Origin of the sequence: Geminicoccus harenae, assembly GCF_019800005.1 — a bacterium.
In the GTDB taxonomy this organism is placed as follows: domain Bacteria; phylum Pseudomonadota; class Alphaproteobacteria; order Geminicoccales; family Geminicoccaceae; genus Geminicoccus; species Geminicoccus harenae.
On the sequence record NZ_JABGCL010000027.1, the window covers coordinates 1 to 55,149 of the forward strand.

The 55,149-nt window shown below is 68.4% G+C and carries 59 protein-coding genes, 2 tRNA genes and 1 pseudogene (1 of these 62 only partly in view); 36 read left to right on the forward strand and 26 right to left on the reverse strand.

Features of this window, described 5'->3' with window-relative positions; translation table 11 throughout:
* Positions 1-226: hypothetical protein (locus tag HLA95_RS20790; RefSeq protein ID WP_222184381.1), on the forward strand; the 226-nt coding region annotated here is incomplete at its 5' end.
* A gap of 21 nt (positions 227-247) precedes the next feature.
* Here HLA95_RS20790 and HLA95_RS20795 read toward each other — a convergent pair.
* Both HLA95_RS20795 and HLA95_RS20800 read right to left on the reverse strand, forming a co-directional pair.
* Positions 248-619: a hypothetical protein gene (locus tag HLA95_RS20795; protein ID WP_191059425.1), complete on the reverse strand. Its 372-nt coding sequence runs from the start codon at positions 617-619 to the stop codon at positions 248-250.
* Positions 620-628: 9 nt separating this feature from the next.
* Positions 629-859, reverse strand: a complete 231-nt coding sequence (locus HLA95_RS20800; protein ID WP_191059426.1) for a hypothetical protein — start codon at positions 857-859, stop codon at positions 629-631.
* 340 nt (positions 860-1,199) lie between these two features.
* Here HLA95_RS20800 and HLA95_RS20805 point away from each other — a divergent pair, with 340 nt between their 5' ends.
* The 4 genes from HLA95_RS20805 (at position 1,200) to HLA95_RS20820 (ending at position 5,753) form a co-directional block, all read left to right on the forward strand.
* Positions 1,200-1,961: a fimbrial biogenesis chaperone gene (locus tag HLA95_RS20805; protein WP_191059427.1), complete on the forward strand. Its 762-nt coding sequence runs from the start codon at positions 1,200-1,202 to the stop codon at positions 1,959-1,961.
* Positions 1,962-2,030: 69 nt separating this feature from the next.
* Entirely contained in the window at positions 2,031-2,609 is a 579-nt protein-coding gene (locus HLA95_RS20810; RefSeq protein WP_191059428.1) for a hypothetical protein, read from the forward strand.
* Between the two features lie 95 nt (positions 2,610-2,704).
* Entirely contained in the window at positions 2,705-3,187 is a 483-nt protein-coding gene (locus HLA95_RS20815; RefSeq protein ID WP_191059429.1) for a hypothetical protein, read from the forward strand.
* A gap of 127 nt (positions 3,188-3,314) precedes the next feature.
* A complete protein-coding gene (locus tag HLA95_RS20820) occupies positions 3,315-5,753 on the forward strand; it encodes a TcfC E-set like domain-containing protein (protein ID WP_222184383.1) in 2,439 nt (812 codons plus the stop codon).
* A 171-nt stretch (positions 5,754-5,924) separates the two neighbouring features.
* Here HLA95_RS20820 and HLA95_RS20825 read toward each other — a convergent pair whose 3' ends face one another.
* From HLA95_RS20825 to HLA95_RS20835, 3 genes are all read right to left on the reverse strand, one after another.
* Positions 5,925-6,704 (reverse strand): calcium-binding protein, encoded by a 780-nt coding sequence (locus HLA95_RS20825; RefSeq protein WP_191059431.1) that lies wholly within the window; start codon positions 6,702-6,704, stop codon positions 5,925-5,927.
* Positions 6,705-7,313: 609 nt separating this feature from the next.
* Positions 7,314-7,389 (reverse strand) — tRNA-Ala (locus HLA95_RS20830).
* An 81-nt stretch (positions 7,390-7,470) separates the two neighbouring features.
* Entirely contained in the window at positions 7,471-7,887 is a 417-nt protein-coding gene (locus tag HLA95_RS20835; protein ID WP_191059432.1) for a TIGR02300 family protein, read from the reverse strand.
* A 166-nt stretch (positions 7,888-8,053) separates the two neighbouring features.
* On the opposite strand from HLA95_RS20835, the gene aroA reads away from it, so the two are divergent.
* The 3 genes from aroA (at position 8,054) to rpsA (ending at position 11,823) form a co-directional block, all read left to right on the forward strand.
* Positions 8,054-9,385 carry a 3-phosphoshikimate 1-carboxyvinyltransferase gene (gene aroA, locus HLA95_RS20840; protein ID WP_222184385.1) on the forward strand — a complete coding sequence of 444 codons (1,332 nt, stop codon included), beginning with the start codon at positions 8,054-8,056 and terminating at the stop codon, positions 9,383-9,385.
* Entirely contained in the window at positions 9,382-10,023 is a 642-nt protein-coding gene (cmk, locus tag HLA95_RS20845) for a (d)CMP kinase (protein ID WP_222184387.1), read from the forward strand. Before aroA ends, cmk begins: the two co-directional genes overlap by 4 nt.
* Positions 10,024-10,098: 75 nt before the next feature.
* The gene (gene rpsA / locus HLA95_RS20850; RefSeq protein WP_191061803.1) at positions 10,099-11,823 is read left to right on the forward strand and encodes a 30S ribosomal protein S1; all 1,725 of its coding nucleotides are present in this window, start codon (positions 10,099-10,101) and stop codon (positions 11,821-11,823) included.
* 68 nt (positions 11,824-11,891) lie between these two features.
* Here rpsA and HLA95_RS20855 read toward each other — a convergent pair.
* Both HLA95_RS20855 and HLA95_RS20860 read right to left on the reverse strand, forming a co-directional pair.
* A pseudogene (locus tag HLA95_RS20855) lies at positions 11,892-13,121 on the reverse strand (Zn-dependent hydrolase).
* Positions 13,118-14,284 carry a diaminopropionate ammonia-lyase gene (locus tag HLA95_RS20860; protein ID WP_222184389.1) on the reverse strand — a complete coding sequence of 389 codons (1,167 nt, stop codon included), beginning with the start codon at positions 14,282-14,284 and terminating at the stop codon, positions 13,118-13,120. Before HLA95_RS20860 ends, HLA95_RS20855 begins: the two are co-directional and overlap by 4 nt.
* A gap of 100 nt (positions 14,285-14,384) precedes the next feature.
* Between HLA95_RS20860 and HLA95_RS20865 the strand changes: the two genes are divergently transcribed.
* Positions 14,385-14,855: an Lrp/AsnC family transcriptional regulator gene (locus tag HLA95_RS20865; RefSeq protein ID WP_191062122.1), complete on the forward strand. Its 471-nt coding sequence runs from the start codon at positions 14,385-14,387 to the stop codon at positions 14,853-14,855.
* Between the two features lie 33 nt (positions 14,856-14,888).
* Here the strand turns inward: HLA95_RS20865 and HLA95_RS20870 are convergent, their stop codons facing one another.
* Entirely contained in the window at positions 14,889-15,689 is an 801-nt protein-coding gene (locus HLA95_RS20870; protein ID WP_222184391.1) for a DUF2272 domain-containing protein, read from the reverse strand.
* 247 nt (positions 15,690-15,936) lie between these two features.
* Between HLA95_RS20870 and HLA95_RS20875 the strand changes: the two genes are divergently transcribed.
* The 9 genes from HLA95_RS20875 to HLA95_RS20915 all read left to right on the forward strand — a co-directional run bounded on the left by HLA95_RS20875 (position 15,937) and on the right by HLA95_RS20915 (position 26,251).
* Positions 15,937-17,181, forward strand: coding sequence for a PLP-dependent transferase (locus tag HLA95_RS20875; protein WP_191060586.1), 1,245 nt, complete (start codon positions 15,937-15,939; stop codon positions 17,179-17,181).
* A 61-nt stretch (positions 17,182-17,242) separates the two neighbouring features.
* Positions 17,243-18,505, forward strand: coding sequence for an ABC transporter substrate-binding protein (locus HLA95_RS20880; protein ID WP_370467509.1), 1,263 nt, complete (start codon positions 17,243-17,245; stop codon positions 18,503-18,505).
* Complete coding sequence (locus tag HLA95_RS20885) at positions 18,487-19,416, forward strand: carbohydrate ABC transporter permease (protein ID WP_191060585.1); 930 nt, start codon at positions 18,487-18,489, stop codon at positions 19,414-19,416. The genes HLA95_RS20880 and HLA95_RS20885 overlap by 19 nt, the downstream gene beginning before the upstream one ends.
* 19 nt (positions 19,417-19,435) lie before the next feature.
* Complete coding sequence (locus HLA95_RS20890) at positions 19,436-20,284, forward strand: carbohydrate ABC transporter permease (RefSeq protein ID WP_191060588.1); 849 nt, start codon at positions 19,436-19,438, stop codon at positions 20,282-20,284.
* A gap of 202 nt (positions 20,285-20,486) precedes the next feature.
* Positions 20,487-20,714, forward strand: a complete 228-nt coding sequence (locus HLA95_RS20895; protein ID WP_191060584.1) for a hypothetical protein — start codon at positions 20,487-20,489, stop codon at positions 20,712-20,714.
* A 30-nt stretch (positions 20,715-20,744) separates the two neighbouring features.
* A complete protein-coding gene (locus tag HLA95_RS20900; RefSeq protein ID WP_222184394.1) occupies positions 20,745-22,610 on the forward strand; it encodes an ABC-F family ATP-binding cassette domain-containing protein in 1,866 nt (621 codons plus the stop codon).
* A 1,641-nt stretch (positions 22,611-24,251) separates the two neighbouring features.
* On the forward strand, positions 24,252-24,731 hold the full coding sequence (locus HLA95_RS20905) for a hypothetical protein (protein WP_191059816.1): 480 nt from the start codon (positions 24,252-24,254) through the stop codon (positions 24,729-24,731).
* A 284-nt stretch (positions 24,732-25,015) separates the two neighbouring features.
* Positions 25,016-25,435 (forward strand): hypothetical protein, encoded by a 420-nt coding sequence (locus HLA95_RS20910; protein WP_191059817.1) that lies wholly within the window; start codon positions 25,016-25,018, stop codon positions 25,433-25,435.
* A 420-nt stretch (positions 25,436-25,855) separates the two neighbouring features.
* Positions 25,856-26,251 carry a hypothetical protein gene (locus tag HLA95_RS20915; RefSeq protein WP_191059818.1) on the forward strand — a complete coding sequence of 132 codons (396 nt, stop codon included), beginning with the start codon at positions 25,856-25,858 and terminating at the stop codon, positions 26,249-26,251.
* A gap of 70 nt (positions 26,252-26,321) precedes the next feature.
* Here the strand turns inward: HLA95_RS20915 and HLA95_RS20920 are convergent, their stop codons facing one another.
* From HLA95_RS20920 to HLA95_RS20935, 4 genes are all read right to left on the reverse strand, one after another.
* Positions 26,322-26,687: a type II toxin-antitoxin system VapC family toxin gene (locus tag HLA95_RS20920; protein ID WP_191059819.1), complete on the reverse strand. Its 366-nt coding sequence runs from the start codon at positions 26,685-26,687 to the stop codon at positions 26,322-26,324.
* A complete protein-coding gene (locus HLA95_RS20925) occupies positions 26,681-26,896 on the reverse strand; it encodes a ribbon-helix-helix domain-containing protein (RefSeq protein ID WP_191059820.1) in 216 nt (71 codons plus the stop codon). The genes HLA95_RS20920 and HLA95_RS20925 overlap by 7 nt, the downstream gene beginning before the upstream one ends.
* Before the next feature lie 103 nt (positions 26,897-26,999).
* Entirely contained in the window at positions 27,000-27,590 is a 591-nt protein-coding gene (locus tag HLA95_RS20930; RefSeq protein ID WP_191059821.1) for an exopolysaccharide biosynthesis protein, read from the reverse strand.
* A 79-nt stretch (positions 27,591-27,669) separates the two neighbouring features.
* Positions 27,670-28,221, reverse strand: a complete 552-nt coding sequence (locus tag HLA95_RS20935) for a cytochrome C (RefSeq protein ID WP_191059822.1) — start codon at positions 28,219-28,221, stop codon at positions 27,670-27,672.
* Between the two features lie 526 nt (positions 28,222-28,747).
* Here HLA95_RS20935 and HLA95_RS20940 point away from each other — a divergent pair.
* The 4 genes from HLA95_RS20940 (at position 28,748) to HLA95_RS20955 (ending at position 32,229) form a co-directional block, all read left to right on the forward strand.
* The gene (locus HLA95_RS20940) at positions 28,748-29,677 is read left to right on the forward strand and encodes a sulfurtransferase (protein ID WP_222184395.1); all 930 of its coding nucleotides are present in this window, start codon (positions 28,748-28,750) and stop codon (positions 29,675-29,677) included.
* A complete protein-coding gene (locus HLA95_RS20945; protein ID WP_191058677.1) occupies positions 29,677-30,888 on the forward strand; it encodes a YeeE/YedE family protein in 1,212 nt (403 codons plus the stop codon). The genes HLA95_RS20940 and HLA95_RS20945 overlap by 1 nt, the downstream gene beginning before the upstream one ends.
* A gap of 74 nt (positions 30,889-30,962) precedes the next feature.
* Positions 30,963-31,178 carry a hypothetical protein gene (locus tag HLA95_RS20950; protein WP_191058678.1) on the forward strand — a complete coding sequence of 72 codons (216 nt, stop codon included), beginning with the start codon at positions 30,963-30,965 and terminating at the stop codon, positions 31,176-31,178.
* 43 nt (positions 31,179-31,221) lie between these two features.
* Positions 31,222-32,229 carry a zinc-dependent alcohol dehydrogenase family protein gene (locus tag HLA95_RS20955; protein WP_191058679.1) on the forward strand — a complete coding sequence of 336 codons (1,008 nt, stop codon included), beginning with the start codon at positions 31,222-31,224 and terminating at the stop codon, positions 32,227-32,229.
* Positions 32,230-32,235: 6 nt separating this feature from the next.
* Here HLA95_RS20955 and HLA95_RS20960 read toward each other — a convergent pair whose 3' ends face one another.
* Together HLA95_RS20960 and HLA95_RS20965 are read right to left on the reverse strand one after the other, a co-directional pair.
* Positions 32,236-32,718, reverse strand: a complete 483-nt coding sequence (locus HLA95_RS20960) for a cytochrome b (RefSeq protein ID WP_191058680.1) — start codon at positions 32,716-32,718, stop codon at positions 32,236-32,238.
* Between the two features lie 102 nt (positions 32,719-32,820).
* Positions 32,821-33,459 (reverse strand): flavin reductase family protein, encoded by a 639-nt coding sequence (locus HLA95_RS20965; protein WP_191058681.1) that lies wholly within the window; start codon positions 33,457-33,459, stop codon positions 32,821-32,823.
* A gap of 139 nt (positions 33,460-33,598) precedes the next feature.
* Here HLA95_RS20965 and HLA95_RS20970 point away from each other — a divergent pair, with 139 nt between their 5' ends.
* The 4 genes from HLA95_RS20970 (at position 33,599) to HLA95_RS20985 (ending at position 38,185) form a co-directional block, all read left to right on the forward strand.
* Positions 33,599-34,819, forward strand: coding sequence for a Bcr/CflA family multidrug efflux MFS transporter (locus tag HLA95_RS20970; RefSeq protein ID WP_222184396.1), 1,221 nt, complete (start codon positions 33,599-33,601; stop codon positions 34,817-34,819).
* Positions 34,820-34,909: 90 nt separating this feature from the next.
* A complete protein-coding gene (locus tag HLA95_RS20975) occupies positions 34,910-35,602 on the forward strand; it encodes a glutathione binding-like protein (protein WP_191058682.1) in 693 nt (230 codons plus the stop codon).
* 11 nt (positions 35,603-35,613) lie between these two features.
* Complete coding sequence (locus HLA95_RS20980) at positions 35,614-36,291, forward strand: alpha-ketoglutarate-dependent dioxygenase AlkB family protein (RefSeq protein ID WP_223861419.1); 678 nt, start codon at positions 35,614-35,616, stop codon at positions 36,289-36,291.
* Positions 36,292-36,352: 61 nt separating this feature from the next.
* The gene (locus tag HLA95_RS20985; RefSeq protein WP_191058683.1) at positions 36,353-38,185 is read left to right on the forward strand and encodes a mechanosensitive ion channel family protein; all 1,833 of its coding nucleotides are present in this window, start codon (positions 36,353-36,355) and stop codon (positions 38,183-38,185) included.
* Between the two features lie 10 nt (positions 38,186-38,195).
* Here the strand turns inward: HLA95_RS20985 and HLA95_RS20990 are convergent, their stop codons facing one another.
* The 7 genes from HLA95_RS20990 to HLA95_RS21020 all read right to left on the reverse strand — a co-directional run bounded on the left by HLA95_RS20990 (position 38,196) and on the right by HLA95_RS21020 (position 44,462).
* A complete protein-coding gene (locus HLA95_RS20990; RefSeq protein ID WP_191058684.1) occupies positions 38,196-38,801 on the reverse strand; it encodes a glutathione S-transferase family protein in 606 nt (201 codons plus the stop codon).
* Between the two features lie 38 nt (positions 38,802-38,839).
* Positions 38,840-39,847, reverse strand: coding sequence for a Gfo/Idh/MocA family protein (locus tag HLA95_RS20995; RefSeq protein ID WP_191058685.1), 1,008 nt, complete (start codon positions 39,845-39,847; stop codon positions 38,840-38,842).
* A gap of 72 nt (positions 39,848-39,919) precedes the next feature.
* Positions 39,920-41,275: an esterase-like activity of phytase family protein gene (locus tag HLA95_RS21000; protein WP_222184397.1), complete on the reverse strand. Its 1,356-nt coding sequence runs from the start codon at positions 41,273-41,275 to the stop codon at positions 39,920-39,922.
* Positions 41,276-41,354: 79 nt separating this feature from the next.
* Positions 41,355-41,777, reverse strand: coding sequence for a cupin domain-containing protein (locus HLA95_RS21005; RefSeq protein WP_191062216.1), 423 nt, complete (start codon positions 41,775-41,777; stop codon positions 41,355-41,357).
* Between the two features lie 33 nt (positions 41,778-41,810).
* Positions 41,811-42,782, reverse strand: coding sequence for a type I pantothenate kinase (gene coaA / locus HLA95_RS21010; RefSeq protein ID WP_191062217.1), 972 nt, complete (start codon positions 42,780-42,782; stop codon positions 41,811-41,813).
* A gap of 112 nt (positions 42,783-42,894) precedes the next feature.
* Positions 42,895-43,962, reverse strand: coding sequence for a PA0069 family radical SAM protein (locus HLA95_RS21015; RefSeq protein ID WP_222184398.1), 1,068 nt, complete (start codon positions 43,960-43,962; stop codon positions 42,895-42,897).
* Between the two features lie 59 nt (positions 43,963-44,021).
* Entirely contained in the window at positions 44,022-44,462 is a 441-nt protein-coding gene (locus HLA95_RS21020) for an MmcB family DNA repair protein (protein WP_191060689.1), read from the reverse strand.
* 323 nt (positions 44,463-44,785) lie between these two features.
* Here HLA95_RS21020 and HLA95_RS21025 point away from each other — a divergent pair, with 323 nt between their 5' ends.
* The 3 genes from HLA95_RS21025 (at position 44,786) to HLA95_RS21035 (ending at position 46,186) form a co-directional block, all read left to right on the forward strand.
* Positions 44,786-44,932: a hypothetical protein gene (locus HLA95_RS21025; protein ID WP_222184400.1), complete on the forward strand. Its 147-nt coding sequence runs from the start codon at positions 44,786-44,788 to the stop codon at positions 44,930-44,932.
* Between the two features lie 292 nt (positions 44,933-45,224).
* Positions 45,225-45,527 carry a hypothetical protein gene (locus tag HLA95_RS21030; protein ID WP_191060687.1) on the forward strand — a complete coding sequence of 101 codons (303 nt, stop codon included), beginning with the start codon at positions 45,225-45,227 and terminating at the stop codon, positions 45,525-45,527.
* On the forward strand, positions 45,497-46,186 hold the full coding sequence (locus HLA95_RS21035; RefSeq protein ID WP_191060686.1) for an LIM domain-containing protein: 690 nt from the start codon (positions 45,497-45,499) through the stop codon (positions 46,184-46,186). The genes HLA95_RS21030 and HLA95_RS21035 overlap by 31 nt, the downstream gene beginning before the upstream one ends.
* Before the next feature lie 73 nt (positions 46,187-46,259).
* On the opposite strand, the gene HLA95_RS21040 is transcribed toward HLA95_RS21035, so the two are convergent.
* Positions 46,260-46,334 (reverse strand) — tRNA-Val (locus tag HLA95_RS21040).
* Positions 46,335-46,492: 158 nt separating this feature from the next.
* On the opposite strand from HLA95_RS21040, the gene HLA95_RS21045 reads away from it, so the two are divergent.
* The 3 genes from HLA95_RS21045 to HLA95_RS21055 all read left to right on the forward strand — a co-directional run bounded on the left by HLA95_RS21045 (position 46,493) and on the right by HLA95_RS21055 (position 48,729).
* On the forward strand, positions 46,493-47,338 hold the full coding sequence (locus HLA95_RS21045; protein ID WP_191060685.1) for an N-formylglutamate amidohydrolase: 846 nt from the start codon (positions 46,493-46,495) through the stop codon (positions 47,336-47,338).
* An 82-nt stretch (positions 47,339-47,420) separates the two neighbouring features.
* The gene (locus HLA95_RS21050; RefSeq protein WP_222184402.1) at positions 47,421-48,266 is read left to right on the forward strand and encodes a transglycosylase SLT domain-containing protein; all 846 of its coding nucleotides are present in this window, start codon (positions 47,421-47,423) and stop codon (positions 48,264-48,266) included.
* Positions 48,267-48,303: 37 nt separating this feature from the next.
* Positions 48,304-48,729: a DUF1465 family protein gene (locus tag HLA95_RS21055; RefSeq protein WP_222184404.1), complete on the forward strand. Its 426-nt coding sequence runs from the start codon at positions 48,304-48,306 to the stop codon at positions 48,727-48,729.
* 29 nt (positions 48,730-48,758) lie between these two features.
* On the opposite strand, the gene HLA95_RS21060 is transcribed toward HLA95_RS21055, so the two are convergent.
* Complete coding sequence (locus tag HLA95_RS21060; RefSeq protein WP_222184406.1) at positions 48,759-49,481, reverse strand: GNAT family N-acetyltransferase; 723 nt, start codon at positions 49,479-49,481, stop codon at positions 48,759-48,761.
* Entirely contained in the window at positions 49,478-50,335 is an 858-nt protein-coding gene (gene pdxY, locus HLA95_RS21065) for a pyridoxal kinase PdxY (RefSeq protein WP_191060458.1), read from the reverse strand. Before pdxY ends, HLA95_RS21060 begins: the two co-directional genes overlap by 4 nt.
* Before the next feature lie 174 nt (positions 50,336-50,509).
* Here pdxY and pdxH point away from each other — a divergent pair, with 174 nt between their 5' ends.
* Together pdxH and HLA95_RS21075 are read left to right on the forward strand one after the other, a co-directional pair.
* Entirely contained in the window at positions 50,510-51,148 is a 639-nt protein-coding gene (gene pdxH / locus HLA95_RS21070; protein ID WP_191060459.1) for a pyridoxamine 5'-phosphate oxidase, read from the forward strand.
* A gap of 151 nt (positions 51,149-51,299) precedes the next feature.
* Positions 51,300-52,034 carry an SDR family NAD(P)-dependent oxidoreductase gene (locus HLA95_RS21075; protein WP_191060460.1) on the forward strand — a complete coding sequence of 245 codons (735 nt, stop codon included), beginning with the start codon at positions 51,300-51,302 and terminating at the stop codon, positions 52,032-52,034.
* On the opposite strand, the gene HLA95_RS21080 is transcribed toward HLA95_RS21075, so the two are convergent.
* Complete coding sequence (locus HLA95_RS21080; protein ID WP_191060461.1) at positions 52,028-52,258, reverse strand: hypothetical protein; 231 nt, start codon at positions 52,256-52,258, stop codon at positions 52,028-52,030. The two genes, HLA95_RS21075 and HLA95_RS21080, sit on opposite strands and share 7 nt — an antisense overlap.
* A gap of 287 nt (positions 52,259-52,545) precedes the next feature.
* Between HLA95_RS21080 and HLA95_RS21085 the strand changes: the two genes are divergently transcribed.
* On the forward strand, positions 52,546-53,403 hold the full coding sequence (locus HLA95_RS21085) for a GGDEF domain-containing protein (RefSeq protein WP_191060462.1): 858 nt from the start codon (positions 52,546-52,548) through the stop codon (positions 53,401-53,403).
* Here HLA95_RS21085 and HLA95_RS21090 read toward each other — a convergent pair.
* Positions 53,388-54,398, reverse strand: coding sequence for an MBL fold metallo-hydrolase (locus HLA95_RS21090; protein ID WP_223861587.1), 1,011 nt, complete (start codon positions 54,396-54,398; stop codon positions 53,388-53,390). The two genes, HLA95_RS21085 and HLA95_RS21090, sit on opposite strands and share 16 nt — an antisense overlap.
* A 108-nt stretch (positions 54,399-54,506) precedes the next feature.
* Here HLA95_RS21090 and HLA95_RS21095 point away from each other — a divergent pair, with 108 nt between their 5' ends.
* On the forward strand, positions 54,507-55,149 hold the 5' portion of the coding sequence (locus tag HLA95_RS21095) for a HugZ family pyridoxamine 5'-phosphate oxidase (protein ID WP_222184408.1). 107 nt of this gene lie beyond the right edge of the window; the window shows 643 of its 750 coding nt (coding positions 1-643); the start codon lies at positions 54,507-54,509; the stop codon falls past the right edge of the window.

Here is a 55,149-nt window from a genome sequence, read left to right on the forward strand (position 1 = left end):
CTGCCAGACCTGGGCCAAAGAGCCCGATCGGTTCAGGCTCGACCCGTCACACCACATCCCGGGACCGTACAAGGCCGGCAGCGACCATGAGGACCGGGATATCGAACTTATCGAGGCGCGGCTGGGCCTGGTCATCGAGGGTGAGTGTCAGGTCGTGGCGCCGCACCTATTGGCGGCGCCGGCGAAGAAGGCCGGCCGTGGCAGGAGCACGGCTGCGGCGTCCTAAAGCCCAGCCACCATCGCCACCTCAAGCAGCCGCTCCGGGGAGACCTGAGGCGGCTGCACCCTTATCGACTGCGCGTTTGCCTGGCTGCAAGGAGCGCATCCGCTCGATGTCAGTCACCATCCGGGCGAGCTGGTGCCTGCGAAAGCGAGGATCGAGCCGCGGCTCATCCAGCAGGCGTCGCAGAATATCGAGTGGATCCATGATGCCATGGTCGACCACAGCCCGATCGGCATTCCGGCCGATCTCGTCTCGCCTGAGCCAGTGGTGAAGCTGCCGGATCGACCTGTTACGGTCCTGACGTGCGCCTTGGTCGATCAGCTCGTCGAGATAGGCCGCTGCGACGATGGGAGCCGCCCCCAGCTGGCGGAGCGCATTGTTGTCCCGGCGCAGCAAGGCCGGGTGCTAGACATTGGCCCATCGGCTCTTCAGGCAGCCGATCGGGTCGAGGAGGGTCAGCCTCAGGCTGCCGCCGGCGTAGACCAGCTCGATGGTCTGGGCGCCACGATCAAGATCCGGCTTGGAGATCCCGAGCACGCCGTCGAGGAAGTCGACCCGCACGATGCCGGGGCCGTTCATGACAGGGATCTCGACGATGACCGTGCTGGGCGTGCACCGGTAGATTGTCGGCTCCAAGAGCCTGCCTCCCGTTGCCTCGGTAATCGCACAGGCAACGTCCCGGGTCCCGACGAAGTCCACGTCCTTGCTGGTGTATGGGCCGAACGCCAGCAGCTCGGGGACCGTCAGCCAAACAGTGAATGCGCACCCTCCTACCCCTCCAAGGCTTAACTCTGGCGTGCTCGGTTGTGTGATCCTTAATTTCAGCATCTACACGATCACATCGATGAACTCTAAGGATAAATATTCATCTTAGAGTAATAACTGGCAATTGCACTAAGTGATGCATTTTTACTATAGATTTCCGGACAGATAAGAGTCACAAGCTGGCCGAGTTAACGGCGCGTTCGGACAATCGATGAGCGATCTGGCTAAGAAAAATGTCCTGTCTTGGAAAACATCGCTGTTCCGGCTGTGCATACTAGGTTCGCTCGTCTTCTCTTTTCTTGGCGCCGTGCCAATTGCACATGCCGGCCTGACGGTCAGTCAGATGACTTTGGATCTGGCCGATCCACGGCAGAATCGAAGCGACATCACGCTCGGAAATGATGGCGATGAGACACTTTACGTAGAAGTGACCGTCGAGGAGCTCGTGATAGTCGAGGGGGGCACGCAGCAGGTCCGCCAAGGCTCCCCAGACGATCTGGGCCTATTGGTCACGCCCAACCGCCTGGTGCTGGAGCCTGGGCAGCGCCGGATCGTGCGCGCCGCCGTTCTCGACCGGCCTACTGCCACGGAACGCGCCTACCAGCTCACCATGAAGCCCTTGGTAGGCAATATCATTGCCGATCGATCCGTGGCTCCGGGCAAGAAATCCGCGATGATCAAGGTACTGGTCGGCTATCGGATACTCGCGTTCATACGTCCCGCCGCGATTGTGGAAGATCTGCAAGCCACACGACACGGGCAGGAGTTGAGAGTTCAGAACCGGGGAAACGTCAGCATCCTTCTGACAGATGGTCGCCAGTGCCCTACGCCAGCCACGCCATCAACCAGTTGCGACAAGCTGCCGACGAAGAGGGTCTATCCCGGTGTCAGTTGGTCGATATCTCTTCCACACGGCACGCCTGCAGAGTTCCAGATAGTCGGCCCTTCGGGGCATTCGCGAAGGGAGTTCTAGCGGCACAGCAACTTTGTGAATTCCGCCACGATAATTCTCACGCCTACGTCTCAACTGAGGATGAACTCAATGTCCAAGTTCCGTCACGTCGTTTTCGCTGCTGCCGCTGCGGCGTTGCTGGTTGCGCCTGAGGCAATCGCAGAGACCAACCCAACCGCTGTCAACGATGCATCCATCGGAAGCGAGGGAACGGCAGATCTCGAGGTCCAGGTCCCAGAAGTGGTTCGCATTTCGAAGTTGACCGACATTTCGATCACTGATCTGGCGATCGCCAACTTCAGCGGCACCGACAAGACGGGAACAGCCCAGAGCATCTGCGTCTATTCGAACATCGGTGCAGACGGCGCCTACGCCGTGACGGCCAGCGGCCTCGAGCTGACGAACACAGCTGGTGCTCAGGGTTCGGACAACACACTGCCCTATGCCGTATCCTTCACTGGTGGCGGCACCGCCACACCGCTGACCGAGGGCGACAAGATCGGCGGGTTCGCCGCGGGCGCCAGCAACGACACGATCGACTGCAATGGCGGCACCAACGCATCCTTCAGCGTGACTATCTCTTCTACGGATATTCAGAAGGTCATCGCGGGTACCTATAACGGCACTTTGACCTTGCTGGTCCAGAAGGAAGATGGCGGCGGAGTCTGATGTTGCTCCGGCGAGCGATCGTATAGCTACTTTCGATCAGGGTAGGAGGCGGCAGTGCTGGCTCCTACCCTTTTCTCGGAGGGCCCACTTTGGACATGAGGAGGAGGATCTCACATCCATTCCTTGCGTCGTTCCTGCTCGTGGCGAGCTCCGTGCCGGCGTCCGGGCAGACACTACCCGTCGAACTCCGGATTACGGGCGTCGAGGACCTCATGGCGGCGCCATCTGCGACCAGCCTTGGACTGGTAGCTCTCCGCGACGAGGTCTGCTTGCAAGTTCCCGCTACCGCATCCTCCTACCACGTCCGGATCGACAGCCGTGATGGCGGTGATTTTGTCCTGCACGGGTCGAACGGCAGGGAACGACTTCCTTTCACCTTCGTCTGGGACAGTTATGTCGGGTCTTCCGCACAGATCACCTCCCCAGGACCGCTCGGACTCTTTGGAAGATCGAGCATGAGCTGCGGCGCAGATGCCTATGTCGCGGCGTATGAAGTCAGGTTCGATCGGGCCGATCTTCTTGCCGTGCCCGCGGATCACTACAGCGGCGGCGTCATGATCGAAGTCTCACTCCCCTGAGCAGGCGCCTGTACTTCAAGATTTTTCCCCTATCGTCGAAATGACTTGAGAATTCGGAGTTGTGCGCTGCGCGGTGATGGGTAAGGGGACGTGGGCCAGCATCACCTCGATGATGGTGACAGTGTGGTTGGGCATCGGGACCGCAGGCGCGCAGTCGCTCCAGACGACGGCCCCTTTAGGCTTCGAGACACTCGATGAACCGCAGACATCTTCGGTCGATGTCTATTTCGGTGGCAGATCGCGCGGCTCCGTCCTCGCCACCTTCGCGCCGGGGTGGATCGACGTCTCCGAGCCGGAAACGCTCGTCGATCTCCTCGACGTGATCCTGCCCGAGAAGCGCGAAGCCATCCTGGCGGCACTGGTGGGCCGCCTCGATACCCACAGCAGCGCTTCATGCCTGCCGGAACGCTTTCCCGGCTGCGGGACCATCGATGTTCCGGTCGCGGGCGTCATCTTCAATCCCGACTTCTTCCGCCTCGACGTGGTCGTGGCCCCCTCCTATCTCGGCGTCCGGGAGATGAGCGACCGCTACCTGCCCGATCCGGTGACCGGCCCCTCGCTGATCGCCAATCTGAGCGCTGGCGGGTCGGGAAGCTCCGATGACGAGGACCAGACCGTGACCGCCGGGATCCAGAGTCGCTTCAGCGTCGGCCGGTCCGCGTTGCGGCTGGATGCCTATGCCCAGAGCTCCGGCGACCGCTCCATGGTCGACGTGCTGGCCGGCGAGCACTATGGCCGGGACCATCTCTTCCAGATGGGCTTCATCGAGGACTATGCGACCCGTTTCAGCCGGTTGCCCGGCCTCCTGGGCGCGAGGTTCGAGACCTATCTAGACAGCCGCCTCGATCTCGACCGGCAGTCCGGCTCGCCAATCTTCCTGTTCCTGCCCGAGCGCAGCCAAGTTGAACTCCTCCGCGAGGGCCGGCTCATGGCCGTGCGCTCCTACGAGGCCGGCAACCAGCAGATCGACACCAGTGCCCTGCCCCGTGGCGTGTACGACGTCACCTTGCGGGTCCGCGCCGCCAGTGGCGCCGTCAGCGAGGAGACCGTTAACTTCGTGAAGGACATCTCCTTCCCTGCCCCCGGCGAATGGCAGTATTTCAGCGAGATGGGCGTCGTGGCCGACGACCGGGAGGGAGGGGCCCTTCCGGTGATCGAGACGACCCCCGTCGTGAAGGCGGGCATCGCGCGCCGGCTGCTTCCCAGCCTGGCTGTGTCCACCGCGCTGGGCGCCACCGACCGCTCCGTGCTCGGCGAGATCGACCTGCGCCACCTGGCGCCGCGGATCAATTCCGGCCTTCAGCTCGCCGCTACCTCGGATGGGGGCGTGGGTATCGGCGCCGATGCCTCGCTCCGCCTCGGTCGCTTCGGTGCGTCGATTTCCGGCGACATCGTTATCGGCAGCGGCAGCGACGATGATGGCGACGACGAAGATGATGACGGCGACGACGACGACCAGGAACGGGACGATGTCGAGAATTGGGATTTCGGCCGGCTCGAGGATTCCCGCCAGAGCCTGACCATCTCCGCCAGCTATGGTTGGGACAATCAGGCACGCCTGCAGGTTCGCGGCTACTACCGCAACCGCGACGACGAGAGCTGGGGCGTCGGCCCGCAATTCTCGATGCCGCTCCATCAGGATCGCGCACTGAAGACCGATCTGGATCTGAGCGCCACCTATGCCGACAGCGAAAGCCTCGTCTTCGCGCGGATCCGTCTGAGCTACAGCCCGCTGGGCCAGCCCTACCGGGCGAGCGGGACCGTCGGCACCCGCTATCGTCAGGCCGATGACGGCGACCAGGGCTTCGGCCTGTTCGGCAACGCACGAGGCACCTACGAGGTCGACGACACCCTGGGCGGCTCGACCCTCCTCGGCGTGGACGTCGGGCGCGACGTGGACGGCACCAACCGGCTCAGCCTCGGCGCCGAGGCAGCGACCGTCTACGGTTCGGGCAACGCCGCCATCGACCTGGAGGATCGTGACGGCGACCGCAGCATCCTCTACCGCGGCTTCGGCCGCACCACCTTCGCGGCTAACCGGGACGGCGCGGCGGTCGGCGGCAGCAACAGCGGCAGTGCCGCCATTCTCGCGGATTTCGACGGGCCGTCCACGGCTGGCCGGCTGGCCGTGACCGCCGGGGCTGGTGAGTCCGTCGACGTCCCGGCAGGACGCTCGGCCGTCCTGCCGGTCGGCTCTTTCCGGACCTACAGCCCGAGTGCCCGCGCGGCCGACGATCAGATCGTCGATCTCCGCCAGCTCGACCAGGAGGTGCCGCTTTATCCCGGCAACGTGGCGACCGTGCGTTGGACGGTACGCAGGCTCACCTCGTTCTACGGGCGGATCCTGCAGCCGGATGGCAGCCCCATGATCAATGCCCGTATCCTCGGCATCGACGCGCTCTCACTGACCGATACGCTCGGCTACTTCGTCGTGGAGGTCGAGGAACCAGGGGAATTCCAGGTTGATCCGCGCGACGGCCGGCCACCGTGCACCATCTCCTTGTCTCCGGGCGACGTGGACGCGGGAACCGACATCGTGAGTGCCGGTAATCTCGTCTGCGGCTAGATCTAATCGGCAACGAGTAGACCAGCGACTCACTATGACAAGCCTGGTTCTAGGCCCCCAGCACCCCGGCTCGGCCAGTGGGGTGATAATGTCCCTCTCGTGAAGACGAGGGTGGGAGCGCCAACCTGGTGGTCTGGCCATCGGTGTTCGAGCGCTACCGCCGCGTGGGCCTCAGCAGACGAGCCAGAACTCGCTCTCTGGGTTGTCGGGCGTACCGCCGCCGGTCTGGAGGGAATAGTCGAAGAGATCACTACCGGATCCGCCGGTTAGGATCGACCTCCCCTCTCGGGTCTCCCCGCTCCTGAGCCAGTCATCACCTGCACCACCGATCAGGCGATCTGTGCCTTCGCCACCGTACAGCTGATCGTTGCCGAGCCCGCCATCCAGGCAATCGTCGCCATAACCACCGGAGAGGACGTCGTCGCCCAGCTCGCCGCGCATGTTGTCATCGCGGGTTCCGCCATCGGCCAGGTCATTCCCGGCCCCGGCGAACAGCAGCATGCTGCCAGCCTCATCGCCGAACCGAGCTTCGAATCCTTCGAACGGCATGACGATGCGGTCGTCCCCGGTTCCGGCATAGACGGTATCCTTGCCGCCGCCGCCCTCGATCAGGTCGTTTCCGTCGCCGCCATAGATCAGGTCGTCGCCCAGGCCGCCGTAGAGATCGTCCGGCCCCTGCTGGCCCGAGAGGGTGTCGTTCCCGGCATCGCCCCAGATCCGGTCGCGGTTGTCGCCGCCGAACAGGATGTCGTCACCATCGCCGCCGCTCATCAGGTCGAAGCCGGCGTCGCCGTAGATGCGATCGTTGCCGGCCTCGCCGCGCAGCGTGTCGTTGCCCAGGCCGCCCAGGATGAAGTCGTCGCCGCCGCGACCCTCGATCAGGTCGTTGCCGGCCAGCAAGCCGCCACCCTCGAACTCGGCCTGATCGGGGCGGCCTCGGGAACGGTGCATCTGGCAGGGTAGCAAGCAACGGCCAGCGCCTCGTCAGGTTCGGCGGTGGGTCACCACTGCCGCCACCCGTCGAGCCGGCGCAGGTCGCGTTCGAGAGAGCCGCAACTGCTCAAGAAAACTCAGGATCGGACAGCTGTGCTTCAGCCTGCCTGAGGGACGAGGAGCTGCCACTGCAGCACCCCGGCGGCCATGAAGATGCATGCCTGCCGCGAGACCAGGGCATGCCTACGGGTCACCCGGCCGGGCAGCACCCCAAGAAATCCGAAGGTCGGGCGGCAACGTCGCAGGAGCGCCAGGGGCCATGACGCCATGACGCCAATGACGCTCCGCGCTATCTTCTTTGTGTGAGCCCGCTGGGCATGTTCACGAGGCCGCTCGCCAGCTGCGGGACCTTCTAGGTCTAGAGGTCGATGCGAGGGGACGCGTGGACGCTTCGGGCGGATGGTCAGGGGCTTCGGCTTCGCCAGCATGATGCCATGCCAGTGGCCGCCGATTGCTCCTGATTGACCGGTTTTTCCGCCTGGGGCTGCCGTGGGGCTGCCTCAGAAGCAGCCTGTCCCGTTTCGGGACTATCGGCCTCGGCTAACTTATTGAAATCGTTCGCGGGAATGGTGGAGCCGAACGGGATCGAACCGTCGACCTCTTGAATGCCATTCAAGCGCTCTCCCAGCTGAGCTACGGCCCCGCCCGTCGAACGACGAAGCGCGAGATAGGCGAGCGGCGCGCGGCTGGCAAGAGCCAAATGCACACCGCTGCACCTTTCGCGTCAGCGGCTCTCCTCGTCCTCGTCGCGGCCGCCCTCGATCACGTCGGACATGTCGTCCTCGTCGCCGAGCTCCTCGACGTCCTCGATCAGCGCGTCGTCTTCCTCGTCCTCGTCCGTGTCGGCCGGGACGTCCTCGACGTCGTCGTCCTCGGCTTCGACCAGCGCCTCGTCGTCGCCGACCTCGTCGAGCACCTCGGCATCCTCGTCCTCGGTCGCAGCGGCGCCCTTGGCCGGCACCAGATCCTCGTCGTCGACCGCCGCAGCGCGGGTCGGCCGCGCCTTGCGCACCCGGCTCGCCACCTCGACGTCATAGGGCGTGCCGCAGTTCGGGCAGACGATCGGGGAATTGTTGAGATCGTAGAAGCGCGCGCCGCAGCTCAGGCAGATTCGCTTCGCGCCCCATTCGGGCTTGGCCATCGGGGGGCCTCCGGAGACAGGATGTAGGGAAGGTAGGGGAGAACCCGGGCGCGATTGCCACGAGCCACCACCTCTGTCAAAAATCATTTCGCGCGTGCCCGGTGCCGCGCCACGATGATTCACGTCCGGTCCCGTGCGACCGGCAGCTCGAACGGATCCTTTCCCGATGCAGCTTCAGGCGGCCCGTTCCGGCGCGCTGACAGGCACCGTGCGCGTGCCCGGCGACAAGTCGATCTCGCACCGCTCCCTGATGTTCGCGGCGCTGGCGGTGGGCCAGAGCCGGATCGAGGGCCTGCTGGAGGGCGAGGACGTGCTCGCCACCGCCCATGCCCTGCAACGGCTGGGGGTCGAGGTCACCCGCACCGGTGAGGGTGCCTGGACCGTTCATGGCGTGGGCGTGGGCGGCCTGGCCGAGCCCGCCTGCGTGCTGGACATGGGCAATGCCGGCACCGGGGCCAGGCTGATGATGGGCCTGCTGGCCGGCCACCCGTTCACCAGCATCATGACCGGCGACGGCTCGCTCCGCTCGCGGCCGATGGCGCGGGTGATGAACCCGCTGACGCAGATGGGCGCCAGCTTCGTCGGCCGCTCGGGCAACCGGCTGCCGGCGGCCATCACCGGCAGGCGCGACCTGCTGCCGCTCTCCTATGCGAGCCCGGTGGCCAGCGCCCAGGTGAAGTCGGCGATCCTGCTGGCAGGCCTTCACGCCCAGGGCATCACCAGCGTGACCGAGCCCCTGGCCTCGCGCGACCATACCGAGCGGATGCTGGCGCACATGGGTGCTGTGGTCGAAAGCGAGCCCGAGGGTGCTGGCGGCCTCACCGTGCGGATCACCGGGCGGCCCGAGCTGCGGCCGGCCTCGTTCCAGGTGCCGGCCGACCCCTCCTCGGCCGCCTTCCCGGTGGCCGCCGCCGCCGCCATCCCGGGCAGCCGGGTGCTGGTGGAGGCGGTGTGCGTGAACCCGCTGCGCATCGGCCTGTTCACCACGCTGGAGGAGATGGGTGCGAAGATCACCCGGCAGAACCAGCGCGAGGTCGGCGGCGAGGTGGTGGCCGACCTGCTGGTCGAGGGTGGCCCGCTCCAGGGCGTGGACGTGCCGGCCGGCCGAGCACCATCCATGATCGACGAATACCCGGTGCTCTCGGTGGTGGCGGCCCTCGCCCGCGGCACCACCCGGATGCGCGGCCTGGCCGAGCTGCGGGTCAAGGAAAGCGACCGGCTGGCCACCATGGCGGAAGGCCTCGCCGCCTGCGGGGCGAAGGTCGAGATCGAGGGCGACGACCTGATCGTGCACGGCACGGGCGGGGCCGATCTCGCCGGCGGCGTGACGATCAATGCGAAGCTCGACCACCGCATCGCCATGAGCTTCCTGGTGCTGGGCGGGCTGGCCCGGGAGCCGGTGCAAGTCGAGGGTGCCGAGGCGATCTTCACGAGCTTCCCGGGCTTCGTGCAGCTCATGAACGGCCTGGGCGCCAAGATCACGGAGGAACTGGCGTGAGCACGCTCGTGATCGCGGTGGACGGCCCGGCGGCATCGGGCAAGAGCACGCTCGCCCGGCGCCTGGCTCGGCAGTTCGGCCTGGAGTTCCTGGACACCGGCCTGCTCTACCGTGCCCTGGCCCGCCGGCTCATCGATGCCGGCCAGGACCTGGACGATGCGGCGGCGGCAGCCGCGATGGCGCGGCGGATCACCGTGGCCGATACCTGCCGCGACGACCTGCGTGCCGAGGAGGTCGGCAATGGCGCTTCCAGGGTGGCGGCCTTCCCGGCGGTGCGCGCGGCGCTGCTGGAAGCCCAGCGCCGCTTCGCCGCCACCCCGCCGGGCGCCGTGCTGGCCGGCCGGGACATCGGCACAGTGGTCTGCCCCGATGCCACGGTGAAGCTCTGGGTGACCGCAAGCGTCGAGGAACGTGCGTTTCGCCGCCATGCGGAGTTGCAAAGGCGTGGCGAGAACGCTAGCTTTCCAGCTGTGCTGGAAGAAATGCGTGAGCGTGATCGTCGCGACGGGGGTCGGGCGGTCGCGCCCATGGTCGTTGCGCCGGACGCTCGGGTTCTCGACAATACCGACATGGATCCCGAAGCCGCCTTTCGGGCGGCGGTCGCCATGGTCGAGGAAGCCCGCGCTCTCAGCGCCTGACGGTTTCGCAGCATCTCGTCATCGCCACCTCGAGCCCGGTGCCGCCCGCGGCAGCCGGTTTATCCCGGAGTTTGCATGCAAGAACTCGCCACCGCCTCCTCCGCCGCCCGCGAAGACTTCGCTGCGATGCTCGACGAGAGCTTCGGCCGCAGCGATCGTCTGGAAGGTTCGGTCGTCAAGGGCCGGATCATCGCGATCGACGGCGACGAGGCCATCGTCGACGTGGGACTGAAGGCCGAAGGCCGCGTCTCGCTCAAGGAGTTCTCCACCCAGGGCCAGCCCCCTGAGGTGAACGTCGGCGATCAGGTCGACATCTATGTCGAGCGGTTCGAGAACAAGAACGGCGAGGCCGTCCTCAGCCGTGACAAGGCGCGCCGCGAGGAGAGCTGGAACCGGCTGGAAGCGGCGTTCACCGCCGAGCAGAAGGTCGAGGGCCACATCTTCGGCCGGGTCAAGGGCGGCTTCGCCGTCGACCTGGGCGGCGCCGTGGCCTTCCTGCCGGGCTCGCAGGTCGACATCCGCCCGGTGCGCGAGGTCGGCCACCTGGTCGGCAAGCCCGAGCCGTTCCTGATCCTCAAGATGGATCGCCGCCGCGGCAACATCGTCGTGTCGCGCCGTGCCGTGCTCGAGGAGAGCCGGGCCGAGCAGCGCAACGAGCTGCTGGCCAACCTGCGCGAAGGCCAGATCATCGACGGCGTGGTCAAGAACATCACCGACTACGGTGCGTTCGTCGATCTCGGCGGCCTGGACGGCCTGCTGCACGTCACCGACATCAGCTGGAAGCGCGTGGCGCACCCGACCGACGTCCTCCAGGTCGGCCAGAACGTCCGCGTCCAGGTGATCCGCTTCAACCGCGAGACCCAGCGCATCAGCCTCGGCATGAAGCAGCTCGAGGCGGATCCGTGGGAAGGCGTCGAGGCCAAGTACCCGGTGGGTGCGAAGTATACCGGCCGCGTCACCAACATCACCGACTACGGCGCCTTCGTGGAGCTGGAGCCGGGCGTCGAGGGTCTGGTCCACGTCTCCGAGATGAGCTGGACCAAGAAGAACATCCACCCCGGCAAGATCGTCTCCACCTCCCAGGAGGTCGAGGTGATGGTGCTGGAGGTCGATGCCGACAAGCGCCGCATCTCGCTGGGCCTCAAGCAGGTCATGCAGAACCCGTGGGAGAGCTTCGCCGAGAAGTATCCGGCGGGCACGATCGTCGAGGGCGAGGTCAAGAACATCACCGAGTTCGGCGTGTTCCTGGGCCTCGACGAAGACATCGACGGCATGGTCCACCTGACCGACCTGTCCTGGGAGATGGACGGCGAGCAGGCCGCCCAGAACTACAAGAAGGGCGACATGGTGAAGGCCGTCGTCCTCGAGGTGGACATCGAGAAGGAGCGCATCTCCCTCGGCGTCAAGCAGCTGGCCGGCGACCCCTTCAAGGAAGCCATTGCCGGCGTGAAGAAGGGCGACCGCGTCACCTGCACGGTCAAGGAAGTCACGGTCGGCGGGCTCGAGGTCGAGACCTCGGGCGGTGCGCCCGGCTTCATCCGCAAGATGGAGCTGTCCCGCGACCGGCAGGACCAGCGCCCGGACCGCTTCGCGGTCGGCGAGAAGGTCGATGCCCGCGTCCAGGCGGTCGACCTGCAGTCGCGCAAGCTGCAGCTCTCGATCAAGGCCCTGGAAATGGCCGAGGAGAAGCAGGCCATGGCCGAGTACGGCTCGTCCGACAGCGGCGCCTCGCTGGGCGACATCCTGGGTGCCGCCCTGCGGCGCAAGCAGCAGGAGGAGCAGAGCACCGACAGCGAGTGATCGCTGAAGGCGTCTCATGCCCGGTTGAATGGAAGGGGTGGCTTCGGCCACCCCTTTTCCGTTGGGGCTCAGCCCGGTCCCTGGTCAGCATCGAGCAGGCCGCGCACCACGTCGAGCAGGACCTCGGCCCCCGCCACCAGCGCCTCGGGCGCGGTGTATTCCGCCGGGTTGTGGCTGATCCCGTCCCGGCTCGGCACGAAGATCATGGCGCTGGGGCAGATCCGGGCCAGCATCTGCGCATCATGGCCGGCACCCGAGGTCATCCGGCGCACCGGCAGCCCGCGCTTCGCCGCAGCCTGCTCAATCCGCGCCACCAGGGCCGGATCGAAACGCACCGGCTGGAACCGCGCCAGCCGCTCGGTGGTGATCGCCACCCCTTCCTCGGCCGCGACCTCGGCCACCAGGCCTGCCAGCGCCGCCTCGGCCGCCGCCAGCCTCCCTTCGTCCGGGTCGCGCAGGTCGACGGTCAGCACCGCGGCACCCGAGATCACGTTGATCGCGTCCGGCTCCAGCCGTAGCGAGCCCACCGTCGCGGCCGTGCCGCCTGTGGCCAGCGCCCGCAGGCCGGTGACGATCCTGGCGGCGGCATGGCCGGCATCCCGGCGCAGCGCCATGGGCGTGGTGCCGGCGTGATTGGCCCGGCCCTCGATCCGCAGTCGCTGCCAGGAAATGCCCTGCAGGTCCTCCACCGCGCCGATGGCGGCACCGTCCCGCTCCAGGACCGGCCCCTGCTCGACATGCAGCTCCAGATAGGCGGCGGGCCGGATCGTGCCGGGCGCCATGCTGCTGGCATAGCCGATCCGCCGCAGTTCCTCGCCCAGCACCGTGCCGTCCGTGCCGATGCTGGCCAGCGCCTCGGCCAGGCCCAGCCCGCCGGCATGGACCAGCGAGCCCATCATGTCCGGCGCGAAGCGCACGCCCTCCTCGTTGGTGAAGGCCGCCACCACCAGGGGCCGGGCCCGGCACGAACCCCTCGGCACGCAGCGCCTCGACCACGGCGAGCCCGGCCAGCCCCCCGTAGCAGCCATCATAGATCCCGGCATCGATCACCGTGTCGATATGCGAGCCGACCATGACGGGCGGGCCGTCGCCCGCCTGCCAGATGCCGAACAGGTTGCCGATCGCGTCCACCGCGACTTCCAGCCCGCTGCCCGCAGCCATCGGGCCAGCAGGTCGCGCCCAGCCCGGTCGGCATCGCTGGCCGCCAGCCGCACCAGCCGCCCGCGCCCGTCCCGGCCGACCTCGCCCAGCTCCTCGAGGCGGGCCAGCAGCTTTTCCCCGTCGATCCCGGCGCTCACGCCACCAGTTCCCGGTAGCGGACCGGATCGGTGGCGCCCTCGGTGACGAACAGGAGGACGCGCGATTGCCCGTCCAGGCCCAGCGCCGCCCGCGTCCCCGGATCGTCCGCCACCCGCAGGAGGCCAGCCAGCCCCGCGGCACCGCTCTCGCCGGCCGTCACCGCCTGGTCCTCGCCGCCGGGCCGCGCCAGGCAGCGCATCGCCGCCACCGCATCCAGCTCATCGACCGTCATGAAGGCGTCGGCCGAACGCGCCAGCACCCGCCAGGCGACCCGCGACGCTTCCTGGCATTCCAGCATCGCCATCACGGTAGGCTCGCCATGGGGCAGGCGCACGACCTCGCCGGCCTCGGCCGCCGCCAGCACGCAGGCGGCCCGGGCCGGCTCCACCACAACGATCCGCGGCCGCTCCGCCTCGCCCAGCACCAGACGGCAATGCGCAGCCATCGCGGCGGCGACGCCGCCCACGCCGGCCTGGATGAAGACATGGGTGGGCGGCCGGGCCACCTGGCCCAGCGCCTCGCTCACCATGCGGGTATAGCCCTGCATCACCAGGGTCACGATCCGCTCATAGCCCGGCCAGGACGTGTCGGAGACCACCGTCCAGCCATGTCCCGCGCAGACCCGCGCCGCCTCGGCCACCGAATCGTCATAGCTGCCGGCGACGCGGACGACCTCCGCCCCATAGGAGGCGATCGCATCGACCCGGCCGGCGCTCACCCCGCCATGGACGAAGATGACGGCCTTCGCCCCCACGAGCTGGGCACCCCAGGCGACCGAGCGGCCGTGATTGCCGTCGGTGGCGCAGCCGAAGGTCAGGCCCTGCGCGACCGCCCGCACCTCCGGCTGGCCCAGATCGGCAAAGCCCACCGGCCGGCCTAGTTGCCGGGCCGCCTCTTCGCGTACCAGGGTCGCCACCGCATAGGCGCCGCCCAGCGCCTTGAAGCTGCCCAGCCCCAGCCGCTCGCCCTCGTCCTTCACCAGCACCGCGCTTAAGCCGAGGCGCTGCGCCAGGGCCGGCAGGCTGACCAGCCGCGTGGCGTGGGTTGCCCCGACATAGCGCAGGAAGTCCCCCACCTCCCCCAGCCCGTCCGTGCCCAGCATCGCCTGGTCGGCCGGCTCCAGCGCCAGGCCGAACTCCGGAAGATCGTTCAACCGCATCATCTGGCTCTCCTTTCTCGGGTCATGGATATTGCGTTCTGCCCGAGAAGTGCGCCCTGATCCGGCGGTCTCGATGCAACATTGTTGCAGGCTCACCCGTACCATGGCCAATTCCACCCTCGACCGGTTCGACCGCGCGATCCTGGCAATCCTCCAGGAGGACAACACCACGCCGCAGCGCCGGATCGGCGAGCTGGTGCATCTGTCCGCCGCCGCGGTGCAGCGGCGGATCCGGCGGCTGGAGCAGACCGGCGTGATCCAGGCGAACGTCGCCCAGCTCGATCCGGCCAGGCTCGGCCGTGCCATCACCCTGATCGTGGAGATCTCGGTCGAGAGCGAGCGGCTGGACCTGCTGGACGCGACCCGCGCACGGCTGGCCGCGGCCCCGGAAATCCAGCAGTGCTACTACGTCACCGGCGAGAGCGACTTCGTGCTGATCGTGACGGTCGCGACCATGGCCGAGTACCAGGCGCTGACCCGCCGGCTGTTCTTCGCTGACGGCAACGTGAAGAGCTTTCGCACCCAGGTGGTGATGGACCGGATCAAGACCGGTACCCGGATCCCGGTCGACTGACCGGGGCTGCTGGCCACCCACTTGCCGGGCCGGCTAGGCGTCCGCATCGGCCCGGTTGCTCAGGTGCAGGATGACGGTCCGCTCGTCGGCCAGCGAACCTGGGCCGGTCCTGGCCAAGTGCGACAGGCTCACCGAGTCGCGCATGTCGCCGCCGATGGTGAGCACATGGTCCGACCGCACGCTGACCACCACCTGGGCAAGGGCCGGCGGCTCGCCCGCGGGGACAGCCCCGACCGCGCCATCCGGCAGGAGGCAACAGCGGGTCAGGACCACGTCGCCGATCCTTGGGGCCTGCTCCCCCGCCCGATAGCCCCAGAACGGCACGCCTGCCTCGCCCCGCCGACGCTGCTCGACGGCATCGCGGCCATGGTCCTGGTGGCGGCCGCTGAACGCGAAGCGGCGGTAGGCCGGGACGGTCGCTGCGGCATTGCGGACCATGAAGGACAGGACTGCTGCCGACCAGTCCCTGCCTTCCGCCCCACCCTCGCCCAGGCTTTGCCACATCCTTGCGGCATGGCCGGCGAACGGGGCGCGGTCCGCCCTGCCGAGGCCCTGAGCAAAGCGCAGCCATTCCCGAACCGCCTGGGCGACCAGCGCCTCGCGACCGGCCGTCGCCGGCAGGCGCAGGGTCGGGCCGTCCACCTGCTCGGCAGGCACCACGCCGGCGACGTCGCGGCCGCCGGCCCGCGTCACCACGCGCGCCCAGCCCGCGGTGTCCGCCGGCCCCAGCAGTTCGACCGGCTGCCCGAGATGGATGATGCTCAGCCGCGACCATGGCGCCACCACCGGCTGCGCACACATGTTCAGCGTCTCGACATCCACATAGCGGAGCATAGGTCGCCTTCTTGCCTGGCCGATCGAGCGAAACGGGGGTGGGCCAGTCTAGGGGGCGGCTGTCCGGGCGCTGTGACGGGAGTCACGAGACCGCCGGGCAAAGACGTACACAAGTCCGCATCCGGCACGATTGGCTAAGACGGCTGTTCCGGGCGCCATTCCGCAACGCACGGCTTGTTCCGCTCCGGGCAGGAGATTACGGTCCGCCGCGCGACAGCGAAGAACCAAGTCCCGCCGGGAGTGACGTTTGAGCGATTCGAGTTGGTGGTCGGAGGCCGGCAGCATCTGCGCCCATGACCCGGGCTTCGACGAGGGGGCGGTGGTCCCGCCGATCTACCAGACCTCGTTGTTCACCTTCGGCTCCTATGCCGAGATGCGCCAGGTCTTCGCCGGCGAGACGCAGCGGTCCATCTACAGCCGGGTGGGCAACCCGAGCGTGCGGGTGTTCGAGGAGAAGCTGGCCCGCCTGGAAGGTACCGAGCAGGCCAGGGCGTTCGCCTCGGGCATGGCGGCGATCAGCGGCACCGTCCTGGCCCATGTGGCGAGCGGCGACCGGATCGTTGCGGTGCGCCACCTCTACCCGGACGCCTACCGCTTCTTCCAGACCATGCTGCCCAAGCTCGGCGTCACGGTCGACTATGTGGACGGCAGCGACCTCGGTGCCATCGAGCGGGTCCTGCCCGGGGCGAAGCTCCTCTACCTGGAGAGCCCGACCTCCTGGCTGTTCGAGGTCCAGGACCTGGCCGCCATCGCCAGGCTCGCGAAGGCCGCAGGCGTGATCACGGTCGCCGACAACAGCTGGGCCACGCCGATCTTCCAGCGCCCGGCGACGCACGGCATCGACTTCGTCGTCCATTCCGCGTCGAAATACCTGTCCGGTCACAGCGACACGGTGGCGGGCGTAGTGTGCGGCAGTGCCGCCGGCATCCAGCGCCTGTCCGCCACCGCGGTGCCCTATCTCGGCGCCAAGCTCGCCCCGTTCGAGGCGTTCCTGCTGCTGCGCGGGCTGCGCACCCTGCCGGCCCGGATGCTGGCCCAGGAGAATGCCGGCATCGCAGTCGCCACTGCGCTCGCGAAGATGCCGGGCGTGGCGCGGGTGCTGCATCCGACCCTGGCCGGCAAGGTGGACGAGCGCCAGCTCATGGGCAGTTCGTCCCTGTTCTCCTTCGAGGCCGCACCCGGGCTCGACATCGAGCGGTTCTGCGACGCCCTGCGGCTGTTCCGGCTAGGCGTGAGCTGGGGCGGCCATGAGAGCCTGGTGATCCCGGCCGCGATCGCGCACGAGCAGGCCGGCGGCCCGAACTCCGTGGTCGACTTCGGCGTCAGCCCGCGCATCATCCGGCTCCATGTCGGGCTGGAATCGGCCGACGCGCTGATCGCCGACCTGGAGCAGGCGCTGGCCAGTGCCGGCGGCGAGGTAGCGGCGGTGCCGGCCGCACCCGCGCAGCCCGCAAAGAAGGGCTGGTGGACGAAGCGGCAGCGGACCGCCTGAGGTCCGTGCGGAGAGGGCCAGCGGGCCGATCCGGGCCCGCCAGGAGGGGAGACGAGCCATGTTGAAGTCCATGGCGGCGGGTGCGCTGGCGCTCGTCCTGACGGCGGGCAGTGCCCTGGCCGACACCACGCTCCGGCTGACCGAGGTGATCACCAGCCCGCAGCGCACCGAGCATCTGAAGGGCATGATCGCGAAGTTCGAGGCGGCCAACCCGGGCGTGACCGTCGAGGTCACCTCCTTGCCCTGGGGCCAAGCCTTCGAGAAGCTCGCCACCATGGTCCAGGGCGGCAACATCCCGGACGTGGTGGAGATGCCCGACCGCTGGCTGGCGCTCTATGCCGCCAACGGCCAGCTGGAGGATCTGTCGGCCTACCTGAAGGACTGGCCGGTCACGGCGCAGCTCACCGACCGCGCCGTGCAGTTCGGCTCCTGGTACAACGACACGCCCTACATGATCCCCTACGGCTTCTATATCCGGGCGATGTTCTGGAACAAGGAGCTGTTCGCTGAAGCCGGGATGACCGAGCCGCCCAGGACCACCGAGGAATTCGTCGAGGCGTCGCGCAAGATCGCGACCCTGGGTAGCGGCAAGACCGGCTACTGCCTGCGCGGCGGCCCGGGGGCCACCAACGGCTACATCATGTTCATGCTGAACGAGCTGGGCTCCAACGAGTTCTTCGACGCGGAGGGCAACTCGACCCTGGACAAGCCGGAAGCGATCCGCGGCCTCAAGATCCTGGCCGACATGTACCAAGAAGGCCTGGTGCCGAAGGACAGCGTCAACTGGGGCTTCAACGAGATCGTGGCCGGCTTCTATTCCGGCACCTGCGCCATGCTCGACCAGGATCCGGATGCGCTGATCGCGGTGGCCGAGCGCATGCCCGCGGACAAGTTCGCGGTGGCACCCATGCCGCTGGGCCCGGCCGGCAAGTCCTTCCCGACCATGGGCTATGCCGGCTGGGCGATGTTCGCCTCCTCCGAGCACAAGGACGAGAGCTGGAAGCTGATCGCCCATCTCTCCTCGCCGGAGATGAACCTGGAATGGGCCAAGATCGTGGGCGTGATCCCGATCCATAAAGGGGCGGAGAAGGACCCGTTCTTCGACACCGAGCAGTATCGCGGCTGGTTCACCGAGCTGAACGACCCGCGCTGGCAGCTCACCGCCATGCCTACCTATCTGGAGGAGTTCGGCTTCTTCGCCGACCAGATCTCGATCTCGGGCGGCCAGGAGCTGCTGCTGGGCCAGCGCACGCCCGAGGACGTCGCCAGTGAGTGGGCCGCCTACCTGACCGACGCGCAGAAGAAATGGCTGGCCGCGCGCTGAGGCTTGCTAGGCAAGCTCCGGCCGGGCGCCGGAGCTTCCGCTCGATCGCCGAGCCCTGGACCTATCTGTCGCCGACCCTGGTCCTGATCGCCCTCTTGATGCTGGTGCCGCTGATCGTCGGCATCGGCTTCGCCTTCCAGAACGTCCAGATCCTGAACCCGTTCAAGCGCGGCTTCGTGGGCCTGGCCCATTTCCAGGCGATCGCGAACGACCCGATCTTCTGGCTGGCGCTGGTCAACACGCTCTGGTGGACGTTCGCCTCGCTGATCCTCCAGTTCCTCCTCGGCCTGGGCCTGGCCCTGCTGCTCTGGCGCGAGTTCAAGGGCAAGCGGCTGGTCCAGGCGATCGTGTTCCTGCCCTGGGCGGTGCCGTCCTTCTTGTCCGGCCTGACGTTTGCCTGGCTGTTCAACCCGGTGGTGGGCCCCTTCCCGCACTGGCTCCACGCGCTGGGCCTACTGGCGTCGCCGGACAACATCCTGGCCGACCCGGCGCTCGCCATGTGGGGGCCGATCACCGCCAATGTCTGGTGGGGCATCCCGTTCTTCGCCATCACCATCCTGGCGGCTTTGCAGTCGATCCCGAACGAGATGTACGAGGCGGCCGCCATCGACGGGGCCGGGATGCTGGCGCGCTTTCGCCACGTCACGCTGGCCTACCTGGTGCCGACCATCGCCATCACCCTGCTGCTGCGCACCATCTGGATCGCCAATTTCGGCGACCTGGTGGTGGTGATGACCGGCGGCGGCCCTGCCAACCAGACCCAGATCCTGCCCTCCTACATCTTCACGATGGCGTTCCGTAAGCTCGACTTCGGCTATGCCTCGGCCCTGTCCATGGTGCTGCTGGCGCTGCTGTTCCTCTACGCCATCCTGATCCTCGAGATGCGCCGCCGGCTCCGGAGCGCCTTCTGATGAAAAGCGCATCCTGATGGTGGTCGCCGGCACCTCGCAGCTGCGCCGCCGCCTGGGCTTCTTCGGCCACTGGCTCGCCCTGGCGCTCTATGTACTGGCCGCGCTGTTCCCGCTGTTCTGGCTGGTCAAGATCGCGGTGACCCCGACCGACCTGCTGTTCGGCGAGGGCATCCGGCTGTGGCCCAGCAGCACGACGCTCGGCAACTTCGCGACCGTGCTGCGGGCCACCGACTTTCCCTGGTATTTTTTGAACTCGGTGATCGTGTCGCTTTGCACCGCCGCGGCCGTGACCGTGGTGGCCAGCCTGTCCGGCTACGCGCTCTCGCGCTTCGCGTTCCGCTGGAAGAACGCGGTGGCCTTCTTCCTGCTGCTGACCCAGATCTTCCCGCTGGTGATGCTGATAGCACCCATCTACCGGCTGATGACGCCGCTGGGCCTGGTCGACAGCCTGATGGGCCTGATCCTGGTCTACACCGCCTATAATACGCCGTTCGCCACCTTCCTGATGCAGAGCTTCTTCGAGGGCATCCCCAAGGGCCTGGAGGAAGCGGCGATGATCGACGGCTGCACCCGCTTCCAGGCCCTGTGGCGGGTGATCCTGCCGCTCACTCTGCCCGGCATGGGCGCCACGCTGGGCTTCGTGTTCACCGCCGCCTGGTCGGAGCTCCTGTTCGCCCTGATGCTGATCTCCACCGAGACCAGGATGACCTTCCCGGTGGGCCTGCTCACCTTCGTGTCCAAGTTCTCGGTCGACTGGGGCCAGATGACCGCGGCGGCGGTGCTGGCGCTGATCCCGGCCTGCGCCTTCTTCGCGGTCATCCAGCGCTACCTGGTCCAGGGCCTGACGGCCGGCGCAGTGAAAGGCTGATGATCCGCAAGTCTGGTCTCTTGGCAACTTTTCAGCGCCCGGCGGAATTCTCCCCCTCATCCCGGAACCGGCCAGTCAACCAGGCCGCCACTCGCCCTGTTGCCCGGCGAACGCAGCCATGGCTGTCGAATCATTTTTCCTTTTCAAGTTCGTAACTTCCTGTGTAACTAGAGATATACAAGTTCATCCGGCGGGGGGCCTGATGACGTTGTCGATGCCTGTGCGCAGGGACGTGCCGCCGCACGACCTGCCCGATGTGGATTTCGATCGCCTGTTGCATTTGATGGAACGGATCGACCAGTTGTCCGCGCAGATCTCGGATGCGGGCCTGGCCTTGCGTTCGCTGGTCGGTGGCCGGCAGCGCGGCGAGTCCGGCCCGGTCGGCAAGCGCGGTGCGCCGACGCCAGCGGGGACACCGTTCCCCTCTTGACGCCGGCGCGCCGGCAGGCCTCCTGCCGCCATGCTCGACCTGAACGACGTCACCCTGCGCATCGCCGGCCGCCCCCTCCTGGAGGGCGCCAGCCTGCACATGCCCGCCAACCGCCGCTTCGGCCTGGTCGGCCGCAACGGCACCGGCAAGACCTCGCTGTTCCGCCTGATCACCGGTGAATGGCACGCCGATGCCGGCGAGGTCCGCCTCCAGCCCGGCATCCGCCTGGGCATCGTCGCCCAGGAGGCGCCGGGCGGCAGCCTGACACCGCTGGAAGGCGTGCTCGCCGCCGACCGCGAGCGCGCCTCGCTGATGGCCGAGCGCGCCACCGCCACCGACGGCATCCGCATCGCCGAGATCGAGAACCGCCTCCACGAGATCGGCGCCGACGCGGCACCTGCCCGCGCCGCGATCATCCTGAAGGGTCTCGGCTTCGACGACGAGATGCAGCACCGCCCGCTCTCGTCCTTCTCCGGCGGCTGGCGGATGCGCGTGGCGCTGGCCGGCGTCCTGTTCACCGAGCCCGACCTGCTCCTCCTGGACGAGCCCACCAACCACCTGGACCTCGAAGCCACGCTCTGGCTCACCGAGCACCTGGCGAAATACCCGCGCTCCCTGCTCCTGATCAGCCACGACCGCGACCTGCTCGACGCCGTGCCGGAGCGCATCGTCCACCTAAAGAACCGCAGGCTCACCACCTGGACGGGCGGCTTCACCCAGTTCCGCCGCCAGCTCGCCGAGCAGCGCGAGCTGCGCGAGAAGACCCGCGCCAAGCAGATGGAAGCCCGCGCCCACCTGCAGAGCTTCGTCGACCGCTTCCGCGCCAAGGCCACCAAGGCCCGCCAGGCCCAGTCGCGCCTGAAGATGCTGGAAAAGATGCCGGTCCTGGACGCCGAGGTGCTGGAGCCGGACGTCGTGTTCGACTTCCCCACCCCCGACGTCCCGCCCCCGCCGCTGATCACCATGGACCGTGCCTCGGTCGGCTACGGCGACCGGCCCATCCTGACCAACCTCAGCTTGCGCATCGACCCCGACGACCGCATCGCGCTGATCGGCGCCAACGGCAACGGCAAGTCGACCTTCGCCAAGCTCCTGGCCGAGCGCCTCCAGCCCATGACCGGCGAGCTCACCCGCGCCCGCGGCCTCAAGGTAGGCTTCTTCGCCCAGCACCAGATCGAGGACCTGACCCCCGAGGCCGACGCCATCGCCCACCTGCGCCGCCTCCTCCCCGACACGCCCGAGCAGAAGATCCGCGCGCGTCTCGCCCGCTTCGGCCTGAACCAGGACAAGGCGATCACGCCCGCCAAGAACCTCTCCGGCGGCGAGAAGGCCCGCCTCAACCTCGCCATGATCACCTGCCACGACCCGCAATTCCTGATCCTGGACGAGCCCACCAACCATCTCGACATCGACAGCCGCGAAGCCCTGATCGAGGCCATCAACGAGTTCCCCGGCGCCGTCGTCCTGGTCTCCCACGACCGCCACCTCCTGGAACTCACCGCCGACCGCCTCTGGCTGGTCGACAAGGGCCGCGTCACCCCCTTCGACGGCGACATCGACGACTACCGCCAGCACATGCTGGCGGAACGTGCTGCGGCTACGCGGCCGGCCGCGCCTGCGCTGGAGGCCACGGCCCCGAAGCGCAGTGCCAACGAACGCCGGCAGAAGCTGGCGCCGCTCCGGCAGGAGGCGGCCAAGCTGGAGCGGCTGATCGAGCGCATCCAGGCGGCGATCGCGGAGATCGACGGGAAGCTGGCCGATCCCAAGAGCTACATGAAGGGCATCGACCTGGAGGGGCTGGGGAAGAAGAAGGCAGAATACTTGGACGGCCTGGAGAAGGCGGAGGGGAAATGGATGGAGTTGCTGGAGGAGATTGAGGAGGTTGAACGGGGCTGATCCACCCAACTCAAACCATAGAAGAGGCCCACCCAGCCGATGGTGCATAAGCCGATGAGTCCATCGGTTCGCTCCACTTGGTCAGCTATAGGTTTGATGCAGCCAGCAAGATTCGCACTGTCAAGTGCCGGTCACGCGGCTGGACGGCTGCCGACGCGCGCTATGGCTGACACCGAGATCGCCATCCGCACAGGTGGCCGGCTGTGCTTCTCGAGGTTCTCAAGTGCTGGCTAGCCTGGCTGTTGAAATAGAATCTTGTCATATCCGGAGAAATACTTCCTGGGGCGACGTTGCATACAACCGGGACGACAGTAGCCTCAAAACATATCACGGCAGCGTGATGCTGGTACGATCTCTGACGAAGGGATACGAGCGGATCAACACACTGTAGCCTGAGGTGGGCCGTAGCTGTTGGTTCTACATCTGCCTGGACGTTAACAAATGATTGGTCATCTACTGCTAGATGCGAATCTTAGCGGAGGGACCCACGTACCCTCGTTTACCGAAGATAGCGTGCCCTTCCTCTCATGAAGCGACGCCTCCACTGCACGTCAAGTAGAGGAATGGACACAGCCCGCCTTGCCTAATAGCTCAAGCGACAGGCGCTCTCGTTCACCTGCCGAGATGAGCGTAGACTCAAAGGTCTTTTCTCGTGCTGCGCCCGGTACACGGCCAACAACAGTTGCATCATAATAATGCACAATATCTAAGCTATATTGCACATTACTTGTAAGTATTAAAACTTTATTTATTAAAAATGTCTGGACCTACTATTCGAAATAAAGACAATGAATTGCCCACAGTACAGCAACAGTATTGGACTGCTGAGTACTGATGGATGTCAGGGGAATACTATTATGAAGAAGATGCTGAAAGCTCTGTGCAGTGCGGCCGCGATTCTAGGCCTGCTTGCGATTCCCACAATGGACGCCGAAGCCCGCAAGGGCGGCAAAGGCAAGGACAGGGGCGGCATCAGCGTCAACATTGGCAAGGGCGGCGACGGCGGTGCTGCCAGAGGTGGCAGAGGTGGCGATGCCAGGGGCGGCAATGCTACCGCAACTGGTGGCGACGTTAGCGCTAGTGCGAACGGTGGCGCCGGTGGCGCCGGTGGCGGCGGTGGCGCCGCTACGCTAGGTGGCACCGGTGGTGACGGTGGCAAGGGTGGCGACGGCGGCAAGGGAGGCACTGCCACCGCCACTGGTGGTAGCACTACCGCCACCGGTGGTAACGCTACCGGCGGGAGTGGCGGTGCTGCCACCGGTGGCGACGGCGGCGACGGTAATGACTGAAGTCGCCATCGTTCCCAGAAAGAACTCATGGCTCGCTGTTATGCAGCCGGCTTGCTTTACTAGATCGGGGCGCTGCTTAGACGGGCCACCGCAAGCATCTATCCGATCTTGGATCGCTAAGCAAAGCTTCCAAAGCCGTTATCAGTATCATTGATAGGGGAAGTAGCAGTTAGTGAACCATGAGTTGTCGAGACGCTAACAACAACCAGCAATCAAGCAACAGATGCATCTGTTAAGGCCTTTGGAGCGCCCGTCGCGATCGTCGTGGGGGGCGCTCATTCCTATTGCCTTTCGAAAGGTGCCGCTGGAGAGGCTCGCCAATTCCAGGCTCAAATAGTTTAGGAGCATTACTATGAATATTGTCACGGCTCTTGTCGGTGCGGCTGCCGTTCTCGGGCTGCTTGCTGGCCTTCCCGCAGACGCCGATGCCGCCGGTAACGGCAAGGGGCGCGCTGGTGCCAATGTTAGCGCGGATGGCGGCGATGGGGGCGATGGAGGTGCCGGCGGCAACGCGATCGGTGAGGGTGCCATCGGTGGCAATGGAGGCGCTGGAGGCAGTGGCGGAAACGGCGGGTTGAATACTAGTGGCGGCGACGGAGGCGATGGAGGCAATGGAGGCGATAGCAGCAGTTCGACACCCGGGGGGGGCGTCGCAAAGGGCATCGGAAAGGGCAATGGCCCGTCGCCTAAGGACGGCAAGGACGGCAAGGACGGCAAGAACGGACACGACGGCAAGGACGGCAAGGACGGCAAGGACGGCAAGGCCGGCAAGTTTGGCGGCGTCGGCGGCGACGGCGGCGCCGGTGGTACCGGTGGCGACGGTGCACTCTAGGACGTCACCAGCAGCCTGCAAGCTTCACCTATACGCAGCTGTAGTGCCAGGTCGTTCTTCTTTGAGCGTAAGTATCTGTGCCCAAGCCAGTCTGCTCGTCAGGACAGAGCACCCCGCATCGTCTTGACTGCAGGGGTTGGCTAAGACTGACAGAGGTCGACTGGGTGCACCTGGCAACGAGTCAATGGGGAAACGGCGCAAATTCAGGCTCCTGGCCTGGAGAACATCAACTTGCTCCCTTCGTATAGGACGGCTGATGCTGTCGGAAGTGGAGGATTGCTCACATGAACATGCTGAGAACGCTGCTGAGTTCCACTTTAGTGTTCGGCCTCTTCACCGCACCTGTCGCGGGTGATGAAAGTCTTTCTGGGGACGGGCACCTTTCCCCCTTAGGTGAGAGCCTGCTTGGTGAGGATGTCTTGGGCAAAGACTTCTGGGACGGAGTTCGGCGGACCATGGATCTCGATGACCAAACAACCGAGGGAAAGGACAGCAGGGGCGCCAAGGGAGAAGACGGTAAGAGCGTCAAGGGAGCAGACGGTAAGAGCGTCAGGGGCGAAGGCGAGAGCGTCAGGGGAGAAGACGGCAAGAGCGTCAGGGGTGAGGACGGAGAGGACGGAGAGGACGGAGAGGACGGAGAGAGTGGTGTTGGCGGCGTCGGTGGGAAGGGCGGAGCTGGCGGCAAGGGTGGAGCCGGCGGATAGTACGCCGCAAGTCCTAGTACCTGCGGTGCAGGAACCGCGTCGTACATCCTGTATGTCTACTTGCGCCGCCATCAGAACGTGGGAACAGGGTCACGCCTTCCATCCAAACACCCTCTCGTTTTGTAAGGGTTCACATGGCCTAGGTCGCCTGTCCTTGGATCGTCCGTCAGAACGCGGCATCGGGCACAGGTCTTCAATTCAGAAAGTATCTGCTACGGAAGGCTCTACAGCCTGCGTCCGTCGTGTCCCGCGCACTACATCGACCGGCGAAGCACTGTTGAAGATGAACGCCGAAGTGCAGGATGCGCGGCCTAAACCTACCAGCTGCGTTCTGGCGCGACGGACCGGCGGCGGAGAGCGGAGATGCTGGGGTTCTGGACCCGACCGACGGCATGGCTGCAACCGTCATGGGGTGATCGCGTGGCGGACAAGCGGGAGGCCCCGTCGGCGCGGCTGCCCTGCCCGGTGTTTCGCCGCTGGGGGCGGATCCTCGATCCCCACCCGCAGCAGCCGAAGGTCATCGAGATCTTCAGGCAGGGCGACCGGCAGGTGGTCTGCTTCCGGATGACCCCGGGCGAAGGTGAGTGGACCAAGTACTACATGTTCTTCGTCGGCCCGCCCGGGTCGGACTGCCCGGACCTGATCATCTCGGCCGGCTCCTACCGCTACACCAACCAGCACCGCACGCCGGAGACGCGCAGCTACCACCTGGACCTCTACGACGCGGACCAGCACACCACCATCTGGATCAAGGACTACCTGCCTGCCTACGCCACGATTCGCCAGGAAGTGGTGGAGTTGCTGGAAGCCATGTAGCCGCGGCCGCGAATCCGCTGCGGGAAGCAGGGTCAAGGTCCTGCATCCAGCCATTCCGGCCATCGACAGGTCACAACTGGTAGGGCGCCCGCACCCCCGGGTCGTCGGCCGGAAAGTCCCGCGTGTTCCGCGTCACCAGCAGCAGCCCATGCACCTGCGCCGTCGCCCAGATCACCGCGTCCGGCAGCCTGATCCGGTGGCTGCGCCGCAGTTCCACCGCCCGCTCCGCCACCCGCTCCTCGATGCCGATCACCTCGAACCCGCCAAGGAAGCCGCGCGTCGGCGCCTGAAGGTCCGGCTCGGCGCCGACCATGACCTCCATCCAGGTAACGATGCTGATCGCCTTGGCCTCGTAGCGCCGCAGCTCGGCCCGCGCTTGCGGAACGGCGTTGAGGTGGTCGATCAGGATGTTGGTGTCGAACAGCGCCTTCACCATTCGCCGCGCAGCTTCTCCTGGTAGGCTAGGCCGTCCTGCCGGCGCTCGCCCCAAAGGCCGAAGGCCTCGTCCTGCTGCCCGGCCCGTCGCCTCGCCAGATAATCCTCGATCGCCTGACGGATCAGCGCGGCCCGCGACCGCTTCTCCGCCTTTGCCAGCTCGTCCAGTGCCCGGACCTGCGCGTCCCCGAGATCAACCAGCGTCCGCATCGCCTCTGCCCGCGTTATCAGATATAGATGATATATATCATGACTCGACGCGGAGGCAACGCGTGTGTCTCTAAGCCCTGGACTCGACAGGGCGCCCCTTGGCTCAGCCGCTGAACCCGAACCGCCAGACGACCACCGGCACCCCCAGCAGCAGGATCAGCGACACGATGACCAGCCCGCCGTCCCGGGTCAGCAGGCCGGCGGCGAACAGGGCGATCACGGCCGAGGCGATGGAGCCCGAGGTCGGGATCACCTCCATGAACGGCATGAACAGCGTCAGCGCCAGGATCAGCAGGAGCGGCAGGAGGATCCAGGGGCGGTTCACCAGGAAGGTCAGCCTGGCCTTCAGGAACCGCTCGACGAAGTGCAACGGCTTGCGCAGCCAGCCGATCCCCTTGCAGAGCTTGGCGCTGGACATGCGGCGGCGGGTGATGAAGCCCGGCAGCCAGACGCACTCCCGCCCGAACACCATCTGCACGACCAGGATGAACACGATCCCCGCGACGATGGCGGTGATGCCCGGGATGGCGCTGGCCGGCGAGGTGGAGATCAGGGAGAAGATCAGCATCAGCGCCGCGAACGACCGGTCGCCGAGCTGCTCGACCACCTCCTGCACGGTGATGTGCTCGCCATGGACCGCGTGCTCCAGTTGATCGAGCGCGTCGCTGAGGGCGTGGGTCGTGTCTTGGGCCATGCTTCACCTTGCTGGCCCTCCTAACACCCTCCGGTGCAGGGCAGTTCCGCCTCCCGGTCCCGGCCGCAGCCGCCGGCACCTACTCTCCCGCTGTCGGCCGGATCGCCGGAATGGAGCGCAGATAGACGTAGATCGCCACCAGGTCGCGCTCATTCATGTTGGCGTAGACCGGCCAGGGCATGACCTGGAGAAGGCCGCGCTTGTTCGGCGAATGGCCGGTGCGCATCACCCGGCGGAACTCGCGGAAGGTCAGCCCGGCCGGGCGGCTGTTCTTGTAGGGCGTGATGTTCCTCGAGGTGATCGGCCCGAACGGGTTGCCGCCGGCCAGATAGCCCGCCGTGTTGATCCTGGTGGGCTGCCCCTGGAACGGGTCGCCGCTCTCCGCAAAAGGCGGGTTGGTGTGGCAGTCGTTGCAGCCGCCCTGGGCGTTGACGATGTAGCTGCCGAGCCCGACCAGGGCGCGGTTGCGGTTGCCGATGGTCAGCTTGACCGGCGCGATCTTGTAGCCCTGCCGGATGCGGGCGCGGTCGTCGTCGGCCCCGGCCGCGCCGGGCAGCGCCACGGCACCCAGTGCCACGGCACCGGCCATCACGACGTTCCGCCAAGCCAGGATCATGCGCTGCATCGCCATCGTTTCCCTCCCAGTGGCAAAGGACCGGCAACCACCCTGCCCCGCCCGGCAGGTCGGGGATCATCGGATGGACAGGGTAGCCATGGTCGACCGTGCGCCTCGGCATGGTCTACGTCAATGGTGAGAATCATTCCAAAGAGTAAAGAACGGGACAGGGCCCTGTTCATGCAGCGCTCCTCAGCAGAGGATCCTTTCCGGTACTGGTGGATGCTCCCAGGACTGTCTTCCGGAAACTTCCCTGCATCTTGCGGTCAGCAGCAACCCCGGCACGAAGCCATGCCGGCGACGAGGTAGCCGGACCGGCAGTTCCTATCTCGGTATGATCTGGGCCATGCCGATGCTAGAATGGCGTTGAGCCAGGTACAGCCGGTCTCGCAGCCTGAATCCGCTCATCGCGTTTGCACGAACGAACCCGAGAGACTGGTCCGGCATTTATACATATAGATACTGTTATTGTCTGACATTTGACAATGCCACGGGCGATAACCACATGCCGGCCGTCATCCCGCCCCCGAGGTTGTCCGTCATGCCGCGCTTCGCCCTGCCCTCCGCCGCCGCCCTGCTCCTGGCCTCCACCGCGCTCGCGGGCGCTGCCGAGCCGCTGGTCGATCCGGCCTGGCTGGCGGCGCATCTGGACGACCCGGACCTGGTGGTGCTCGACATCCGCGACGTGGAGGAAGGCTCCTCGGCGGACCTGTTCGCGAACGGCCACATCCCCGGCGCCGTCCATTCCGACTATGCCGAGGCCGGCTGGCGCACCAAGGCCGGCGAGGTGATCGGCATGCTGCCGCCGGTGGACCAGGTCGAGGCGCTGATCGGCGGGCTCGGCATCGGCAACGACAGCCATGTCGTGATCGTGCCGCATGGGGTGACTTCCAGCGACTTCGGCGCCGCCACCCGCGTGTTCTGGACCTTCGACGTGATGGGCCACGACCAGGTGTCGATCCTGGCGGGCGGCCAGGCCGGCTGGGTGGCAGCGGGCCAGCCCGTGGAAACCGGCCCCGGCCGCACGCCCGAGCCCGTGACCTTCACCGCCCGGTTCCGCCCGGAACTGGTCGCCAGCGCTGCGGACGTGCGGGCAGCGCAGGAGGCCGGCGTGCCGCTGGTCGATGCCCGGCCGAAGGACCAGTATACCGGGAAGACGACCCCTCCCAATGTCGGCGTCGCCGGCACCATCCCGGGTGCCGTGAGCCTGCCGCACGACGTGGTGGTGCCGGACGGCGCACATCCGGTCGGTCGGACCGAGCTGGACAGGCTGCTGGCGAAGCTGAACCTCGAGGGTCAGGGTGAGCAGATCGCCTTCTGCAACACCGGCCACTGGGCCTCGGTCGGCTGGTTCGTCCTGAACAAGCTCGGCCAGAACCCGGATGTGCGCATGTATGACGGCTCGATGTACGAGTGGGCCAAGGTCGAGGGCGCGCCCACCGAGGTCGGCGCCGAGCGGACGGTGAACTGATGGCGAGTCTCGCTCACGCCCAGCCGGCACCGGTTGCGGCCGGTCCTGCCATGCGGCCGCTGGACCGGACGGTGGCCATCCTGGCCCTGCTGCTCCTGGCCGCGGCCGCCCTTTATGCCGGCAACGTCGTTTCGCTGAAGAACGGCGCCCTGGTCCTGGTCGGCAGCCTGCTGGGCGTCGCCCTCTACCATGCCGCGTTCGGCTTCACCGGCGGCTGGCGCGCCTTCGTCACCGAGCGCCGCAGCGCCTCCTTGCGTGCCCAGCTCCTGCTGCTGGCGCTCGCCACCGTGCTCATGGTGCCGGTCATCGCCTTCGGCGAGGTGCTGGGCCGCCCGGTCAACGGCTTCGCCACGCCGATCGGTGTCCCCCTGGTCGCCGGCGCCTTCCTGTTCGGGCTCGGCATGCAGCTCGGCGGCGGCTGCGGCTCCGGCACCCTGTTCACCGTGGGCGGCGGCAGTGCCCGCATGGTGGTGACGCTCCTGGCCTTCATCGCCGGCTCCATGCTGGGCGTGGCCCACGCTCCCGCCTGGAGCGGCCTGCCGAGCTTTGGCACCTTCTCGCTCTGGCAGCAGTTCGGCGTCCTGCCGACCCTGGCGCTGAGCCTCCTGGCCCTGGCCGGCCTGGCCTACCTGGCTGCTCGTGCCGAGCAGCGCCGGACGGGCAAGCTGGTGCCGCTCGGCTGGAGCGGCGGTGCCACGCCCCGCCTGCTGACGGGGCCCTGGCCGCTGCTCTGGGGTGCCGTGGCGCTGGCCCTGCTCTCGCTCGTGACCCTGCTGGTGGCGGGCCATCCCTGGGGCATCACCGGCGCCTTCGCGCTCTGGGGTGCCAAGGGGCTGGCGGCACTGGGCGTCGACGTCGCGTCCTGGGACAGCTGGTCCGGCACCGGTGCGCGCGCCCAGCTCGAAGGCAGCCTGTTCGCCCACCCGATCTCGGCCATGGATATCGGCCTGATCCTGGGTGCCATGATCGCGGCGTCCCTGGCCGGCCGGTTCGGCCCCAAGGTCGACCTGCGCCTGGGCTCGCTGGTCGCCGCCGTGCTGGGCGGCCTCCTGATGGGCTATGGCGCGAGGATGTCCTCGGGCTGCAATATCGGCGCTCTGCTGGGCGGGATCGCGTCCGGCAGCCTGCACGGCTGGATCTGGTTCGGCACCGCCTTCCTGGGCTCGCTCGTCGGCATCCGCCTGCGCCCGCTGTTCCGCCTGAACGGCTGAAGGAGCGCAGCGGCATGCCGGCGGTTGAAGGTCGGGGGCGCTGGCCGCGGTGCCCGGCTTTCGGAGAAACCGAGATGCGCGCACGCCGACGATGGAGCCTCTTGCTGCTGGGTGCCGGCCTCATCGTACTGACCGGCTGCGACGATCGAGGTCGTCGCAGCGGCTGGTTCGACGGCGAGCCGGCCAATCCAGACGCCGCTGCACGCCAGTCCTGCATCGATGCCGGCCATCAGCCAGGATCGGTGCAGTACATGCAGTGCCTGGGCCGAGGTGGGCCCGAGCGGGAATAGATCAGCGGCGCGTCGCAACCTGGACCAAGGGAGTGGGAATAGGATGAAGGCGATCAGGCTCGGAGCACCCGGCGGGCTCGACCGGCTGGATCAAGCGGACCTGCCGGATCCAGGCGATCCCGGTCCCGGCGAGATCCGGGTACGCCTGCACGGCAGCTCTCTCAACTTCCACGATTATCTGGTGGTCGCCGGCAAGATCCCGACCGAGGACGGCCGGATCCCGATGGCGGACGGCGCCGGCGTGGTCGAGGCCGTGGGCGACGGCGTGGCGGAGTTCCAGGCGGGCGACCATGTGGTGTCCGGGTTCTTCCCGTACTGGCTGGAGGGGCCCGCACGGGTCGCCGACTTCAAGACCACGCCCGGTGACGGCGTCGACGGCTATGCGCGCCAGGCCGTGATCCGGCCGGCCACCTGGTTCACCCACGCCCCCAAGGGCTGGAGCCATGCCGAGGCCGCGACCATCACCACGGCCGGCCTCACCGCCTGGCGCTCGCTGGTGGTGGATGGCGGGCTCAAGGCCGGCGACCGCGTGCTGGTGCTGGGCACGGGCGGGGTCTCGATCTTCGCGCTCCAGATCGCCAAGGCCATGGGTGCCACGGTGATCGCCACCTCCTCGTCCGACGCGAAGCTGGAGCGGGTGCGCGAGCTGGGTGCGGATCACGTCATCAACTATCGGCAGCAGCCGGAATGGGGCCGGCTGGTCCAGGAGATGACCGACGGCCAGGGCGTGGACCATGTGGTCGAGGTGGGCGGGCCCGGCACGCTGCCCCAGTCGATCACCGCGGTCCGGATCGGCGGGCACATCTCGCTGATCGGCGTGCTGACCGGCCGGGCCGGCGAGGTGCCGACCAGCCTGCTGATGGCCAAGCAGGCGCGCCTGCAGGGCCTGATCGTCGGCAGCCGCCGCCACCAGACCGAGTTCGTGCAGGCCCTGGACGCCACCGGGATCCGTCCGGTGATCGACCGCAGCTTCCCGCTGGAAGGCATCGCCGATGCCTTCCGCCACGAGGAATCCGGCAGCCACTTCGGCAAGATCTGCCTGGAGTTCTGACGGATCTCACCGGTCCGCCGTGGTGAACGGCAGCATGCGCTGCATGACCTGGTCCTTGCGGATGAAGCCGTGCCACAAGGCACCGGCGACATGGAGGACGACCAGGACCACCACGGTCCAGCCCAGGATCACATGCGCCCCGTTCAGCCAGTCGGCGCCAAACGGCGAGATCATCAGCAGGCCGAGCAGGGGCTGGAGGATCAGCGCGACATAGAAGGCCACGTGGTTGGCGCGCGACGCGACCTTGATCGCCGTGGGCACGTCGTCGGGCAGCGGCCGCCACGGGCTGCTGCGCCGCCATGCCAGCCGCACCACCATCAGGATGAGGATCGCGATGCCGGAGATCATGTGGATGCGGAACAGGACGTAGCGCCCTGTGCTCTCGTCGCCGTATTGCGGCCATGTGAGCGCGGTGATCAGTTGCGTCACCACCAGCGCCACCACGAGCCAGTGCAGCAGCTTGGAGATGCGATCATAGGTTGGGGGCATCCGACCTCTCCGGTGGTTCACCTGAAACAGGTCTAGAAAGGCTCAGACGTCGAATAGATCCGGCATATTCTCGAGGAACGCCCGGCCAGCCAGTCGGCCGTTCTAGCCGCCGTCCAGTGGCCAGCCCGGCCGGCGCATCCGGAACCGCGCGTCCGGCGTGATCTCGAAATAGTCGGCCGGCCCGCCGCCGCGCGTGATCGGGCGGGCGGCGGCCGTGTCGTAGATCCCGTCCTTCAGCAGCGTCCTGCGGATGCGGACCGCCACCACCTCGCCGAAGATCATCCAGGTGGAGACCTTCTGGCCGTCCGCGCCTTCCAGCTGCAGGATCTGGGTGCGCCGGCACTCGAACGACACCGGGCTCTCGGCGACGTGCGGGACCTGGACCACGGTGGACGCCGCAGGCGTGAGCCCGGCCAGCTGGAACTCGTCGATCTCGCGCGGTGCCGGCGTGCTGGTGAGGTTCATGCGCTCGGCCAATTCCCGCGTCGCCAGGTTCCAGCAGAACTCGCCCGTGTCCTGGATGTTCTGCAGGCTGTCCTTGGCGCCATTGCTGGCGAAGCCCACGAGCGGCGGCTTGTAGTTGAAAATATTGAAGAAGCTGTAGGGGGCGAGGTTCAGCCGGCCCTGGCCGTCCTGCGACGAGATCCAGCCGATCGGCCGGGGTGCCACCATCGCGTTGAACGGGTCGTGCGGCAGCCCGTGGCCGTGCCTGGGCTCGTAATAGTGGAAGTCGTCGTGCAAGGCCCTGCCTCCTCTGCTCGCCGGTGCAGGGCCGGATGCCGTCCATGCATTCGTGCGATGTGGCGCACCGGTATGGCCGGGTGCGTCACATCGGACTAGCTTCTCCTTCCTGTTTCACGCCCGACATGAAGTTGCCCTCTTGCCATCCTCCGCGACCACCAAGCCGGTGCTGGCCGGCCGCCGGACCGAGTTCATCGTCATCCTCGGCGCGCTTACGGCCTTCGGGCCGCTCGCCATCGACATGTACCTGCCGGCTTTCCCGACCCTGGCCCAGGCGTTCCGCACCGATATCGGCCATGTGCAGACGACGCTCGCCGCCTTCTTCCTGGCCTTCGCCCTGGGCCAGGCCGTGTGGGGCCCGCTCGCGGACAGCTACGGGCGCAGGCTGCCGCTGGTCATCGGCCTGATCCTGTTCGTCGTCACCTCGTTCGCCTGCACCATGGCGCCCTCGATCGCGGCACTCGCGGTCCTGCGCTTCGTGCAGGGGCTGGCTGCCTGCGCCTCGGTCGTGATCGGGCGCGCCGTGGTGCGCGACCTGTTCCCGGCGGCCGACGCCATCCCGGTGTTCGCGGCCCTCATGCTGGTGACCGGGCTGGCGCCGATCCTGGCCCCCCTGCTCGGTGGCCAGCTTCTGGTGACGCTCGGCTGGCAGTCGGTGTTCTGGTTCCTGGCCCTGTTCGCCACCGGCTGTCTCGTCGCCGTGCTCGTCCGGCTCCCGGAAAGCCTGCCGCGCGCGATGCGGCGCTCGATCGCCCCGAACGCGGTGCTGGCGACCTATGCTGGCCTGCTGGTCGACCGGCGCTTCCTGATGCCGGCCCTGGCCGGCGGCTGTGCCATCGCCGGCATGTTCGCCTATATCGCGGGCGCACCGTTCGTGCTGATCGAGCTCTATGGCATCCCGGAGCGCCATTTCGGCTGGGTGTTCGGTGCCAATGCGATCGGCTTCGTGATCGTGGCCCAGGTCAATGCCCGGATCGCGCGCAAGGTCGACCCCAGCCGCATGATCCGCGCTGCCGGCATCATCCAGGTCCTGGCCTGCCTGGTCCTGCTGGCGGTGGCCTGGAGCGGACTGCACAGCCTGATCCTGACCCTGGTGCCCCTGTTCCTGTCGATCGCGAGCCTGGGCCTCCTGATGCCCAACACCACCGCGATCGCGATGGCCTCCTTCCCGGACCGGGCCGGTGCCGCCTCCGCCCTGCTCGGCACCGTGCAGTTCTCGCTGGCCGCTGCCGCCTCCAGCCTGGTGGGCATGCTGCATGACGGCACCGCCCGGCCGATGGCGACCGCGATCACGATCGGCGCGGTGATCGGCCTGGTGTTCGGCCGCAGGGTCGATGCCAGCGTGCTCCGGCGCCGGTGAGGCGCCCCTGAGCCGGGCACGGCTTGCCGCTGTCGCCCAGGGTGCCTACCTGAAGCTACTTCTGCCCCACTGGAACGGACAGGCTGCGACATGATCGATCTCTACTACTGGCCGACCCCGAACGGCCACAAGATCACCATGTTCCTGGAGGAGGTCGGCCTTCCCTACCAGATCAAGCCGGTCAATATCGGCAAGGGCGAGCAGTTCGAGCCCGACTTCCTGAAGATCGCGCCGAACAACCGGATGCCGGCGATCGTCGACCATGAACCCTTGGGCGGCGGCGAGCCGATCAGCGTGTTCGAGAGCGGTGCGATCCTGGTCTATCTGGCCGACAAGACCGGCAAATTCCTGCCCACCGACCGGCGCCGCTACGACGTCCTCCAGTGGCTGTTCTGGCAGATGGGCGGCCTCGGGCCGATGGCCGGCCAGAACCACCATTTCGGCCGCTATGCGCCCGAAAAGATCCCCTACGCCATCGACCGTTACGTCAAGGAGACCGGCCGGCTCTATGGCGTGCTCGACCGGCGGCTGGCCGACCGGGAGTACATCGCCGGGGAATATTCCATTGCCGACATGGCCTCCTATCCCTGGATCGTCCCTTATGAGAACCAGGGCCAGAACCTGGAGGACTTCCCGCACCTGCAGCGCTGGTTCAACAAGATCAAGGCGCGGCCGGCCACGGAGCGCGCCTATGAGCACGCTGCCAAGGTGAACCCGGACGTGGGCAAGCCGATGGACGAGGAAGAGAAGAAGATCCTGTTCGGCCAGACCCACAAGCGCTGATCGACCGGCCGTTGACCGCCCGGGCGGCAACGGGCGGGGTGCCGTCCGGCAGCATCGCCCTGCCGGATGGCGTCGTCCATCTGCGGCACCATCTGGACGAGACCGCGCAGCGGGACCTGGTCGACCAGGTCCTGCACGCGATCGGCGAGGCCTTCTGGTTCCAGCCGACCACGCCCCGCTGGAACCGGCCGTTCAGCGTGCGCATGAGCAATCTCGGCACGCTCGGCTGGGTCTCGGACCGCCGGGGCTACCGCTACCAGAAGGGCCATCCCGAATCCGGGCTGCCCTGGCCGGCCATGCCCGCGGCCCTCTTGGAGCTATGGCGGCAGGTCGCCGGCCACCCGACGCTTCCCGAGGCCTGCCTCGTCAATCTCTACCGCGACACGGCCCGGATGGGTTTGCACCAGGACCGGGACGAGCACGATTTCTCGGCACCGGTCGTGTCGGTGTCGCTGGGCGATACCGCGATGTTCCGCCTGGGCGGCATGGAACGGAATGCCCCGACCAGATCGTTCCCGCTCACGAGCGGCGACGTGCTGGTACTGGGCGGGCCGGCACGGCTGGCCTTTCACGGGATCGACCGGATCCTGCCCGGCAGCTCGGACCTCATACCCGGGGGTGGCAGGATCAATCTGACCCTGCGCCGGGTCAGCCAGCCACTCGCCAAGATCGCATCGGCGGGTTCCTGAACCGGCGACGGCCCGCTAAGGGAGGCCGGAACATCCCACCCGCCCGGCCGGAGAAGCCATCTTGTCCGCAACGCCGCGTCTCTGGCTGGCCGCGCTGGCGGCCCTGCTGGGCCTCCTGCTGGCAGGGCCCGCACCCGCGCAGGACGGGCCGCTCAGCCCGCCCGACACGAGCAGCCCGCGCGCGACGCTCCAGAGCTTCCTGCACAACTTCCACGAGGCCACGCGCCGCTGGTATCATGGCGAGACGGCGGCCCTGGCCGACGTACCGCTCGGGCGCGCGCTCTCGACCCTCGATCTTAGCGGCGTGCCCGAGGCGAACCGGGCCGAGCGCAGCGTCGAGCTGGCCTTCCAGCTCCAGGGGATCCTCCAGCGCATCGAGCTGCCGCCGGAAGACCAGGTGCCGGACGCGGCTGCGGTCGCCGCCGACGGCATCACGAGCTGGCGGATCCCGGACACCGAGCTGGTCATCTCCCGGCAGGCGGACGGCCCCATGGCGGACCGCTTCCTGTTCAGCCAGGAAACGGTAACCCGCCTGCCGCTCTTCTTCGCCCGAGTGCACGACCTGCCGGTCCTGCCCAGCGAGATGGCGATTCCCGGCGCCTACGATGCGTTCCGGCTGGGCCCCGGGCCCGGCATGCCGGCGCTGCTGGCCGACTGGTTCAAGCGGCTGCCGCCTTCCGCCTACCGGCTGGTCCTGGACGAGCCCCTGTGGAAGTGGCTGGCGCTGCTGGCGGTCCTGCTGCTGGCACTGCCGGCCGTCGCACTGCTGAGCTGGCTGGGCCTGCGGCTGGACCGGCGGCTTGCAGAAGCGCCACCGCTCCTGCAGCTCGGCCAGCCGCTTGCCGCGCTGGCGACCCTGCTCCTGACCCTCTGGCTCAATTACCTGTCGGGCCAGCCGCTGCGCCTGACCGGGCAGGCGCTGATCGGGGCCACCGTGGCCACCGAGTTCGCGTTCTTCGCCGCCGCGGCCTGGCTGGTCTTCGTGGTGACCAACCGCGCCGGTGCGGCGATCGTCCACGCCCAGAACCGCCGGCCGCGCAGCATCGACGCCCAGCTCATCCGCCTGTCGTTCCGCCTGCTCGGCATCTTCGGCATCCTCTACATCGCCGTGCACGCCGCCGATAAGCTGGGCGCACCGGTGGGGCCCCTCCTGGCCGGCATCGGGGTCACCGGGCTGGCGATCGCGCTCGCCGTGCGCCCGACCATGGAGAACGTGATCGCCGGCTTCATGCTGTTCGCCGACCGGCCGGTGCGGATCGGCGAGTTCTGCCAGTTCGGCGACAAGATGGGCACGGTGGAGGAGATCGGCCTGCGCTCGACCCGGATCCGCGGGCTGGACCGGACGGTGATCACCGTGCCGAACGCCGACTTCTCGCAGATGCAGATCGTGAACTTCACCCGACGCGACCAGATGCTGTTCAACCCGACGATCGCGCTCGGCTACGACACCACCACCGACCAGCTGCGCTACATCCTGGCCCGCATCCGCGAGATGCTGATCCGCCACCCCCGCGTCCTCAACGATCCGGCGCGCATCCGCTTCGCCGGCTACAGCGCCGCCGCCCTCAACCTGGAGGTCTTCGCCTTCGTCGGCTCCACCGACTATGCCGAGTTCCTGGGCATCCGCGAGGACCTGAACCTCCGGATCAAGGAGATCGTCGAGAGCTCGGGCGCGCGCTTCGCGCTGCCGATCCAGCGCGTGCGCTGGTCGCGGGACGAGGAGCCGGACGATACGCGGATTCGGGAGATCCATGCGGAGGTCGAGAACTGGCGCAAGGACATGCGCCTGCCCTTCCCCGACTTCGCCGAGCACGAGCGCCATGCCCTGGCCGACACCCTGCCCTTCCCGCCGGAAGGCTCCACCGCCTACCGGCGGCAGGACGCCGCCGGCTGAGGCACCGACGTCAGTTCGGCCGCCAGTCGATCGGCACATGGCCCGGCTGCGACCTCACCCGCTCCAGCCAGGCCCAGATCCGCGGAAAGGCGGTGAGGTCGAAGCCGCCCTCATGGGCGACGTGGGTGTAGGCATAGAGGGCGATGTCGGCCACGCCATAGCGTTCGCCCACCAGATAGTGCCGGCCCGCCAGGTGCTGCTCCATCACCGCAAGCGCCGCATGACCCCGCTCCAGCAGGCGGGGCAGGTCGGCCTGGCGCGGATCATTCGGTGCCATCCGCAGGAAGCGCGCCACGGCGAGATAGGGCTCGTGGCTGTACTGCTCGAAGAACAGCCATTGCAGGGTCTGGGCGCGCTCCAGCCGCTCGGTCGGCCAGAACGCGCTATCGACGGCGAGATAGCAGAGGATCGCCCCGCTCTCGCTTAAGATCGTACCGTCCTGGAGCTGCAGGACGGGGATCCTGCCGGTCGGGTTGAGCGCCAGGAACTCCGGCCGGCGCGTCGCACCCGCCACCACGTCGTGCTCCACCAGCCGGAACGGGATGCCCAGCTGGTGCAGGAGCAGGCGCACCTTGTAGCCGTTGCCGGACGGCAGGTAGTCGTGAAGGATCAGCATCGCGAAGCTCCACCGGCGGCCAGCACCGCGCCGTCGCCTCAGCCGGGTGCTATGTCCACCCAGCTCGCCGTCTCGGCCGCACGGAACACCGCATCGATCACCCGCATGTTGCGGAAGCTGTCCTCCAGCGGCACCGGCTGCTCGTGGCCGTCCAGGATCGCCTTGGCCAGCGCGTCCATCATGATCCCGTACTGGTCGCAGGTGGGGATCTCGATCACCTCCCGCGCATCCTGGCGCAGCTCGCCATGGTCCAGGTACAGGCGGCAGGGCCGGTCGTTCGGGGCGTTGAACGGGATCTCGACCTCGACCCGCCCGGTCTCGCCGACGAACGACATGGTCTGCCGGGGCGCCATCTGAGTCCCGTAGGTGAAGGCGCTGGTGAAGTCGCCGAAGTCCAGGATCACCGAGCCGCGCCGGTCGATGCCGGTCGTGAGATCGCGCTCGATCACCGCGCTCACCCGCAACGGCTCCTGCCCGCTGACGAAGCGCGAGGTGGTGATCGGGTAGCAGCCTATGTCGAGCAGGCCGCCGCCGCCCCATTCGCGGACATTGCGGACATTGGCGGGATCGGTGTTGTGGTAGGAGAAATGCCCGGTGATCGCGAGCAGCCTGCCGATCTCGCCGCGCTCCACGATGGCGCGCGCCTTGTGCCATTGCGGATGGGTGCGGACCATGAAGGCTTCCTGGATGACCTTGCCGGTCCGCTCGCGCACCTCGAGCAGGCGCCGCGCATCCGCCTCGTCCAGGCCCAGCGGCTTCTCGCACAGCACGTGCTTGCCGGCCTCGGCGGCCTTGATCGTCCAGGGCACGTGCTCGTGGTTGGGCAGCGGGTTGTAGATGAGGTCGATCCCGGGGTCGGCCAGCAGTTCCTCATAGGAGCCATAGGCCCGGGGCAGGCCCAGCTCCCTGGCCGCCGCCTCTGCCTTGGCCAGGGTGCGCGAGGCCAGCGCCACGGGCTCCGCGTAGTGACAGTCGCGCATCGGCGGGATGACCTTGGTCGTCGCGATCTTCGCCGCCCCCAGGATCCCCACACTCAGCTTCGCCATGATGCCCCGCCTCCCTTCCACCGCTGCGTTGAGCCCGGTTTGCCGGTCGGCGGGGCATGGATCAAGCCCGGTTCACTTGCGGTCGAGGAAGTCGCCGACCTCCAGCAGGACCAGCTCGTTGGAATCGGCCCGGTCGACGAACCGCCCGGCCGAGAACGGCAGGTTGTTGTCGTTGCCGACCACGATCCGGCCGGGCCCAGCCACGTCCACGTTCTCGATCGTGAAGAACGGGAAGTCGAGCTTGCCGTCCGCCCCGCCCTGGCGCGCCAGCCCGTCGGGGTCGGCGATGTCCATCAGGTCCAGATGCGCGATCTTGCGCACCGGCCGGCCGGGCTCACCCAGCTCGATCAGATAGACGCGCTTGAACGCGGCCGGGCTGGCGATGCAGCGCTCGGTGACCTGGCCTTGGCACGCATCGGCCGGCGAGCCCTCCAGATTGTCCCGCTCGATCACCAGGCCGCGCGTGGCATCGATCATGTTGAAGTCGCCGATCGCGTGGCCATCCGCTTCCAGCGGGTAGAACCAGGAGCGGCCGCTCCAGGCACCCTGCGCGGTGTCGAACTCCAGGATGCGCAGCGCCTCCTTCCCGTCCACGGCCTCTGGCTGCCCCTCCCCGCCCAGGAGCGGCCCCTCCAGCAGCGGGTAGAGGAAGGCGCCGTCCGGCGACTGCGCCATGCCCTCGAAGCCCTTGGAGCGCCGGACCTCGAACGTGACCGGCCCGGGTGCCGGCGGCATCAGGACGGCAGGATGATCGGCCGAGCGCACCGTGCGGCCGCCGACCAACGTCTCCACCACGCGCAGCACCCGGCCGGTCCGGTCGACCTCCAGCAGATAGGGGCCGAACTCCTCACCGATCCAGTAGCGGTCGCCGACCGGCTGGATGCTCTCCGGATCGAAGTCGGCCCCGGTCAGATGGCGCTCGGCGGTGGTCTCGGTCGCGATCCGGAACGGCACGACCCGGTCGGGGTCATGGAGGAAGGTGGTCCTGACCCGCCGCATCCGGCCGGACTCCCAGTCGGCTTCGAGCTCGTGGAACATCAGGAGCGTGTCGGCCGAGTTGGCCTTGGCGCCGAAGCCATTGTCGGTCAGCACCAGGAACCGGTCGCCGCCCAGCGAGCGGATGCCCGAGAAGCCCTGCACCGGCTGGCCGACCAGCGGGAAGGCCAGCCCGGTCGGGCGGACCTGCCCGCCGGCATTGGTGGTGCCGTCCAGGCTGCCGGGCTCGTCCACCCGCAGGTTGCCGGGAGCGGCGAACTTGCCGGAGGTCTGGAACAAGGCGGGCGCGTCCGCCGGCGGCGGCACCATGGTCATGGCCGGCAGCACGGCATGGCCGGCCAGCTCCGCCGGCACCGGCTCGGCACCGGCGGGCGACGTGGCCATCGCGGCGAACGCGACCCCGGCCAGAAGACAGGACAAGGCCTTGCGCATCGAGATCTCCAAGGGCAGCGGCTGTGGTGCCGCTGCGGTTAGAGACGTGCGATGACGGCCAGATGACCGGCCGGCCTTTTCAGCCGTGAACGCCGTCCAGCTCGGGCAGCAGGACCACGCTTTCCTGCTCGTTCGGATCGGTCCGGGCGATCAGGGCCACGCAGCGCTCGCTCGGGCTGCTGTTGTAGGGCTGGTGCGGCATGTCCGCCGGGATGTAGAGGAAATCCCCGGCATTGGCCTCCAGATGCTCGGTCAACCCCTCGCCGTACCACATGCCCGAGGTGCCGCTCAGCACGTAGAGCGCCGTCTCGTGCGCGGCATGCTTGTGCGCCTTGGCCTTGGCGCCGGGCGGGATGGTGACGAGCTGCAGGTGGATGCCGCGGGCACCCACCGATTCCGCCGAGATTGCGGGCGTGTAGGAGAGTGCCTGCTTGCCGGTGAAGGTCTGCCCGGCCCGCACCACCCGGCAGGTCGAGGCACCCTTGGTCGCCTCATCCGTCATCGCCTCATCCTCCATGGTTCATGCGTCAGCCCGTCAGGCTTCCCGCAGCCACAGCTCACCGATCGCATGATCCGGCCGCTTGCGCATCACCAGCTCGGCCCGGTTGCGGGTCGGCAGGATATTGCTCTGCAGGTTGGCGAGGTTGACCCGCCGCCAGATGTCGCGCGCCACCTCGACCGCCTCCGCCTCGCTCAGGTCGCGGAAATGGTGGAAATAGGAGGTCGGCCGCTGGAACACGGTGCGCTGCAACGCCTTGAAGCGCTCGATGTACCAACGCTCGATGTCCGCCTCGTCGGCATCGAGATAGATCGAGAAGTCGAAGAAGTCGGAAGCCACCACCGAACCGCCGCGGCTGGATCCGCCCGAGGAGAGCTGCAGGACGTTCAGCCCCTCGAAGATCAATATGTCCGGCCGGTGCACCGTCTGGAAGCGGCCGGGCACGATGTCGTAGGCCTCGTGCGAATAGACCGGTGCCTGCACCTCGGCCTGGTTCGCCCGCACGTTCGCCAAAAAGGCGATCATCTGCGCCAGGTCGTAGCTTTCCGGGAAGCCCTTGCGGTTCATCAGGCCGCGCTCCTCCAGCACCCGGGTCGGGTGGAGGAAGCCGTCCGTGGTGACCAGCTCGACGGTCGGATGGTCCGGCCACTTGGCGAGCAGTGCCCGCAGGACGCGGGCGAACGTGCTCTTGCCCACCGCCACGCTGCCGGCCACCGCGATGATGTAGGGCCGGCGGATCGGCAGCCTTCCCAGGAAATCGTCGGTGACGCGGGTGAGCCCGCGCGCTGCGCGGACATGGAGATTGAGCAGGCGGGTGAGCGGGAGATAGATCTCCTCGACCTCCTCCCGCGACACATAGTCGGTGACGCCGCGCAGCGCCGTCAGGTCCGCCTCGCTCAGCATCAGCGGCACGTTGGCACGCAGCCCCGCCCAGTCCCGCCGGGAGAAGGTGGCGTGGCTGCGCGGCGCGCGCTCCCCGCCGCTGCAGGGCAGCTCATCGGAAGCCAACCAGGCCGCTCCTCGCTTCGACGGTCGTGCAGGGCCGGCCCGAAGGTCCGGCCGGCCCGGGCCAGATAGGCCTTCCGGGCCGCGGCGTCGAGAGTCCGGGCCGGCGCTCCGCTCAGAACAGGCTGAGCTGCCCGTCCGCTGCCGGCGGGCGGAACAGGTCGGTGCGCAGCGGCACGCGCCGGCGCTGGAGGCCGTGGCGCTGCCGGGCCAGCCGGAACCGGTCGGCGATCAGCTGGGCGAGCGGGCCCTCACCGCGCATCCGGCTGCCGAACTCCGGATCGTTCAGCCGGCCGCCCCGGGCCTGGCGGATCAGCGACAGGACCCGGCCCGCCCGGTCCGGCCGGTGCGTCTCCAGCCAGGCCTGGAACAGTTCCTTCACCTCATGCGGCAGCCGCACCAGCGTCCAGAACAGCAGGTCCGCCCCGGCCGCCGCCGCGGCTTTGGCAATCACCTCGATCTCCTGGTCGTTGAGCCCGGGGATCACCGGCGCCATGTTCACCCCGGCCGGCACGCCGGTGTCTGCCAGACGGCGCAGCGCGGCAAGCCGGACCGTCGGCGTCGGGCAGCGCGGCTCGAGCTGCCGGGCCAGTTCCCCGTCGAGCGTGGTCACCGAGATCTGCACCCGGACCAGGCCCTGGCCGGCCAGCGCCTCCAGCAGGTCGAGGTCGCGCACCACGCCCGCCGACTTGGTGACGATGCCCACCGGATGGCGCGCCTCCAGCAGCACTTCGAGGATCGAGCGGGTGATCCGCAGGCGCCGTTCCACCGGCTGGTAGGGGTCGGTGGCGGCACCGAGCGCGATCGGCCGGGCGACATAGCCAGGACGCGCCAGCTCCCGGCGCAGCAGGGCAGCGGCATCCTCCTTGGCGAAGATCCGCGTCTCGAAGTCCAGGCCCGAGGACAGGCCCAGGAAGGCATGCCAGGGCCGGGCATAGCAGTAGATGCAGCCATGCTCGCAGCCCCGATACGGGTTGATCGAGGCATCGAAGCCGATGTCGGGCGACTGGTTGTAGACGATCAGGGAACCTGCCCGGTCGAGCCGGACCTCGGTACGCGGCCCCGCCTCCGCCAGCAGTTCCGCCAGGGTGCCCCAGCCGTCATCCGCCAGGGCAGCGGCATGCCGCTCGAAGCGGCCCGGCGGGTTGAGCGTGGCACCGCGGCCTTTATGCACCTGTTGCATTTGCAGAACATAACAGGAACATCTAGCGCCGGCAACAGCGGCTACTCCTCGAGAGAGCGTCAGGCGAACGGCTCGACTGCCTCCACGCCCAGGCTGCGCAGGGCCGCCAGCCGGGCGAACCGCAACTGCAGGACCCGGCGGCGCGCCGCTGCCAGGGTGAATGGCTGGAGCGGCCGGATCTCCGCCGCATCATAGGCGTCCGCCACCAGCACGCCCGGTTCCGGCGGCAGGAGGTCCAGCGGAAAGCCGGCAGCGACCGCGAAGCCGAACCGGTCGCAGAAATCGGCATAAAACCGCCACTTGCGATCGGTCAGGTAGTCCGCGGCGCAGGACTTGACCTCGATGATGGTGATCCGGCCGTCCTGGCCCAGCGCCATGATGTCGGCGCGCCGCCCGTTGGGCAGCGGCACCTCCAGGATCGGCGCCATACCCGCCTGGACCAGATGGCGGACCACGCCGCGCGCCACCGCGCGGGTCACTTCCGGCCGGCTCGCCGGCATCTCCGGATATGGCTGATCGTCCCCATCCAGGGCGGGACAGGCTTTGGCGGCTGGCTGCGGCAACGATTTGTCAACTTCTATGAGCGATGTTCGTGCCTAGAGCCGATCCCTGGCCCAGGCAAGGGCGGCACCACACTCCGGCCCAGGACATCTGCCGTGCCCTCGTCTCCACCTGTGATTGTGCTGCCACAGCATCCCCGCAACCATGCCCCAATGTTCCTACTGTGTGACGGCGGTCACAGCCAAACCCGGCCGATCTTTGGCATCACTTCGGGCAGGACGGCTGTCCGGCCAGAGGTGCCGCCCGTCCTCGGAGTGTGGGAATGATCCCGTTGCCCGGTCGCATCTGCCTGCTGGTGCTAGCCATGGCCCTGACCTTCGGCCTGCTGCTGGACCGACCCCGCCCGCTGGCGGTGCAGCCGCCCAGCCACCTGCCGGCAATGATGGACCACCTCCCCCAGCGTCTCTAGGACGCCGGACGCGCTGGCGTGCGGGTGGTGCCGGGCAGCAGCCCGGGCCTGGACGCGGCGCAGACGCCCGGCATGAACCGGGCAAGCATGATCAGCCTGGCACAGGCAGAGGCGACGAAGCCTCGGCTCGGCACGGTGACGATCCACCCCAGGCGACGACCGATACGTACTACCGCGGCCAACCGGAAAGGGTGATTCAGTCCTGCGTGGCCGGTCCCGGATGTGCTGGAGCGAGCGGCTGGAGTTCACTACCGGAACACGCCCGGGCGATTTCATCCGCCTATGACCGTTCGTGCTGCACCAGGAGATCGGCACCAGCGACGTCGCGCTTCTGAAATGGGTGCTGGTGCGCGACGGCCATGAGACGGTGCTGGTCGAGCTGGGTATGCCCCTCGCCGGGCAGTCTCAAACTGCGGTCTGGCACGACCCGATCCGCAAGGAGCCGGGTGGCCGAGGCATCGGGCGCCCCTCCGTGATCGTCGACCAGCACGGGCGCCAGCGACGCCAGGGGCCGCCCGGCAGCCAGCTCGGCGCCGGACTGGCCGAACCCGAGGAGGGAGACCGTTGCTCCATCGACCTCGCCGCAACCGGGTGACCCCTTTCGGTACGATCGAGGCATCGCCACATCGCGGCCGCTGTCTCGGCAATCGCGGCGACCTGCACAGGGCGGACGGCACGCTCGGGCGGAGCTGGCGCGTCGCGCGCTGGATCACCTGCACCCTCCAGGGCAGGAACGGCTATCGCGTCACCTTCGACCGGCCCGGCTGCTACTATCCCCTGTTCTTCGCCGACGAGGCAGTGGCGCTGGCGGCCGGGCACCGTCCTTGTGCGCAATGCCGCCGCGACGACTTCCTGCGCTTTCGCGCCTGTTGGCGCCAGGCGCACGGCCTCCCGCCCGACCAGTTCGTTTCTGCCGACGAGATCGACCAGGCGCTGCACGCCGCCCGCATCGATCGCAACAGCCGCCAGATCACGCACACGGCACCGCTGGGCGACCTCCCGGACAGCACATTCGTCACCCTCGCCGACGCCCCGGAAGCGCCGTTCCTCCTCTGGGACGGCAGTCTCCACCCCTGGAGCCACGGGGGCTATGGAGCACCCCGTACGGCTCGCCCCGACGCGATGGCCCGGGTGCTGACACCCCTGCCCATCGTGACGACGCTGCGTGCAGGTTATCGGCCGCTGGTGGGCATCCTACCGGAAGGCGGAGCGGCACCCCTGCCCGAGCCGGTGGCACAGGCCATACCGTCCTGATCGGCGGGTCATCGCACGCATGCGGCACGAGACCGGCGGCCGGCCTGCGGCTTGTGTGAACGGGACTGGGAGGTGGTGGGCGCGACAGGGATCGAACCTGTGACCCCTACGATGTCAACGTAGTGCTCTACCGCTGAGCTACGCGCCCGTCCTGATCGGCGGTGGCGAGCGGATAGCGTTTGTCGGCGGCGCTGGCAAGTGCCGGATGCAGGAATCCGGGGGTTTCGGCTCCGGTCGGCCCCTGGTGGGCGTTGTGGCGCGGTGCTGGCCGTGGTTGCATCCGGGAGGGCTCCCCCGGATGCGGTGATGATCGACCCCTTCGCTCTTCTGCGGCCGGCCGGCCCCGGCCTGCCGGTCCTGCTCTCCTCGCCGCACAGCGGCCGCCATTATCCCGAGGAGGCGCGGCGCCGGCTGGGCGTGGCTCCGGCGACGCTCGCGGTCCTGAACGACGGCCCGGTCCACGAGTTGCTGGACAGGGCGGTGGCGGCCGGCGCCACCTTGCTGCGCGCCCGGTGGAACCGGACCTGGATCGACCTCAACCGCGATCCAGCGGAGTTCGACGAGGACGCGATCGACGGCCTGCCGATGGGTGTGCGGCCATGCCGGTCGCTGCGCGTGCAGGCCGGGCTCGGCCTGGTGCCGACGCGGCTGGGCGAGCGGCGCATCCACCTGCGCCAACTGCCTTTCACCGAGCTGGCCGAGCGGATCGCGCGGGTGCATCAGCCCTACCACGCGGCGCTGGAGCGGGAATGCGGGCGGCTGGCGGACGGTTTCGGCCAGATGCTGCTGCTGGATTGCCACACCATGCCAGGCCCGTGCGGCGGTGCCGCGGCCCTGCCGGACATCGTGCTGGGCGACCGGTACGGCCGGAGCTGTGCCGGTCCGCTGGTGGCCGCGGCGGAAGCCTCCCTGCGCGAAGCCGGGTTCACCGTGGCGCGCAACCGGCCGTTTGCGGGCGGCTGGATCACCAAGCGGCACGGCCAGCCGGAGCGGGGCGTGCATGCGCTGCAGATCGAGCTCTGCCGGCAGCGCTTCTTCACGGCCGACTGGCAGCAGACCGCCGCTGCCCCCGCACTGCGCCAGGCATTGGCGGCACTGGTCCGGGAGCTCGCTGCGATGCTGCCCCCGGCGAGGCCGCTCGCCGCGGAGTGAGCAGGCGGGGCTTCGGCTGGCGCGGTGCTTGCCGGATCGGGCTGGCCCAGCACTTGCAAGGCGAAGCGGCATGCCCAGGACCATGCCCCTCCTTCTCGCCCTTCTCACCCTGCTCCTGCCGTTCGCGGCCAGGTCCGGCCCGGCCGATCCAGCCGGGGACACGGCAAGAACTGCCGCGCTGTGCCTGGATGCGGCAAGTCGTGCCGAGCGGCTGGCGGACCTGCCGGAGGGGATCGTCACCGGGATCATGCTCGCCGAGACCGGGCGGTGGAGCAAGGCGCTGCGGCGCAGCTATCCCTGGCCCTGGACGGTCACCTCCGGCAGCGAGTCCTGGTATGCCGAGAGCCGCGCGGCCGCGATCGCCACGGTGCGCCGCCTGCAAGCGGAGGGCCAGCGCAACATCGATGTCGGCTGCATGCAGATCAACCTGTACTGGCATCCCGACGCGTTCCGGACGATCGAGGAGGCACTCGACCCGATCCGCAACGTGGCCTACGGCACCGCCTTTTTGGGCGAGCTCCATGCCGAGCGGGGCAGCTGGCGCTCGGCAGTGGCCGCCTATCACAGCCGCGATCCGGAGCGCGGCCGCACCTATCTGGCGCGCGTGGAGAAGCTGCAGGAGCAGTACCGCTCCTGGGGCGAGGCGGCGGTGGCCCGCGCCGATACCGCACCTGCGGGCATGAAGCTGTTCGGCCGGCTGGGGCCGACCCGCCCGCTGTTCGGTGCGGACGACACGCCAAGGCAGCTTGCAGTGGCTAAAGGCGGGCTGCCGGGCGCCGCCCTGGCCACCCCGGTCGGGGTGGCCAGGGCGGCGCCCGGCAGCCTGATCCAGCTCCGCCGCGACCTGAAGGGCGGCCGGGTCGTGCCGGCACGGTCCTTCCTGTTCCCCGGTACGACCTCGGCCCCGTTGCCGCCCGCGGAGCGTTGACCGGCCGCCGCCCCGGCGCCAGCGTGCCCGGCGACAAGTGTGGGACGCGCGGGGCAAGGGCATGGCGGGTGGCGAGGACGATCCGGGGCAGGATCCCTGCGAGCGGCTGGACCGGCTGCTCGGCGAGGCGATGGGCCTGGTCCAGGCCACCAAGCATTATCTGGAGCGGCGCCCGGCAGGTAGCGTGCCGGCCCTGGGCGAGCTCGGCCACTTATGCGAGCTCGACCGGGTGACCAGCCGGCTGGGCCTGGTGGTCGGCTGGCTCCTGCGGCGCAAGGCCGAGCTGGCCGGTGCCGGGCCGGCCGCGGCCGCCATCGAGGACGACCCGCACTGCCTGCAGCAGCCCCCGCTGGCGGATTTGCCGCCCGCCCTGAGCGCCCTGCTGGATGCCAGTGCCGTCCTGTATGGCCGGACCGTGCGGCTCGCCGAGGCCGGCGAGCGCCGCCAGGACATCGTGCACTGACTGGCGGCCCCTGGACGGGTGCTGCCCGCCTAAGGGACGAGCGGTTGCCGGGCCATCAGCGGCCGGCGCTGATGGCCGTCCTCGTCGAAATTCCCCGGATCCAGCCAGGCAGTGAAGGCGGCATCCAGTGCCGGCCATTCCTCCGCGAGGATCGAGTACCAGGCCGTGTCGCGATTGCGGCCCTTGATCACCAGATGCCGGTAGAAAATGCCCTCGTGGCGAAAGCCGAAGCGCAGGGCGGCCCGCCGCGAGGGCAGGTTCGCGGCATCGCACTTCCACTCGATCCGGCGGAACCCCAGCGTGATGGCGTTGCGGAGCAGGAGATGGATCGCCTCGGTGGCCGCCGTCCGGCGCCGCAGCTCGCTACCGAACCAGATATGGCCGATCTCGATCGAGCCCGCCGCCGGGTGGATGTTGAGATAGCTGGCCATGCCCAGCGCCCGCCCTTCCGGATCGCAGATCGCGAAGAACATGGGCTCGGCCGTGCCGGCCAGGGTCCGAAGCCAGGCCTGCATCGCGTCCCCGTCAGCAAAGGGGCCATAGGCCATGAAGCGCCAGCGCTCCGCCTGGTCCGGCCCGTGACCTGCCACGAACAGGGCCGGCCCATGCCGGCCAGGCTCCAGCGGCTCCAGGCGCACCGTCCGGCCGGCGAGTTCCGCCCGGGCCGGCGGCCGTGCCGGCGGCAGCGGCGCCACCGTGGCGGTCGAGAGCGGCCGCCGGCAGACCGGCTCGTAGGCATCGGCCTCGGTCATCGCACCCGTTCCACCTCGAACAGGCGCGGCGGGCGGGCATAGGCCTCCTGCGCCGCCACCAGCTCGATCTCGCTCGCACCCTGCTCGTGGGTCAGCCGCACCAGCTCGTACATGGCCGAGACCGAGCGCTGCAGGACCTGGGGAATGTCGTCGCTAGCCAGCCGGTTGCCCAGCACCAGCGCGGTGGTCGCATCGCCGGTGCCGCTCATGGTCAGCGGCAGCTTGGGCGTGCGCACCAGCCAGCTTCCCGCACCGGTGTCGGCGAGCACCGCGATCTCGTCGACAGCATCCGGCAGCTCCAGGCTGGTCACCACCACGAGGCCAGGGCCGCGCTGCCGCACCCGGGCAGTAGCGGCCAGCGCGTCCTCCAGGCTGTCGATCGGCTGATCCGCGAGAAAGGCCAGCTCGAATGCGTTCGGCGTGACGATGTCGGCCTGGGGCACTGCCTGGTCGCGGAAGAACTCGGGGATGCCGGGCCGGACGAAGAAGCCGCGGCCGACATCGCCCATCACCGGGTCGCACGCATAGAGGGCGCCGGGCCGCGCCGCCCGGATCCGGGCCACCGTTTCCAGCACCGCAGCGCCGAGCTGCGGGTCGCCCAGATAGCCGGACATCACCGCGCGCGTGCGGCCGAACGCGCCGCGCTCCTCCACGCCCTGCAGGATCTCGCGGATCTGCTCGACGCTGTTGGCGCTGCCCTTCCAGCTCCCGTAGCCGGTGTGGTTGCTGAACTGCACCGTGTTGACCGCCCAGACCTCATGGCCCAGCCGCTGCAGCGGGAATACCGCCGCGCAGTTGCCGACATGGCCATAGGCCACGTGCGACTGGATCGACAGGATGCCCTCGCGCGCCACGACCGCTTCTCCCGGATGCTCCGCTCGGGCGGGACGCTAGGTCCAGTCCGGGGCGCGCAAAAGGCCCAGTTTGCCCAGGCGCGGTCGATTCCCGGAAAGCCCCTCACGCTGCGACATGGACAAGTGCCGGCAGCCGCGCCACCTGGAAGGCGGCTGGGCAAGGGGAGCCGGACGATGAGATCACCGCAGGACATGCGGGTGGACTATGCGCGCGCGGAGCTGGACGAGGCGAATGCCGGCATGGACCCGCTGGCCCTGTTCGGCCGCTGGTTCCAGGAGGCCAGCGAGAGCGGCCTGGCCGAGCCGAACGCCATGGCGGTGGCGACCGTCGATGCCAGCGGCCAGCCCTCCTGCCGCATGGTGCTCCTCAAGCATTTCGGCGCGGACGGCTTCGACTTCTTCACCAACACCGAGAGCCGCAAGGGCCAGGAACTCGCCGGCAATCCCAAGGCGGCGCTCCTGTTCTGGTGGGACGTGCTGCATCGGCAGGTGCGCGTCGAGGGCCCGGTGAGCGCGGTGCCGGCCGCGGAAGCCGATACCTATTTCGCCAGCCGGCCGCTGGGCAGCCGGATCGGCGCCTGGGCGTCCCGGCAGTCCCATCCGGTAGCCGACCGGGCGCAGCTCGCCCGGCAGGAGGCGGAGGCCAGGGACCGGTTCGGCGACAACCCGCCCCGCCCGCCATTCTGGGGCGGCTATCGGGTACAGCCCGTGACGATCGAGTTCTGGCAGGGCCGCACCAGCCGGCTGCATGATCGGCTGTGCTACCGCCGCGTGGCGGGCAGTGGCTGGCAGCGCGAGCGCCTGAGCCCCTGAAGCCTCGATCGGGCAGGGCCACGCCCGGCTGGAGCGTGCCCCGTGGTATACGCCGGAGCGACCCGAGCGCGCGCCCCATGCGGGTGGTGCTTGCGCATGATGCGCCAAGCGGCCATCTCCTGGCCCGGGTCACTTCCACCGGAGCCGCGACGTGCAGGATCAGAAGGTCGTCTTCATCACCGGTGCGTCCCGTGGCATCGGCCATGCCACCGCCAAGTATTTCGTCAAGCAAGGCTGGCGCGCGGTGACCTGCTCGCGCGACGCGGTGCCCCCGCAATGCGGCCGGGGTGAGCGGCACATGCATATCTGTGCCGACCTGGCGGATCTGTCCAAGCTGCCCGAGGTGGTGGCGGAGCTCGAGGATCTGCTCGACGGCGGGCCGATCCACGCCCTGGTCAACAATGCGGGTTATTCGCCCAAAGGCGAGGACGGCCACCGCCTGGGTGCGCTGGAAAGCGACCTGGACGTGTTCCAGAAGGTGTTCGCGATCAACTTCTTCTCCTGCGCCTGGTTCGCGCGGGAGATGGCGCCCAAGCTCGCCGAGACCTCCGGTGCGATCGTCAACATCACCTCGATCGCCGGCAGCCGGGTCCACCCGTTCGCCGGTACCGCCTATGCGACCTCCAAGGCGGCGCTCACCGCGCTCACCCGCGAGCTGGCCGCCGACCTCGCCCATCTGCGCATCCGCGTGAACGCGGTCAGCCCCGGCGAGATCAACACCGCGATCCTGTCGCCCGGCACCGAGGCCCTGGTGGAGCGGATCCCGATGCGGCGGCTGGGCTCGCCGGAGGAGGTGGCCGCAGTGGTCCACTATCTGTGCAGCGACCAGGTCTCCTACATCACCGGGGCCGAGATCCCGGTGAATGGCGGCCAGGACGTCTACTGAAGCCCGGCCAGCCGCCGGTTGCGCGCCACCGCGCCCGTGCCTGCCAGGAGCAGGGCAGCCAGCACCAAGCCCAGCACGACCAGCAGGGGCTGATCCGGCAGGACGGCACCACTCGCCCGGAGCGGGCCAGGCATGCTGCCGAATGCCAGGAAGGCCGCGATGCCGCCGAGCAGGACCCCGGGCAGGCCCGCCGCGACAATCAACAGGATCACCAGACGACCCATCCGTGTCTCCCCCGAGACCCGGTTGCACCAGAGGTCCGGCCTTAACAGATTTCGACATGCGTTGGAACGTTTCCAACATGCTGCCCCTGCGCCCATCTGGTCGCAGGATCAAGGCGGCCTGTTCCCCTACACAGCGACCGGCACCGCGGGTTTCAGCGCAATTTTATCCAACTTTCCGAACAGTTTAGCACAGAATGATATTGTTGCCGGGGGTGCCCGGCCACGTTAACCGGGAAGGCGAACGGCGGCTCATCCCTCGCCTGCCGCGCCACCGGAGCGGGAAGCCCATGCAACGACGCGGCCCGGAACCGACGTTCCGTGTGCTGCTGGTGAGCGATCACCAGCAGGAGCCGGTGGAGGTCGGTCGGCTCCTGCGCCGCGCAGGCTTGGCGAGCGCCTGCCTCGAGCACACCGCCACCCTCGCCGACGCGGTCGGCCGGCTGGCCGACCAGGTGATCGGCGCGGTGCTGCTCGACCTGTGCACGGCCGATGCCGAGGGGCTGTGCGGCCTGGTCCGCCTCCAGTCCATCGCGCCCGGCCTGCCGATCCTGGCCTATGCCGGGCCGCACGACACGTCGCCGCTCGATCAGGCCCATGCCGTGACCTGCCTGCAGCGGGCAGCGCGCAAGCGCGAGCAGGACCGCCGCCTGGCCCATGTCGCCACCCATGACCGGCTGACCGGGCTGGCCAATCGCTGGCTGCTGGAGGAGCGGCTGAAGCGCGCGATCGCCCAGGCCCGGCGCAGCGGCCAGGCCGGCTGCGTCTATTTCTTCGACCTGGACGACTTCAAGGCGGTGAATGACCGGCTGGGCCACGAGGCGGGCGACCACTTGCTGCAATCGTTCGGCAATCGCCTGCTGCGCTCGCTGCGCGCCACGGACACGGTGGCGCGGCTGGGCGGCGACGAGTTCGTGGTGGTGATGGACCGGATCGGCGACCGCGCCAATGGCGAGCGGATCCGCACCCGGCTGCAGCGGCTCCTGGCCCTGCCGCACGCCATTCCCGGCCACGAGGTCGAGACGGGCGCGAGCATCGGCATGGCGCTGTTTCCCGACGAGGGCACCGACCTGGACACGCTGCTGCGCGTGTCCGACCGGGCGATGTACCGCGACAAGCGGCGCCTCGCCGTTCAACTCGGCTCGTAGCGATCCACCCCGTCGGGATCGGCGACCCGCCGCACCTGACCGTCCGCCACCAGCCGATTCAGGTGCGCCAGGGTCTCGCCCAGGGCAAAGCCCAGCTGGTGAATGTCCAGTGCCCGTGGGAACAGGAGGGCCGTCGCCTCCCAGGCGCTGGGCCGCTGCCGGCAGGCAGCGAGCGTCGCCTCCAGCCGCTCCGCGTGATGGGCCTTGAGCTGCGCGATCCGCTCGTGCAGGCCGATGAAGGGCAGCTTGTGCGAGGGCAGCACCAGGGTCTCAGGATCGAGCCCGGCATAGAGGTCCAGCGAGCGGAGGAAGCCGCCCAGCGGATCGGCCGCCGGCTCGGACGGCCAGACCGCGACGTTCGGCGAGATCCGCGGCAGGATCTGGTCGGCGGCGATCAGCAGGCGTCGCTCGCCGGCATGGAGCGTCACCTGTTCCGGGCTGTGCCCCGTCCCGACGATCACCTCGAACCGGCTGCCGCCCAGCCGGATCGCCTGGCCGGCCTGGAGCCGCGTGAAGCGGTAGGGCAGAGGGTCGACGCCGCGCCGGTAGTAATTGCCGCGCTCGGCGCGCCGGGTCCGCAATTCCTCCGGTACGCCGCAGGCCTGGTCGAACCGGCGGCCGCTCTCGACGAACTCCTGGCTGGTGTCCGCCGCCAGCATCCGGGCCGTCAGCCACTCGGTCCGGCTCATCAACAATTCCGCCCCGGTCTGCGCCACCAGGGAGCCGACATTGCCAGCATGGTCGGGGTGGAAATGGGTCGCCAGCACGCGGCGCACCGGCCGGCCCGCCAGGAACCCGGCGGTCAGGCGCTGCCACACGGCCTTGGTCGCCGCGTCGCCCAGGCCGGTGTCCACCAGCGTCCAGCCATCGCCGTCGTCGACGATCCACAGGTTCACATGGTCCAGCGCGAAGGGCAGCTTCAGGCGCAGCCAGAAGATCCCTTCCGCGACCAGGGCCGGCTCACCGGCCTCGGGCACCGCCATCGGAAAACGCAACGACCTCTCTCCCCCCCGAGCTGCACCGTCCCTCGTCCGGCCGGGGCAGTTCCGCTATCTGCAGATGAACCACCATCCGCGCCATGCCCGAGCAGCAGGACCCAGGCCATGACCAGCAGCGCCGACACCCCAGCCGCACCGGCCGACCTCGTCCGCCGGCTGATGCGCGAGCGGCCCACCGTGGCGCTGGGCACCATGCTGCCGGACGGCGCGCCCTATGTCTCGCTCGCCCTGGTCGCCCTGGCGCATGACGCGAGCCCGCTCCTGCTGCTCTCGCGCCTGGCCGAGCACACCCGCAACCTCGACGCCGACCCGCGCATCTCGCTCCTGTTCGATGGCACGGCGGGCCTGGCCTCGCCGCTCACCGGGCCGCGCGCGAGCGTCCAGGGGATCGCCGCCCGCAGCGACGACGAACTGCTCGCCCAGCGCTTCGTCCAGCGTCATCCGGACGCCGCGACCTATGCGGGCTTTGCGGATTTCGGCCTGTTCCGCGTGACGGTGCAGCGTGCCCATCTGGTGGCGGGCTTCGGCCGGATCCACTGGGTGGAAGCGGCCGACCTGCTGCTCGACACTGTACCCCACCAGGCCCTGGCCGCCGCCGAAGCCGGCATCCTGCGCCACATGAACGGGGACCATGCCGATGCGGTGGACCTCTATGCGGCAGCACTCGGCGGCAGCGGCACCGGCTGGGCGCTCACCGGGGTGGACCCGGAAGGGGCGGACCTGCACCGGGGCGGCCAGGTGCTGCGCC

Coding starts and splice junctions, on each gene's coding strand:
- HLA95_RS21080 (WP_191060461.1), bottom strand. CDS start 52,258: ATGGGTCGTCTGGTGATCCTGTTGATTGTCGCGGCGGGCCTGCCCGGG.
- HLA95_RS20810 (WP_191059428.1), top strand. CDS start 2,031: ATGTCCAAGTTCCGTCACGTCGTTTTCGCTGCTGCCGCTGCGGCGTTG.
- HLA95_RS20905 (WP_191059816.1), top strand. CDS start 24,252: ATGAATATTGTCACGGCTCTTGTCGGTGCGGCTGCCGTTCTCGGGCTG.
- HLA95_RS20940 (WP_222184395.1), top strand. CDS start 28,748: ATGCCGCGCTTCGCCCTGCCCTCCGCCGCCGCCCTGCTCCTGGCCTCC.
- aroA (WP_222184385.1), top strand. CDS start 8,054: ATGCAGCTTCAGGCGGCCCGTTCCGGCGCGCTGACAGGCACCGTGCGC.
- pdxH (WP_191060459.1), top strand. CDS start 50,510: ATGAGATCACCGCAGGACATGCGGGTGGACTATGCGCGCGCGGAGCTG.
- HLA95_RS20930 (WP_191059821.1), bottom strand. CDS start 27,590: ATGGCCCAAGACACGACCCACGCCCTCAGCGACGCGCTCGATCAACTG.
- HLA95_RS20975 (WP_191058682.1), top strand. CDS start 34,910: ATGATCGATCTCTACTACTGGCCGACCCCGAACGGCCACAAGATCACC.
- HLA95_RS21015 (WP_222184398.1), bottom strand. CDS start 43,962: ATGCAACAGGTGCATAAAGGCCGCGGTGCCACGCTCAACCCGCCGGGC.
- HLA95_RS20945 (WP_191058677.1), top strand. CDS start 29,677: ATGGCGAGTCTCGCTCACGCCCAGCCGGCACCGGTTGCGGCCGGTCCT.
- HLA95_RS20895 (WP_191060584.1), top strand. CDS start 20,487: ATGACGTTGTCGATGCCTGTGCGCAGGGACGTGCCGCCGCACGACCTG.
- HLA95_RS20860 (WP_222184389.1), bottom strand. CDS start 14,284: ATGATGCGGTTGAACGATCTTCCGGAGTTCGGCCTGGCGCTGGAGCCG.
- HLA95_RS20825 (WP_191059431.1), bottom strand. CDS start 6,704: ATGCACCGTTCCCGAGGCCGCCCCGATCAGGCCGAGTTCGAGGGTGGC.
- HLA95_RS21085 (WP_191060462.1), top strand. CDS start 52,546: ATGCAACGACGCGGCCCGGAACCGACGTTCCGTGTGCTGCTGGTGAGC.
- HLA95_RS20900 (WP_222184394.1), top strand. CDS start 20,745: ATGCTCGACCTGAACGACGTCACCCTGCGCATCGCCGGCCGCCCCCTC.
- HLA95_RS20865 (WP_191062122.1), top strand. CDS start 14,385: ATGGCCAATTCCACCCTCGACCGGTTCGACCGCGCGATCCTGGCAATC.
- HLA95_RS20835 (WP_191059432.1), bottom strand. CDS start 7,887: ATGGCCAAGCCCGAATGGGGCGCGAAGCGAATCTGCCTGAGCTGCGGC.
- HLA95_RS21045 (WP_191060685.1), top strand. CDS start 46,493: ATGATCGACCCCTTCGCTCTTCTGCGGCCGGCCGGCCCCGGCCTGCCG.
- HLA95_RS20885 (WP_191060585.1), top strand. CDS start 18,487: ATGGCTGGCCGCGCGCTGAGGCTTGCTAGGCAAGCTCCGGCCGGGCGC.
- HLA95_RS20935 (WP_191059822.1), bottom strand. CDS start 28,221: ATGGCGATGCAGCGCATGATCCTGGCTTGGCGGAACGTCGTGATGGCC.
- HLA95_RS21050 (WP_222184402.1), top strand. CDS start 47,421: ATGCCCCTCCTTCTCGCCCTTCTCACCCTGCTCCTGCCGTTCGCGGCC.
- HLA95_RS20910 (WP_191059817.1), top strand. CDS start 25,016: ATGAACATGCTGAGAACGCTGCTGAGTTCCACTTTAGTGTTCGGCCTC.
- HLA95_RS21060 (WP_222184406.1), bottom strand. CDS start 49,481: ATGACCGAGGCCGATGCCTACGAGCCGGTCTGCCGGCGGCCGCTCTCG.
- HLA95_RS20815 (WP_191059429.1), top strand. CDS start 2,705: ATGAGGAGGAGGATCTCACATCCATTCCTTGCGTCGTTCCTGCTCGTG.
- HLA95_RS20960 (WP_191058680.1), bottom strand. CDS start 32,718: ATGCCCCCAACCTATGATCGCATCTCCAAGCTGCTGCACTGGCTCGTG.
- HLA95_RS21005 (WP_191062216.1), bottom strand. CDS start 41,777: ATGACGGATGAGGCGACCAAGGGTGCCTCGACCTGCCGGGTGGTGCGG.
- HLA95_RS20805 (WP_191059427.1), top strand. CDS start 1,200: ATGAGCGATCTGGCTAAGAAAAATGTCCTGTCTTGGAAAACATCGCTG.
- HLA95_RS21020 (WP_191060689.1), bottom strand. CDS start 44,462: ATGCCGGCGAGCCGGCCGGAAGTGACCCGCGCGGTGGCGCGCGGCGTG.
- HLA95_RS21000 (WP_222184397.1), bottom strand. CDS start 41,275: ATGCGCAAGGCCTTGTCCTGTCTTCTGGCCGGGGTCGCGTTCGCCGCG.
- HLA95_RS20995 (WP_191058685.1), bottom strand. CDS start 39,847: ATGGCGAAGCTGAGTGTGGGGATCCTGGGGGCGGCGAAGATCGCGACG.
- rpsA (WP_191061803.1), top strand. CDS start 10,099: ATGCAAGAACTCGCCACCGCCTCCTCCGCCGCCCGCGAAGACTTCGCT.
- HLA95_RS20925 (WP_191059820.1), bottom strand. CDS start 26,896: ATGCGGACGCTGGTTGATCTCGGGGACGCGCAGGTCCGGGCACTGGAC.
- HLA95_RS21025 (WP_222184400.1), top strand. CDS start 44,786: ATGATCCCGTTGCCCGGTCGCATCTGCCTGCTGGTGCTAGCCATGGCC.
- HLA95_RS20950 (WP_191058678.1), top strand. CDS start 30,963: ATGCGCGCACGCCGACGATGGAGCCTCTTGCTGCTGGGTGCCGGCCTC.
- HLA95_RS20955 (WP_191058679.1), top strand. CDS start 31,222: ATGAAGGCGATCAGGCTCGGAGCACCCGGCGGGCTCGACCGGCTGGAT.
- HLA95_RS20920 (WP_191059819.1), bottom strand. CDS start 26,687: ATGGTGAAGGCGCTGTTCGACACCAACATCCTGATCGACCACCTCAAC.
- HLA95_RS20870 (WP_222184391.1), bottom strand. CDS start 15,689: ATGCTCCGCTATGTGGATGTCGAGACGCTGAACATGTGTGCGCAGCCG.
- HLA95_RS20990 (WP_191058684.1), bottom strand. CDS start 38,801: ATGCTGATCCTTCACGACTACCTGCCGTCCGGCAACGGCTACAAGGTG.